This is a genomic window from Halomicrobium zhouii (assembly GCF_900114435.1).
Taxonomy (GTDB): Archaea; Halobacteriota; Halobacteria; order Halobacteriales; family Haloarculaceae; genus Halomicrobium; species Halomicrobium zhouii.
On the sequence record NZ_FOZK01000002.1, the window covers coordinates 743,094 to 799,736 of the forward strand.

52 protein-coding genes (2 of these 52 running past the window's edge) are annotated in these 56,643 nt (G+C 63.5%); 29 read left to right on the forward strand and 23 right to left on the reverse strand.

Features of this window, described 5'->3' with window-relative positions; translation table 11 throughout:
* The 5 genes from BM337_RS10870 to thsA all read left to right on the forward strand — a co-directional run.
* A protein-coding gene (locus BM337_RS10870; RefSeq protein WP_089816626.1) for an ABC transporter permease crosses the window boundary here: on the forward strand, positions 1-682 show its 3' portion. The gene continues 338 nt to the left of window position 1, outside the view; only the last 682 of its 1,020 coding nucleotides appear in the window; its start codon lies beyond the left edge, outside the window; it ends in the stop codon at positions 680-682.
* Between the two features lies 1 nt (position 683).
* Entirely contained in the window at positions 684-1,700 is a 1,017-nt protein-coding gene (locus tag BM337_RS10875) for an ABC transporter permease (protein ID WP_089816627.1), read from the forward strand.
* 1 nt (position 1,701) lies between these two features.
* The gene (locus BM337_RS10880; protein ID WP_089816628.1) at positions 1,702-2,829 is read left to right on the forward strand and encodes an ABC transporter ATP-binding protein; all 1,128 of its coding nucleotides are present in this window, start codon (positions 1,702-1,704) and stop codon (positions 2,827-2,829) included.
* Entirely contained in the window at positions 2,826-3,980 is a 1,155-nt protein-coding gene (locus tag BM337_RS10885) for an ABC transporter ATP-binding protein (protein ID WP_089816629.1), read from the forward strand. Before BM337_RS10880 ends, BM337_RS10885 begins: the two co-directional genes overlap by 4 nt.
* Before the next feature lie 105 nt (positions 3,981-4,085).
* The gene (gene thsA, locus BM337_RS10890; RefSeq protein ID WP_089816630.1) at positions 4,086-5,711 is read left to right on the forward strand and encodes a thermosome subunit alpha; all 1,626 of its coding nucleotides are present in this window, start codon (positions 4,086-4,088) and stop codon (positions 5,709-5,711) included.
* A gap of 45 nt (positions 5,712-5,756) precedes the next feature.
* Here thsA and BM337_RS10895 read toward each other — a convergent pair whose 3' ends face one another.
* Positions 5,757-6,518, reverse strand: a complete 762-nt coding sequence (locus BM337_RS10895) for an IclR family transcriptional regulator (RefSeq protein ID WP_089816631.1) — start codon at positions 6,516-6,518, stop codon at positions 5,757-5,759.
* 365 nt (positions 6,519-6,883) lie between these two features.
* Between BM337_RS10895 and rdfA the strand changes: the two genes are divergently transcribed.
* Positions 6,884-7,537 carry a rod-determining factor RdfA gene (gene rdfA, locus BM337_RS10900; protein WP_089816632.1) on the forward strand — a complete coding sequence of 218 codons (654 nt, stop codon included), beginning with the start codon at positions 6,884-6,886 and terminating at the stop codon, positions 7,535-7,537.
* A 42-nt stretch (positions 7,538-7,579) separates the two neighbouring features.
* Here the strand turns inward: rdfA and BM337_RS10905 are convergent, their stop codons facing one another.
* The gene (locus tag BM337_RS10905) at positions 7,580-8,038 is read right to left on the reverse strand and encodes a universal stress protein (protein ID WP_089816633.1); all 459 of its coding nucleotides are present in this window, start codon (positions 8,036-8,038) and stop codon (positions 7,580-7,582) included.
* 561 nt (positions 8,039-8,599) lie between these two features.
* Here BM337_RS10905 and BM337_RS10910 point away from each other — a divergent pair.
* Positions 8,600-9,517 (forward strand): hypothetical protein, encoded by a 918-nt coding sequence (locus BM337_RS10910; RefSeq protein ID WP_089816634.1) that lies wholly within the window; start codon positions 8,600-8,602, stop codon positions 9,515-9,517.
* Positions 9,518-9,597: 80 nt separating this feature from the next.
* On the opposite strand, the gene BM337_RS10915 is transcribed toward BM337_RS10910, so the two are convergent.
* Positions 9,598-10,869, reverse strand: a complete 1,272-nt coding sequence (locus BM337_RS10915) for a tRNA (N(6)-L-threonylcarbamoyladenosine(37)-C(2))-methylthiotransferase (protein ID WP_089816635.1) — start codon at positions 10,867-10,869, stop codon at positions 9,598-9,600.
* Between the two features lie 143 nt (positions 10,870-11,012).
* Here BM337_RS10915 and BM337_RS10920 point away from each other — a divergent pair, with 143 nt between their 5' ends.
* Entirely contained in the window at positions 11,013-11,786 is a 774-nt protein-coding gene (locus tag BM337_RS10920; RefSeq protein ID WP_245778651.1) for an archaellum protein ArlH, read from the forward strand.
* 55 nt (positions 11,787-11,841) lie between these two features.
* A complete protein-coding gene (locus BM337_RS10925; protein ID WP_089816636.1) occupies positions 11,842-12,759 on the forward strand; it encodes a DMT family transporter in 918 nt (305 codons plus the stop codon).
* Positions 12,760-12,771: 12 nt separating this feature from the next.
* Here BM337_RS10925 and BM337_RS10930 read toward each other — a convergent pair whose 3' ends face one another.
* The 3 genes from BM337_RS10930 to BM337_RS10940 form a co-directional block, all read right to left on the reverse strand.
* Positions 12,772-14,136: a serpin family protein gene (locus BM337_RS10930; RefSeq protein WP_089816637.1), complete on the reverse strand. Its 1,365-nt coding sequence runs from the start codon at positions 14,134-14,136 to the stop codon at positions 12,772-12,774.
* Positions 14,137-14,231: 95 nt separating this feature from the next.
* Complete coding sequence (locus tag BM337_RS10935) at positions 14,232-14,420, reverse strand: hypothetical protein (RefSeq protein ID WP_089816638.1); 189 nt, start codon at positions 14,418-14,420, stop codon at positions 14,232-14,234.
* Between the two features lie 314 nt (positions 14,421-14,734).
* Entirely contained in the window at positions 14,735-15,826 is a 1,092-nt protein-coding gene (locus BM337_RS10940; RefSeq protein WP_089816639.1) for a KaiC domain-containing protein, read from the reverse strand.
* 153 nt (positions 15,827-15,979) lie between these two features.
* On the opposite strand from BM337_RS10940, the gene BM337_RS10945 reads away from it, so the two are divergent.
* Positions 15,980-16,855, forward strand: a complete 876-nt coding sequence (locus tag BM337_RS10945; RefSeq protein WP_089816640.1) for an NAD(+)/NADH kinase — start codon at positions 15,980-15,982, stop codon at positions 16,853-16,855.
* On the opposite strand, the gene BM337_RS10950 is transcribed toward BM337_RS10945, so the two are convergent.
* The gene (locus BM337_RS10950) at positions 16,852-17,139 is read right to left on the reverse strand and encodes a DUF8006 family protein (protein ID WP_089816641.1); all 288 of its coding nucleotides are present in this window, start codon (positions 17,137-17,139) and stop codon (positions 16,852-16,854) included. The genes BM337_RS10945 and BM337_RS10950 overlap by 4 nt on opposite strands.
* Positions 17,140-17,267: 128 nt before the next feature.
* Here BM337_RS10950 and BM337_RS10955 point away from each other — a divergent pair, with 128 nt between their 5' ends.
* Positions 17,268-17,846: a response regulator gene (locus tag BM337_RS10955; RefSeq protein WP_089816642.1), complete on the forward strand. Its 579-nt coding sequence runs from the start codon at positions 17,268-17,270 to the stop codon at positions 17,844-17,846.
* 28 nt (positions 17,847-17,874) lie between these two features.
* Here the strand turns inward: BM337_RS10955 and BM337_RS10960 are convergent, their stop codons facing one another.
* Together BM337_RS10960 and BM337_RS10965 are read right to left on the reverse strand one after the other, a co-directional pair.
* Positions 17,875-18,630 carry a hypothetical protein gene (locus BM337_RS10960; RefSeq protein ID WP_089816643.1) on the reverse strand — a complete coding sequence of 252 codons (756 nt, stop codon included), beginning with the start codon at positions 18,628-18,630 and terminating at the stop codon, positions 17,875-17,877.
* Between the two features lie 92 nt (positions 18,631-18,722).
* Positions 18,723-19,346 (reverse strand): TetR/AcrR family transcriptional regulator, encoded by a 624-nt coding sequence (locus BM337_RS10965; RefSeq protein WP_089816644.1) that lies wholly within the window; start codon positions 19,344-19,346, stop codon positions 18,723-18,725.
* 240 nt (positions 19,347-19,586) lie between these two features.
* On the opposite strand from BM337_RS10965, the gene BM337_RS10970 reads away from it, so the two are divergent.
* The 4 genes from BM337_RS10970 to BM337_RS10985 all read left to right on the forward strand — a co-directional run bounded on the left by BM337_RS10970 (position 19,587) and on the right by BM337_RS10985 (position 27,460).
* Positions 19,587-21,167 (forward strand): COG1361 S-layer family protein, encoded by a 1,581-nt coding sequence (locus BM337_RS10970; RefSeq protein ID WP_089816645.1) that lies wholly within the window; start codon positions 19,587-19,589, stop codon positions 21,165-21,167.
* Positions 21,168-23,696, forward strand: a complete 2,529-nt coding sequence (locus BM337_RS10975; protein WP_089816646.1) for an efflux RND transporter permease subunit — start codon at positions 21,168-21,170, stop codon at positions 23,694-23,696.
* 57 nt (positions 23,697-23,753) lie between these two features.
* Entirely contained in the window at positions 23,754-25,163 is a 1,410-nt protein-coding gene (locus BM337_RS10980) for a dihydrolipoyl dehydrogenase family protein (RefSeq protein WP_089816647.1), read from the forward strand.
* A gap of 170 nt (positions 25,164-25,333) precedes the next feature.
* Positions 25,334-27,460: a cation:proton antiporter gene (locus tag BM337_RS10985; RefSeq protein ID WP_089816648.1), complete on the forward strand. Its 2,127-nt coding sequence runs from the start codon at positions 25,334-25,336 to the stop codon at positions 27,458-27,460.
* A gap of 46 nt (positions 27,461-27,506) precedes the next feature.
* Here the strand turns inward: BM337_RS10985 and BM337_RS10990 are convergent, their stop codons facing one another.
* Positions 27,507-28,256, reverse strand: a complete 750-nt coding sequence (locus BM337_RS10990) for a 5-formyltetrahydrofolate cyclo-ligase (RefSeq protein WP_089816649.1) — start codon at positions 28,254-28,256, stop codon at positions 27,507-27,509.
* A gap of 703 nt (positions 28,257-28,959) precedes the next feature.
* On the opposite strand from BM337_RS10990, the gene BM337_RS10995 reads away from it, so the two are divergent.
* The gene (locus BM337_RS10995; protein WP_089816650.1) at positions 28,960-31,437 is read left to right on the forward strand and encodes a DEAD/DEAH box helicase; all 2,478 of its coding nucleotides are present in this window, start codon (positions 28,960-28,962) and stop codon (positions 31,435-31,437) included.
* 65 nt (positions 31,438-31,502) lie between these two features.
* Here BM337_RS10995 and BM337_RS11000 read toward each other — a convergent pair whose 3' ends face one another.
* The gene (locus BM337_RS11000) at positions 31,503-32,453 is read right to left on the reverse strand and encodes a hypothetical protein (protein WP_089816651.1); all 951 of its coding nucleotides are present in this window, start codon (positions 32,451-32,453) and stop codon (positions 31,503-31,505) included.
* A gap of 211 nt (positions 32,454-32,664) precedes the next feature.
* Between BM337_RS11000 and BM337_RS11005 the strand changes: the two genes are divergently transcribed.
* Together BM337_RS11005 and BM337_RS11010 are read left to right on the forward strand one after the other, a co-directional pair.
* Positions 32,665-33,330, forward strand: coding sequence for a helix-turn-helix domain-containing protein (locus BM337_RS11005; protein WP_177227419.1), 666 nt, complete (start codon positions 32,665-32,667; stop codon positions 33,328-33,330).
* 78 nt (positions 33,331-33,408) lie between these two features.
* Positions 33,409-33,870 carry a HalOD1 output domain-containing protein gene (locus BM337_RS11010; protein ID WP_089816653.1) on the forward strand — a complete coding sequence of 154 codons (462 nt, stop codon included), beginning with the start codon at positions 33,409-33,411 and terminating at the stop codon, positions 33,868-33,870.
* A gap of 61 nt (positions 33,871-33,931) precedes the next feature.
* Here the strand turns inward: BM337_RS11010 and BM337_RS11015 are convergent, their stop codons facing one another.
* Positions 33,932-34,282, reverse strand: a complete 351-nt coding sequence (locus BM337_RS11015; protein ID WP_089816654.1) for a putative quinol monooxygenase — start codon at positions 34,280-34,282, stop codon at positions 33,932-33,934.
* Positions 34,283-34,382: 100 nt separating this feature from the next.
* On the opposite strand from BM337_RS11015, the gene BM337_RS21740 reads away from it, so the two are divergent.
* On the forward strand, positions 34,383-34,508 hold the full coding sequence (locus BM337_RS21740; protein ID WP_281244895.1) for a hypothetical protein: 126 nt from the start codon (positions 34,383-34,385) through the stop codon (positions 34,506-34,508).
* Positions 34,509-34,520: 12 nt separating this feature from the next.
* On the opposite strand, the gene BM337_RS11020 is transcribed toward BM337_RS21740, so the two are convergent.
* The gene (locus tag BM337_RS11020; RefSeq protein WP_089816655.1) at positions 34,521-35,444 is read right to left on the reverse strand and encodes an LLM class oxidoreductase; all 924 of its coding nucleotides are present in this window, start codon (positions 35,442-35,444) and stop codon (positions 34,521-34,523) included.
* A gap of 786 nt (positions 35,445-36,230) precedes the next feature.
* Between BM337_RS11020 and BM337_RS11025 the strand changes: the two genes are divergently transcribed.
* Complete coding sequence (locus BM337_RS11025; protein WP_089816656.1) at positions 36,231-36,911, forward strand: hypothetical protein; 681 nt, start codon at positions 36,231-36,233, stop codon at positions 36,909-36,911.
* Positions 36,912-37,000: 89 nt separating this feature from the next.
* Here BM337_RS11025 and BM337_RS11030 read toward each other — a convergent pair whose 3' ends face one another.
* Together BM337_RS11030 and BM337_RS20640 are read right to left on the reverse strand one after the other, a co-directional pair.
* Positions 37,001-37,237 carry a hypothetical protein gene (locus BM337_RS11030; RefSeq protein ID WP_089816657.1) on the reverse strand — a complete coding sequence of 79 codons (237 nt, stop codon included), beginning with the start codon at positions 37,235-37,237 and terminating at the stop codon, positions 37,001-37,003.
* Positions 37,238-37,445: 208 nt separating this feature from the next.
* Positions 37,446-39,569 (reverse strand): hypothetical protein, encoded by a 2,124-nt coding sequence (locus BM337_RS20640; protein WP_143117701.1) that lies wholly within the window; start codon positions 39,567-39,569, stop codon positions 37,446-37,448.
* A 435-nt stretch (positions 39,570-40,004) separates the two neighbouring features.
* On the opposite strand from BM337_RS20640, the gene BM337_RS11040 reads away from it, so the two are divergent.
* From BM337_RS11040 to BM337_RS11060, 5 genes are all read left to right on the forward strand, one after another.
* The gene (locus tag BM337_RS11040) at positions 40,005-40,964 is read left to right on the forward strand and encodes a hypothetical protein (RefSeq protein WP_143117702.1); all 960 of its coding nucleotides are present in this window, start codon (positions 40,005-40,007) and stop codon (positions 40,962-40,964) included.
* Positions 40,965-41,305: 341 nt separating this feature from the next.
* On the forward strand, positions 41,306-41,791 hold the full coding sequence (locus BM337_RS11045) for a type IV pilin domain-containing protein (protein ID WP_089816660.1): 486 nt from the start codon (positions 41,306-41,308) through the stop codon (positions 41,789-41,791).
* An 8-nt stretch (positions 41,792-41,799) separates the two neighbouring features.
* A complete protein-coding gene (locus tag BM337_RS11050) occupies positions 41,800-42,255 on the forward strand; it encodes a type IV pilin domain-containing protein (RefSeq protein ID WP_089816661.1) in 456 nt (151 codons plus the stop codon).
* 8 nt (positions 42,256-42,263) lie between these two features.
* Positions 42,264-42,725 carry a type IV pilin domain-containing protein gene (locus BM337_RS11055; RefSeq protein ID WP_089816662.1) on the forward strand — a complete coding sequence of 154 codons (462 nt, stop codon included), beginning with the start codon at positions 42,264-42,266 and terminating at the stop codon, positions 42,723-42,725.
* Between the two features lie 5 nt (positions 42,726-42,730).
* Positions 42,731-43,267, forward strand: coding sequence for a type IV pilin domain-containing protein (locus BM337_RS11060; RefSeq protein WP_089816663.1), 537 nt, complete (start codon positions 42,731-42,733; stop codon positions 43,265-43,267).
* A gap of 13 nt (positions 43,268-43,280) precedes the next feature.
* Here BM337_RS11060 and BM337_RS11065 read toward each other — a convergent pair whose 3' ends face one another.
* From BM337_RS11065 to BM337_RS20645, 4 genes are all read right to left on the reverse strand, one after another.
* Positions 43,281-43,535 carry a DUF7692 domain-containing protein gene (locus BM337_RS11065; RefSeq protein WP_089816664.1) on the reverse strand — a complete coding sequence of 85 codons (255 nt, stop codon included), beginning with the start codon at positions 43,533-43,535 and terminating at the stop codon, positions 43,281-43,283.
* 76 nt (positions 43,536-43,611) lie between these two features.
* Positions 43,612-44,940, reverse strand: a complete 1,329-nt coding sequence (locus BM337_RS11070; RefSeq protein WP_089816665.1) for an RNA-guided endonuclease InsQ/TnpB family protein — start codon at positions 44,938-44,940, stop codon at positions 43,612-43,614.
* Positions 44,937-45,368: an IS200/IS605 family transposase gene (gene tnpA / locus BM337_RS11075; RefSeq protein WP_089816666.1), complete on the reverse strand. Its 432-nt coding sequence runs from the start codon at positions 45,366-45,368 to the stop codon at positions 44,937-44,939. Before tnpA ends, BM337_RS11070 begins: the two co-directional genes overlap by 4 nt.
* A 387-nt stretch (positions 45,369-45,755) precedes the next feature.
* On the reverse strand, positions 45,756-46,568 hold the full coding sequence (locus tag BM337_RS20645; RefSeq protein ID WP_143117703.1) for a hypothetical protein: 813 nt from the start codon (positions 46,566-46,568) through the stop codon (positions 45,756-45,758).
* A 556-nt stretch (positions 46,569-47,124) separates the two neighbouring features.
* On the opposite strand from BM337_RS20645, the gene BM337_RS21745 reads away from it, so the two are divergent.
* From BM337_RS21745 to BM337_RS21910, 3 genes are all read left to right on the forward strand, one after another.
* Positions 47,125-47,253, forward strand: a complete 129-nt coding sequence (locus tag BM337_RS21745) for a hypothetical protein (RefSeq protein WP_281244896.1) — start codon at positions 47,125-47,127, stop codon at positions 47,251-47,253.
* Positions 47,254-47,259: 6 nt separating this feature from the next.
* Positions 47,260-47,547, forward strand: coding sequence for a hypothetical protein (locus BM337_RS11080; protein ID WP_089816667.1), 288 nt, complete (start codon positions 47,260-47,262; stop codon positions 47,545-47,547).
* 166 nt (positions 47,548-47,713) lie between these two features.
* On the forward strand, positions 47,714-48,094 hold the full coding sequence (locus BM337_RS21910; protein ID WP_089816668.1) for a PD-(D/E)XK family putative nuclease: 381 nt from the start codon (positions 47,714-47,716) through the stop codon (positions 48,092-48,094).
* A gap of 15 nt (positions 48,095-48,109) precedes the next feature.
* Here the strand turns inward: BM337_RS21910 and BM337_RS20650 are convergent, their stop codons facing one another.
* Together BM337_RS20650 and BM337_RS11090 are read right to left on the reverse strand one after the other, a co-directional pair.
* Positions 48,110-49,102 (reverse strand): hypothetical protein, encoded by a 993-nt coding sequence (locus tag BM337_RS20650; RefSeq protein ID WP_143117704.1) that lies wholly within the window; start codon positions 49,100-49,102, stop codon positions 48,110-48,112.
* 284 nt (positions 49,103-49,386) lie between these two features.
* Positions 49,387-49,767: a hypothetical protein gene (locus BM337_RS11090; RefSeq protein ID WP_089816669.1), complete on the reverse strand. Its 381-nt coding sequence runs from the start codon at positions 49,765-49,767 to the stop codon at positions 49,387-49,389.
* A gap of 859 nt (positions 49,768-50,626) precedes the next feature.
* Here BM337_RS11090 and BM337_RS11095 point away from each other — a divergent pair.
* Positions 50,627-54,325 (forward strand): ATP-binding protein, encoded by a 3,699-nt coding sequence (locus BM337_RS11095; RefSeq protein ID WP_143117705.1) that lies wholly within the window; start codon positions 50,627-50,629, stop codon positions 54,323-54,325.
* 394 nt (positions 54,326-54,719) lie between these two features.
* Here BM337_RS11095 and BM337_RS11100 read toward each other — a convergent pair whose 3' ends face one another.
* Positions 54,720-55,352, reverse strand: coding sequence for a hypothetical protein (locus tag BM337_RS11100; RefSeq protein WP_089816671.1), 633 nt, complete (start codon positions 55,350-55,352; stop codon positions 54,720-54,722).
* 417 nt (positions 55,353-55,769) lie between these two features.
* Positions 55,770-56,643, reverse strand: the 3' portion of a protein-coding gene (locus BM337_RS11105; RefSeq protein WP_089816672.1) for a transcription initiation factor IIB. The gene runs 59 nt beyond the window's last position; only the last 874 of its 933 coding nucleotides appear in the window; its start codon lies off the right edge, out of view — the gene reads right to left on this strand; it ends in the stop codon at positions 55,770-55,772.

The window sequence follows — 56,643 nt, forward strand, 5'->3', positions numbered from 1 at the left end:
CAGCGTCTACGGCATCATGCTGGGGTTCACGGCGAGCGTCCTCGTCGGCGTGTTGATGGCCTGGCACGAGGGCTCGAAGCTCGACTCCGGGCTGACGGTCCTCGTCCTCTCGGTGAACGCCATCCCGTACTACGTCGGCGCGATCGTCTTCCTCTCCGTCCTGGCGTTCCAGTGGGGACTGTTCCCGACCGGTGGCCGGGCGCCGCGGGCCGTCGAGCCGGGATTCAGCCTCCAGTTCATGCTGGGGATACTCCATCACGGGGCCTTACCCATCCTGTCGACCTTCCTCCTCGGGTTCGGCGCGGGTTCACTCGGGATGCGGGCCAACACCGTCCGCATCGTCGGCTCGGACTACCTCCGGTCGGCGCGCCTGCGGGGGGTGAGCACCAACCGCATCCTCACCCGGTACCTGACCCGGAACGCGATACTGCCGCTGTACACGGGTCTGGTGGTCGGTATCGGTGCGCTGTTCGCCTCGAACGTGATCACCGAACAGATATTCCAGTACCAGGGAGCCGGCTGGTTCCTGTTCGAGTCCGCGACGAAGCAGGACTACCCGCTGGTGATGGGGTCGTTCCTCTTCTTCGGAACGGTGACGGTGACCGGCATCCTGATCGCCGACCTCACCTACGGTCTCATCGACCCGCGCGCTGAATCCGGTTCGACGAGGGATACCTTCTAACATGTCACGAGACGACCTCGAGACGGACGGCGGCGTCACGCAGGAGAGCATCTTCGGGACCGGCGACGACGAGCGGCGTAGCCGGTCCTCGCCGAAGGAGCGCTTCGGCAGGGGGTTCGACTCCTACGTGCGAACGCCCTTCCGGATCGCCTGGAACGACTGGCGGACGCGCATCGGCGGCATCGGCATCCTGATCTACCTCCTGATGGGCACGGTCGGCGTCCTCCTCGTGCCGGAGCCGACGCTCAACGAGGGGCCACGCTACCTCCAGCCGTTCCAGGACTGGACGATCCCGTTCGGCACCGACAACCTCGGTCGCGGCATCTTCAAACAGCTCATCCACTCGACGCCCGCGATGCTGAAGATGGCCCTGGCCGGTCTCGTCTTCGCCGTCGGCGTCGCGATCCTCTTCGGGATGATCGCCGGCTACAAGGGCGGCGTCCTCGACACCGTGCTGATGACCATCACGGACATCTTCTTCGTGCTCCCGGGACTCCCGCTGATCATCGTCCTGTCGGCCATCTTCACGCCGCGGGACCCCTTCATCGTCGGCGCCATCCTCTCTATCTCCGTCTGGCCCAGGCTCGCCAGGGAGTTACGCTCGCAGGTCCTCTCGTTACGGACGGAGGACTACGTCGAGGCCTCGCGCTCGATGGGGCTGTCGACGCCGACCATCATCGGCCAGGAACTCATGCCGAAGCTGGCCCCCTACATCCTCATCCGCGGGTCGGGCTCCGCGGTGCGGATCATCAGGGACTCCGTGGCGCTGTACTTCCTGGGCATCCTGCCGTTCAGCACGACCAACTGGGGCGTGATGATGCAGTTCGCCTACAGCACGGGGAACGCCATCTCGACGCCGAGCCACCTCTACTGGCTGGTCGTCCCCCTCGTCGCGCTGGCGGGGATGGGCTTTTCGCTGATCCTGTTCTCGCAGGGCCTCGACCGGGTGTTCAACCCGCGACTCCGGGCCCGGAACACGGAACACGGTGCCGACGAAGACGGGACGGGGGTGATGTGAGATGGCGATAGACCAGTCGGGAACGACCGGCACGCCCGACGCAGACGAGGACGAACCGGAAGATATCGTCATGTCGGTCCGCGACGCGCGGGTGTCCTTTGACATGGCCCGCGGGCAGGCGTGGGTGCTCAACGACGTCGACCTCGACGTCCGGCGCAACGAGATTCTCGCCGTCGTCGGCGAGTCCGGGTCGGGCAAGTCGATGTTCGCCTCGGCGCTGCTGGACGCCGTCGAGGACCCGGGACGGCTAGCCGGCGACGTCACCTACTACCCGGACGAGGCGGCCGGGGAGAGCCAGACCATCGGCTCGTTCGACGAGGGACTCGACGACTCCGTGGACGTGCTGGACCTGGACCCGGACGAACTGCAGGCGTTCCGGTGGGAGAAGGTCTCGATGGTGTTCCAGGGGGCGATGAACTCGTTCAACCCCACGATGAAGATCAAGGCCCACTTCCACGAGACCATCCAGGCCCACAACGCGGTCCTCGAAGAGCGGATGGACCACGTCCGGAAGCTCTTCGACGCGCTGTACATCGACTTCGACCGCGTGATGACGTCCTATCCACACGAGCTCTCCGGCGGGATCAAACAGCGGACGCTCATCGCGCTGGCGCTGGTGCTGGAACCCGAGGTGCTCGTGATGGACGAGCCGACCGCCGCGCTGGATCTTTTGATGCAGCGCTCTATCATCTCGATGCTGCGGAACCTCCGCGACGAGTTCGACCTCACCATCGTGTTCATCACCCACGACCTGCCGCTGGTCGGCGGCCTCGCGGACCGCATCGCCGTGATGTACGCCTTCGAGTTCGTGGAGGTCGGTGCGACGCGGGATCTCATGAAGAACGCCGCCCATCCCTACACCCGCTCGCTGTTACGGTCGGTGCCGAGCATCACCTCGGACGTCGACGAGATGGAACCGATCGAGGGGGCGCGGCCGGACCCGGTCAACATCCCGACCGGCTGTTCGTTCCACCCGCGCTGTCCCGTCGCCGACGACCGCTGTGAGATCGAGGACCCGGACCTGGCCGCCGTCGAGGACGACCTCCAGGCGGCGTGTTTCTACACCGACCAGGCGCGCGAACAGATCGACTACACGCTGGAAGACGAATCCACGGGGGACGACAGATGAGCACCGACGACGCGACCGACGGGGAACAGCACGACGAGGAAGCCGGGCGCGCCGACGAACCCCTCCTGGCGCTGGAGGACGTCGAGGTCCACTACGATACGGGGACCGGCATCGAGCGCTACCTCAGCGACAAGCGCGTGAAGGCTGTCGACGGGGTGAACCTCGAACTCGAGGAGAACGACATCGTCGTGCTGGTCGGCGAGTCGGGGTGTGGGAAGACCACGCTCGGGAAGTCCGCGGTCGGGCTCGAACGGCCGACCGGCGGCGCCGTCAAGTACCGCGGCCAGGACATCTGGGAGGCCAAGGACCACCCCAGAGGGGCCGACATCGAGTTCCGCGAGATCCGTCGGGCGATGCAGATCATCCACCAGGACCCGGCGAACGCGCTCAACGCCTCGCGCAGGGTGCGGGCCATCCTGGCCGATCCCCTGAAGAAGTACCGGACGGAACTCGGCCCGCAGGAACGCGAGGAGACGATCTACCGCTACCTGGAGTACGTGGACATGACGCCGGCGGAGGACTACGCCGACCGGTACCCCCACCAGCTCTCGGGCGGCGAGAAACAGCGCATCACGCTCGGGCGCGCGCTGTTGATGAACCCGGACGTCATCCTGGCCGACGAGGCCATCAGCGCGCTGGACGTCTCCCTGCGCGTCGAGATGATGGACCTCATCCTCGATCTGCAGGAGACGTTCGACACCTCCTACGTCTTCATCTCCCACGACCTGGCGAACGCTCGCTACCTGGCCAAGCGGGCTGGCGGTCGGATCGCCATCATGTACCTGGGCAACATCGTCGAGATCGGTGGCCCTGACGAGGTGATCCAGAACCCGAGCCATCCCTACACGGAGGTGCTCCGGTGGTCGACGCCCTCGATGGACCCCGACGTCGCGATGGAACGGATCAAGGAGAAACCGCCCGTGCGACGGATCGACGTCCCCGACCCGCAGGACCCGCCGTCGGGCTGTGCGTTCCACCCGCGCTGTACGAAGGCCCGCGAGGCCTGCGCGGCCGAGGACCCGGAACTGTACGACGCCGAGGAAACCGAGGCGGCCTGCTTCCGGGCGCTCGACAACCACGAGTACTGGTCGAGTCAGGAACTCGAGGACGCAGAGGGCTCCGGGACGGCGGAACTCGGCGTCGGCGACTAAGTCCTGACCGCCTGCGACAGTCGCACCGAACCGAACGCCGCCGCCCGCTCGCGAGGACCGCGGGAGGGCAACGCTTATCTTCGCTACCGAGTCATCAGGGTACACATGACACGGCAGACGCAGTCAGGCCCGACGAGCGTCACGTCCGAGGAAACCCAGCGTAGTACCGGCGAGCAGGCGCTGGCGCTGAACGTGGCCGCCGCCGAGGGCATCACCGACGCGGTGCGGACCACGCTCGGCCCTCGCGGGATGGACAAACTGCTCGTCGACGGATCGGGCGACGTCGTCGTGACCAACGACGGCGCCACCTTGCTGTCGGAGATGGACGTCTCTCACCCCGTCGCCCGGTCGCTGATACAGGTCGCGACGACCCAGGAGGCCGAGGTGGGCGACGGAACGACGTCGGCCGTCGTGCTGGCCGGCGCGCTCCTGCAGGAGGCCCTGGACCTGGTCGACGACGGCGTCCACCCGACGACCGTCGCCACGGGGTACTGGATGGCGGCCGACGTCGCGAGCGAGGCGCTCGACGAGATGGCCAGGGGCGTCGGGCCGGACGACGTCCCCGCGCTCGAACGCGTCGCCGCGACGGCGATGACGGGCAAGGGCGCCGAGCAGGCCAGGGACCAGCTCGCCTCGGTCGTCGTGCAGGCCGTGCGCGCGGCGCTGGCGGAGAACGGCCGGGTGAACGACGACTCGCTCGTCCTGCGGGCGTTCCCGACGCGCTCGCTCTCGGACTCGCAGTTCGTCCCCGGACTGCTGTTCGACTACAACCCGTGTCACCGGGGGATGCCCCGCTCGCAGACGGACGCCGACGTGCTCGTCTACGACGGCGCCGTCGAGACCGCCGAACTGTCCAACGACGGCGGGGCCACGGTCACCGACTTCGGCGAGTACCAGTCGTTCGTCGACCGGGAACACGCCGAACTCGACGCCGCCGTCGACCGGATTCTCGACGCCGGCGCGGACGTGGTGCTCGCGACCGGGAATATCGAATCCCGTGCCCGGGAACGGCTGGCCAGGGCGGACGTGACGGCGTTCTACGAGGTCGACGACGACGACGGCCGGCAGGTCGCGCTGGCGACCGGCGCCACGCCGGTCGGCGACCTCGACGTGCTGACCGCGGACCACCTCGGCTTCGCTGGCAGCGTCGCACAGCAAAAGTTCCGGGAGCTGACCCACAAACAGGATGCACCGGCCGAGCGGACGATGGTGTTCGACGACCTGCCGGGCGAGACGGTCGGGACCATCCTGCTGCGCGGCGGGACCGAGCACGCCCTCGACGAGGTCGAGCGAGCGGTCGAGGACAGCGTCGGTGTGACGGTCGCGGCCGTCGAGGACGGCGTCATCGTACCCGGTGCGGGCGCCCCGGAGATAGCACTCGCACGCGCAGTACGCGAGCGCTCGACGGACGTGGCGGGGCGCGAGCAACTCGCGCTCGAGGCGTTCGCCGATTCGCTGGAGACCCTGCCCCGAACGCTCGCGGAGAACGCCGGTCACGACGTCGTCGACGCGCTGGTCGCGCTGCGGACGGCACACGACGACGGCGACTGGGCCGCCGGCCTCGACGCCGACACCGGGGACGTCGTCGACGCGTATCGGGCTGGCGTCATGGAGCCCTACCGGGTGAAATCCTGTGCGCTGTCGTCGGCCGTCGACGCCGCGACGCTGGTCCTGCGCATCGACGACCTCATCTCGGCGGGCGACCTGACGGCGAGTGACGACGAGAACTGAGTTCGGATTCGGACGGCGGTGAGATCGGGGGCAAGTGCGCGCCGGTCAGGAGTGGTTGTGTTCCAGTTCGACGACGTTGGCCGCACTGAGAACTTCGTTGGGCAGCTCCTCGAAGAACCGCTCGTCGTCGACCCGCTGGCTCGGACAGGCGACGCTGATGGCGGCCAGCGCCCGGTCGTGGCCGTCGGTGATGGGCACCGCGATACAGCGCAGGCCGGGGAGTCCCTCCTCGCGGTCGACGGCGTAGCGCTGCTCGCGTATCTCGTCGAGTTCTTCGAAGAACGTCTCGCGGTCGGTGATCGTCTTGTCCGTCGCCGCGGGCATCCCGTGCTCGTCGAGGACCGCCTCGACCTCCTCGCGCGGGCGGAACGCGAGGATGGCCTTGCCGAGCCCGGTCGAGTGGAGGTGGACTCGCTGGCCGGCGTAGGTGCCCAGCTGGACGGCCTGGTCGCCCTCGGCCTTGTAGAGGAAGATGCCCCGTCCCTGTTTCTCGACGAGCAGGTTCACGAGCTCGCCGGTTTCCTCGGCGAGTTTGTCGACCGCCGGCCGGGCGGTGTCGTAGATCTCGTTCCGGTTGCGGGCGTAGGCGCCGAGGCCGAGAAAGGCCAGGCCGATGTGGTACTCGTCGCCCTCCTTGACGACGTACTCGCGCTGGGCGAGCGTGTTGAGGTGATTGTGAACCGCGCTCTTGCCCACCTGCACCCTGTCGGCGATCTCGGAGACCCCCGCCCCGTCCAGTTCGCGGATGATCTCGAGGATCTCCAGCGTCCGGTCCACGGTCCGGACCGGATGGTTCGTCTGTGCCATACCTTCGCAACTTACCGAACGAATATAATGGTTCTGCCTGGCCGAACGACGTTCTGTCTGTGCCAGCGGTCTCCGAGTCACGGACGAGGAGCGTCCCGACGAGCGATTCGGTCCGTGACTGTCGTAATTTTATATAGGATGGGAACCAATTTAGGTCTGTCCCGGGGTAACACACGGGACTGGTGGAATCGAACAGCCACGAACCACTGCTACTCACTGCTATGAGTACGCGCGGCGGCGTCACGGACGCGTCGCGGGACGGATCGCCACTATCCACCCGCGTCCGTCTGAACCGATCCGGAGACACGAACGCCGCCGCGCTCATCATAACAGATTTGACTCCTATTCCCCAAGACTGGACAGGTATGACTGACGAGGGCCACGTAGACGAGAATGGCGCGGGCGGGGACGGGCCGAGGACGCCCGAAAGCCGGCGGAGCAAGGTCGGGCGCGTCCTCGCAGAGCGGGACCTGGACGGGCTGGGCACGGAACTGGAAGCGTACTGGACCGGCGAGGGGAGCGAGCGCTACAGCCTCCGGGATCTCGCGGACCACTTCAACCGGCGCGTCCTCCGGGCAGCGCTCCGAGCGGCCGACCAGGACCCCCTCGACGGCGAGGCCGAGAACCTCTACGAACTGCTCACGGGCGACGAGGTGACCAGCGGGACCCGTATCCAGGCCGAACACCGGCTCGAACGGGCCGGCGTCGACGTCGACCGGCTCGAGCGGGACTTCGTCTCCCACCAGGCTGTCCACACCTACCTCACGAAGTACCGCGACGTCGAGGCACCGTCCTCTGGCGACGGCACGACCGTCGAGAGCGCCCGGACGACGGTCCAGCAACTCAGGAACCGCCTCCAGGCGGTGACGGAGACGACGATCGGCGCCCTGCTGAACGCGAACCTGCTGTCGCTCGGCGACCACCACGTCTACGTCGACGTCCGCGTCACCTGCAACGACTGCCAGAACCAGTATCCGGTGACCGACCTGTTCGACGCGGGCGGTTGCGAGTGCGAGTGACGCGTCAGCTGCCTGTACACGCCGTGCGTTCTCCCGTGCGCCTCACCCCATGACGACCGTGACCGGGCCGTCGAAGTTGAGGATGATCCGCTGGGCCACGTCACCGAAGATGACCTTCCCCGTCGGCGAGCGGCGGCGGCCGACGACGAACACGTGGTCGCAGTCCTCGCGACTCGCCGCGTCGAGTATCTCGTCGGCCAGTTCGCCGTCGTCGGCGACCGAGGCGGTGACGTCGAAGGCGGGCGCGTCGTCGCCGAAGACGTCTCCGGCCAGCGTCCGTGCGAAGTTCCGCGCGACGTCCAGCGCGTCGGTCCCGCTGTAGGAGGCGTGCTCGGCCGTCTCGAGAGCCTCCATCGTCTCCGCGTCCTCGTCGTACTCTCCGGGAGTGACCCAGGAGAACAGGACCAGTTCGGCATCGACACCCCGGGCGAGTTGCCCCGCCTCTGCGAGCAGTTCGCGATTCGCGTCGCTGTCGTCCACGACGACAAGTGCCCGTTCCATATCCACGTACCTGCACGCTCTCCCCCATAAGTGTTCCTGGGAGGGCCGTTCAGCGTTCCGGATACGTCCTCGCTGGCTGCCGGAAACCGATCGAACGGGGAACGAATTATATAAAAATCTAATAATACCTGTCTTTCTGATATAGTGTAATAACGTCAGCGACGGGATGCCGCGCTGGTTCGGGTCGTTTCTTCGGGTCAGGTCTGGACTGTAGCTCGAAGATTGCTCCTAGACGGGCGGTGCGTGCCCAATCGGTCGGCGAGTTATCTGGATCCAGTCGATTTCCCGTTCGCTGGAATCACGCCGATCTACCGGGTCGCCTCCGGGGTAAATCTGTGTCTCTGGTTCCTCTCACGGTGATCTCAGCCGGTAACGCCCTTCGGCAGGACCTGCACGGCCGTCCGTTCGACTCGGATTGCTAGATATGATTGAGATCTTAGTATATGGGGTATTTATACGCATTTTGCCATTAGAATTACCGATCTCGTCACCGCTGGGCTATCCGGGCCCGGCGTCGCTGGCAACCGATACTATAAACAGAGTGCCACGAGCACTGCCGCCATGCCCATCGACCGTCGAACCGCCCTCCAGACGGTGGGAACGGCCGGCCTGGCCGCACTCGCCGGGTGTCTGTCCACGAACCACTACGAGTACACCCTCACAGTGGACTCCGTCGACCAGTCGCTGGCCGACTACGCGCTGTACGACCCGGACGACGAGTCGCTGTTCGACACCGCGGCGCGGGACGCCCTCGACGCGATACTCCCGGACGGCCGGCACACGACGTACGGATACGAACCGCTCCCGACCGGCGCCTACGTCGAGGACGGTGGCCGGTACTACCAGACCGAAGCCGTGGTCACCGGCCGCGAGGAGCGGGAGCGAACGCTCGTCCGCGCCGACCACCTCGAAATGGACTCCGTCTCGGCCGAGATGGTTCCCCTCGACTCCCTCTCGACGGTGAGCCGCCGTATCGTCGAAATCCTCCACGAGTACCACGCGACGGACGGCGCTGGTCACTCGACCGATTCGCTCTGGGACGGCGCGTACGTGCTCCGCCGGCCGGCCGAACTGGACAGCGCGGTCACCGGCGAGCTCGACGACGCGACGGTGGCGGTGGATCCAGGGGAAAACTCGGCCTACCGCCTCTCGCTCGCCACCGAACGGATCACCGAGCGCGTGGTCGAATCGTTCGCCGTCGACGTCGCCGAGGACTCGCAAACTTTCAATGACGTCGTCCTCGCCACCCGGATCGACGCCGAGGTCGAGGGCCCGGGCCTGGACCCGGGGGTCAGGCAGGCGCTCGAGGACGTCGTCGAAACCGGCGAGACGAGCGAGACGACGCCGCTGACCCCCTCGTTCGAGGGATTGCTCGAACGTCTGGGGCTTGGCGACGTCGACGTCGGCAGGAACGGACAGGTACTCTGGTACGACGAGCGACTCTATCGCTACGGCCTGTACGTGAGCCCGGCCAACTGAGTGGGGTCTGGGCCGGCTGAATCCGGCCGACGGGCAGTCCTGCTCGGCCGAGATCGCTCCCGCGGGCCCGGGTTGGTCCCTCAGTTGACGGGCTCGCCGAAGGCGTACACCGTGTTGTGGCTGGTAATCTCGCACTCGACGAACTCGCCCAGTTCCAGCCCGCGCTCTTCGGCGTCGGCGATAACGACCTGTCGGTAGGCCCCGTCGTAGCCCACCAGCGACTCGTCGGTGCCGTCCTCGACCAGGAGGACCTCGCGGGTCTCGTCGCTCTCGACCATCGCCTCGTAGGCCTCGGCGACGACGTCCATCTTCAGTTCGGACATCGCCTTCGAGCGCTCCTTCTTGACCGTCCCGCCGAGCCCCTTCATGTCGGCGGCGTCCGTGCCGGGGCGCTTCGAGAACCGGGTGACGTTGATCTTCTCCGGGCGCGTCTCGCGCAGGAGCGCCATCGTCTGCTGGAAGTCGCGGTCGTCCTCCGTCGGGAAGCCGACGATGAAGTCCGTCGACAGCGTCCAGTAGTCGAGGTACTCGTCGAAGGTCTCCACGACCTCGACGTACTCCTCGACGCAGTGCTGGCGGCGCATGTCGGCGAGCACGTCGTCGGAGCCCGACTGGACCGGCGCGTGCAGGAAGCTGTACAGTTCGTCGTGGGTCGCGAACAGGTCGGCCAGTTCCTCGCGGACGCCGTGGATGCCCTTGGGATTGGCCATCCCGATGCGGACCCGGAACTCGCCGTCGATTTCGGTACAGATCCGCTCCAGTAGCTCGGGGAGGAGGCTCTCGCCCTGGTTGCGGTCCCAGCCGTAGACGCCGGTGTCCTGGCCCGTGATCCTGATCTCCTTCGCGCCGGCGTGGACCAGCGCGCGGGCCTTCTCCAGGTTCTCCTCGACCGGTGGAGACTCGATCCGGCCGGTCGCCTGCTTGGTGATGCAATAGGAACAGTCGCTCATGCACCCGCGGGCGATGGGGAGGATGCCGACGACGCCGTCGAGGACGGGTTCGGTGTCCGGCGTGACCGTCGGGCACTCGCCGTTGAGGACGTGCTGGGGGACGTCGTCCCAGTGGAGCACGTCGGCGTCGAGGTCGGCGCTCCGGAACTCCTCGCCCTGGGCCAGCGCCATACAGCCCGTGATGACCAGATCCGCCGGCGTCTCCTCGTCGAGTTCCGCGGCCCGGCGGAGCATGTTGCGCTCCGTCTTCTCGACGACCGTGCAGGTGTTGAGGATGGCGACGTCCGCCGACTCCGGGCCGTCGGCCGGGTGGTGACCGCCGTCGCGGAGCGCCTGCTCGATCTGTCGGGACTCACCCCTGTTCGAGGTGCAGCCGTACGTTTCGATGTGGTAACGGGCCATGGTGGATCGGAGACTGCGACTGCTGCTTGTCCTATCCTTGGTACTCGCGGCCAAAAGCGCGACGGATCTGACCGGGGCGATTGGACAGGGCGGGGGCGGGTTTTATCGTCCCGTCTCCTCTGCATGGGACAAGGTTCCACTCCATGCGTTCGTCCTCGTTCCCGACCGGCCCGATGGAGAGCGTGACCGGCCGGCTCTACTCGCTCGGGATGGCCCACCACGACCGCCTCAACCACGCCTTCGGCGGCGGCCTTCCCCGGGGGAGCATCGTCCTGGTCGAGGGCGAGTACGGCGCCGGCAAGTCCGTCCTCGCCCAGCGCTTCGGCTACGGCCTGTGCTCTGAGTCCCACGACGTCACCTACCTCTCGACGGAACTGACGACGGGCAAGTTCGTCACCCAGATGGCCTCGCTGGGCTACGACGTCACCTCGCTGCTCCTCCAGGACCGCCTCCTCTTCCTCCACGGCGCCGTCGGCGGAACGACGAGCGACGGCAAGCGACTGAACCTCCTCGAACGGCTCATGGGTGCGACGGCGATGTGGGACTCGGACGTCGTCCTCGTCGACACTTTCGACGCCATCCTGCGCAACGACCCCACGTTCGAAGGGCTCGTCGCCGACGGCGAGCACCGCCAGGCCGCCCTGGAGATCATCTCGTTCTTCCGTCGCCTCACCGCGACGGGCCGGACCGTCGTCCTCACGGTAGACTCCTCGAACCTCTCCCGGGATTCGCTCGACCCGTTCCGCTCCATCGCCGACGTCTACCTCGAACTGTCCGTGTCACAGGTCGGCCGCCACCAGCGACGGGACATCGAGGTGAAGCGCTTCGCCGGGATGGGCACGCAGGTGGGCAACAGGATCGGCTTCTCCGTCCGGCCGGGAATCGGCATCGTGGTGGAGAACCGGATGGTCGTCTGAGGGTTTCTGTGGCCTCATCGTAACGTATATCGGCGGGAGTAGACTGGTCAGACCAATGAGTCGAGCGACGACGACTGCGCTCTTTCTCCTCCTCGGCCTCCTCTGGGGCGGGTCGTTCGTCGCCATCGAGGTCGGGCTCGCCGACTTTCCGCCGGTGCTCTTCGCGTCCTTCCGCTTCTACGTCGCTGGCGCGGTCATCCTGGGCTACGCGGCCGTCTCTACCGACCACTGGCGGCCCCGTCGGAACGACGAGTGGCTCGTCGCCGGTATCGCCGGCGTACTGTTGATCGGGGGGACGCACGCGTTCCTGTATCTCGGGGTTCCGTACATCTCCGGTGCCGTGGCCGCCATCGTCATCAGCTTCAGCCCGGTGTTGACCGCCGTCTTCGCCAGTGTTCTCCTCGACGACCGGTTCACCGGGGTCGGTGTCGTCGGGTTCGCGTGCGCTCTCGTCGGAATCGGACTCATCAGCCAGCCCGACCCGTCGAATCTCCTCTCGGCGGACGTCGTCGGCGTCGGGCTGGTCTTCGCCTCCGCGGTCTTCTGGGCGCTCGGTGCCGTCCTGACCCGTCCGTTCCGCACCGAGATGCCGGTCCAGAGCCTCCAGGCCTGGGCGATGGTGATCGGCGCACCGCTGTTACACGCCACGTCAATCGCACGCGGCGAGTCGATGGCTGCCATCGCGTGGACGCCGGTGGCGGTCGGGACGCTCGCGTACCTGGGGCTCGTGGCCGGGGCGGTGGCGTTCCTCATCTACTTCGAGTTACTGGACCGCCTCGGCGCCGCCGAGATCAATCTCATCGGCTATCTCGAACCGGTGGCTGCGACGGGGCTCAGCTACCTCCTCCTGGGGAGTCTGATCGACCTCCCCATCGTCGCGGGGTTCATCGCTATCTTCGTCGGGTTCGCGCTCATCAAGCGCGACGCGATTAGAGAGGTCGTACTCTCGGTCGCTGGCGCCGACGACGCCTGAGGGGACTCGGGGCTAGTCGTCGCCCTGCGCGGCACCGGCGTCGACCACCCGTCCAAGGAACAGGACCGCGTCGGTCGGCCGGTCACGGATGCAGAACAGGAACGGCCGGTCGAAGCGGAGTTCGCCCCACTGGGGCGGCATGGATTCCGTCATCACGACGGCGGTGGAGGCGGCGGCCTCGGTGCCCTCCTCGTCGACGCTGACGAAGGAGTCGTGGTACACCTCGTCTATCCACGGCCCGCCGTCGCCCCGGACCATCCCGGAGAAGTCTGCGCCGCTCTCGAACGGGACTGGCATGCCCATCTCCGCGAGGGCGTCGGAGAGCTGGACCTCGGTCTCGAACTCGAACGTCGGGAGCGCCAGGTCCCCCGCCGCGTCGCCGAGTTCCTCGAAGATGCCGAACAGCCGGTCGGCGTCGAGGTTCTGCTCGAACGCTTCGAACCGGCCCTCGTCGGGGAGGAGCAACACCATCGAGACGTCGCCACCGACGTAGGGGAGTTCGACCGCCTCGGCGCCTGGCACCGACGCGTACGCCGTCCGGAGGTTCTGGTGCATCATCGGCACTGTGGACTCGGTGCCGTCGAGTGCGGTGAAGGTGCCGTCAGCGGTGTCCTCGGGGTCGAACTCCTGGTACCAGCTCGCCATGAAGTAGATGGCGTTGGTCAGGACGAGCACCGTCTGGGGTGTGATAGCGTTCGGCGGCAGCAGGTCGTCGATGCGGTCCTCGGTGGCGTCGGCGACCCACTGGTTGATTCGCTGGCGTTCTCCCTCTGGGTCACCGGCGAAATCAGCGGCCTCCAGCCCGGCGCCGTAGTGGTCCTCCAGCAGCGCGAGGTAGTCCTCGGAGAACGGGTAGTCCTCCCGGCCCCAGAGCGCGTTCACGACTGCGAGTTGGAACGCGTCGACGTCGTCGCCGTCGGTCGGATCGGTCGTCGTCGCACGCGAGTCCAGCTCGGCCTGCAAATCGGCCAGCGCCGGGTGGACGTCCTCGCCCAGCGTGTAGCGCAACGTCTCCCGCATCTGTTCGCGAGTCTCGCCGCGGGCGCCCGCGAAGGGCATCGCCAGCGCGACGGAAATGCTGTACGGCGACAGGAACTGGTTGCCGCCGTCGCCGGCGGCGAGGTGCCGGTGTAACTCCAGGGCGAACCCGGCGTTCCCGACCGCGAGTTCCGCCAGTCGCTCGTCGTCGACGGATGGCTCGCCCGATGGCGGCTCGTCAGTCGCAGTACTCGTCGGCGTCTCGGTCGGCGAATCGACCGGCGTCTCCGTGGGGCTACTCGTCCCGGGCGTCGATCGCCCGTCTCCGTCACCCGTACAGCCGGCCAGCACCGCGGCCGCGAGGGCGCCCGACAGCGAAAGTACGTCACGTCGGTCCATAGCCGGGTGGTTCACCCGCGCGAGAAAAGCCCTTCTGGTGGGACAAACGCGGTTTTGAGCGACGATCGCCCGTCGAGTTCGAAACCGGTGTGCTCTCAGGCGGTACTCTGCGCCGCCGCCATCTTCATGATCTGCGGGACGACCAGGATCTCGAGGACGGCGATGCCGAGCACGAGCCAACGCATCGTTCCGTCGAGGACGGTGAACGCGATTATCGTGAGTATCACTGCGCTGCCGATGCCCATGCCGTAGCGCATCGCGGGGCTCTCCAGGGGTGCAGGCATACGATCGGGTGGCCGCGAGCTACCTACATAATATTTGTCACCTGCGATCTGTATCGAATCCATCCCCGCCCGACCGAGTCCTGTCGTGACCGTCGTGGAAATCGGCAGACGGGAAAGCGTACCAGCATACCACTCGCCTCCGGCGAGCGGTTTCCACCGTCAGAGCGGAGCTCTGACGGGCCAAACGTCGTTGCACTCTGTTGGACACCGGTCGCGAACGCAGTGAGCGACCGGCTTTTTTCATCGACGTTTTTTGTGGGGGGTTGAGCGCTCGCCGGAGGCGAGCGCGATTCCCCCCACGAAAAAAGGTCGTCTTAGAAAATACTCGCCTGCTGGTAGACGCTGATGCCGTCTGTCGTTATCTCGTAGGGTTTGGTCTCCCGGGAGTGGTTCGCGTTGCGGATCTTCTGGATCTCGACGGCGAGCCTGGTCTCCTGGTTCTCCGAGCGGACGTACTTGAGGACGAAGACGGCGTCGGTGAGGTACTCGATGGTGCCGTGGCGGGAGGCGTAGGGGTTCGACTCGCTGGCTTCGGAGGTGAGCATGGTCGTGACGCCGGCGCGCTTGAGCGCGCGCGTGAAGTCGAAGACTTCGGTGCGGCGGCGGGCCTGGTCGTCGTACATCATCTCCAGCAACGAGACGGAGTCGAGCACGAGGCGGTCGGCGTCGAACTCCTCGACGAGGTCCGGGAGTTCGCCACGGATGTTGTCGAGGCTGTTGGCCATCTCCACCGGGTCGAGGTCGACGACGGCGAGATGGCCGTCCTCCTCGTAGGCTTCGAACTCCCAGTCCCACTCGTCGGCGGTGGCCATGATGTCGCCGTGGCTCTGTTCGAGCGTGACGAAGATGGCGTTCTCGCCCTGTTCGAGGCCGTGATGCAGGAACTGGAGGCCGAAGGTCGTCTTCCCGGTCCCGGCGGAGCCGATGGCGACGATCAGGTGGCGCGCCGGGACGCCACCCTGTATCATCGCGTCGAGGCCGGCGATGCCGAGGTCGATGCGCGGGATCTCGGACTCGAAGTCCTCGTCCTCGAACTCGTCTTCGCCCGGTCCGCCGGCCGACCGAAACGCGGACTCGAAGTCGTCCTCGAACAGCGATCCGCCGCCGTCCCGGGCTCCGAGGTCGACGCCGCCGGCACCGTTGGTCGCGTCGAACCCGCCAGACCCGCCGTCGTCGAACGGGTCGTCGTCGGTCGCGCCCGACGGCTGGTCTCCCTCGCTCTCGATGTGGGCCTGTGCCGCCGCGAAGGCGTCCTCCGCCGCGTCCTCGAGATCGCGGTCCGACGGCCCGGCCGCCGTCGTCCCCTCGCTCGCACTGTCACCGCTGGCCTCGCTCTCGTCGACGTCTCCGTCGTCGCCGCTGACGGCGCGTTCGAACCAGTCGTCGTCGGAGGACTCCTCGCTCATCTGTGATTCGGGCCCCGCCAGCGAGCCGTTGGCATCTAACTCGCGTCCGGACAGATTAACCTTACCCGCCGCGTTCGCGTTCCTGATAATCCCGTCGCGGCTCGCGGCCGCCCGTGGACGGGTTTATGTGGACCCCGCCGAAAGCCCGAGGCAATGAAGGTCGGCATCGTCGCCCAGCGGGACAACCGCCGGGCAACGTCTCTCGCCGGGCGCCTCGGCGTGCGACTCCGTTCGGCAGACGCGACCGTCGTGTTCGACGAGACGACCGCGGACTCGCTCGACGGCGCCGACGGCGACGGCGACGACGGCGAGTGGTCTGCGGTGGAGGGACCGGCGACCGGCGTCGACGTCGACGAGATGGCGTCGTGCGACCTGGTGGTGAGTATCGGCGGCGACGGCACGTTCCTGTACGCCGCCCGCGGCGCGGGGTCGACGCCCATCGTCGGTGTCAACCTCGGCGAAGTCGGGTTCCTGAACGCTGTCTCGCCCAGTGACGCCATCGACGCCGTCCTCGAGGAAGTCCGCCACTGCCGGGAGAACGGCGGACCGCGGACGACCGACATGGCGCGAATCGCCGCCAGCGGTGCGGACTGGTCGCTCTCCCCGGCGATCAACGAAGTCGTCGTCCACGGCCCTCGCCGGGGCCACGGCGGCGGCGCGGAGTTCGAAGTACGCGTCGACGGGTCACTGTACACCAGCGGCCACGCCGACGGCGTGCTCGTGGCGACGCCGACCGGGTCGACGGCGTACAACCTCAGCGAGGACGGGCCGCTCGTCCACCCCGGCGTCGACGGACTGGTCGTCTCCGAGATGGCCGGCGAGGAGTCGATGCCGCCGCTCGTCGTCGGTGCCGACAGCGAGGTGACGGTACGAATCGAGGGCGCAGAATCCGGGGTCGTCGTCAGCGACGGGCGCGCGCGACAGCGGGTCGGCCCGCCGGAACTGGTGACGCTCACGCGGGCGGACGTCCCGGTGCGGATCGCCGGGCCGCCACGGGACTTCTTCGGTGCGCTCGGGAAACTGGCCTAACGCCGGCTCACGGCGAAGATGACGGGCGCCATGACGAGGAGCGCCAGGCCGACGAACTTGTACATCGCGACGCTCGCGAGCAGGCTGCCGGCCTTCGGTTCGAGCATGTTACCCGGCAGGACGACGAACAGGAGCCCGAACGTGAGCAGGTGGAGCCCGAACAGCTTGTTCGAACGCTGGACGAGGATCCCGACGGCACCGAGTACGGCGACGAGCAGGAGAACGTCACCGATGTTGTAGTTAAACAGGAAGCTGTCGACGACTTGCAGCGGTAACGCGAGCATCCTTGTCCGAATCTCACGATGGCGGAATCAATAAACTTCCGTTCCGCGCCCGCGCGCTCGGTCGTCGGTGGTCAGGCCGGCGCGGGAGCAAACACACTTATTAGCTGTCGGCCGTGAAACAACTCATTGTGCCGGAGTCATCCGCCGACGCGAGCGTGCTGGTCGTCGACGACGAGCGGGACGTCGCCGACGTCTACGCGCTGCGACTGTCAGACGAGTTCGAGACGCGGACGGCCTACAGCGGCGGGGCAGCCATGGAGTCGCTCGACGACGACGTCGACGTGGTGTTGCTCGACCGTCACATGCCGGAGATCTCGGGCGACGACGTCCTCGAGGAGATCCGCGCGTGCGACGTCGAGTGCCGGGTGATCATGCTGACCGCGGTCGACCCGGACTTCGACATCATCGATATGCCGTTCGACGACTACCTCTGCAAGCCCGTCCAGAAGACCGACCTCGTCGCCGCCATCGACCAGCAGCTGACGGCCCGTCGCTACGACGAGCGCCTCTCCGACTACCTGAAGGCCACCTCGAAGCTCGCGCTGTTACAGGGCGAGAAGCGGGTCGAGAGCCTCGAAGCCAACGAGAAGGTGGCGGCCCTCGAACAGCGGGCCAGCCGCATCAGGGCCGAGATGGACGAGGCGCTCGCGTCGTTCGACGACATCGACGCCGCGTTCAAGGAGATCGGTCGCCACCCCGGTAACTGACGACCGTCACCGCCGCGGCCGACTGCCGCTATTCTTCCCGGTCGATCCGTGTGTAGATGACGTAGCCGTCTGCGCCGCCGCTGGCGGTCCGTACCCGGAACCGTTCTGGCCCCGACGGCGTCCGGCAGGCCAGCGTCTCCTCGACCGGGTCGCCGCTGGCGACGGCGTCGACGACGGCTTCGACCGCCGAATCGCTCTCTTCCTCGGCCATCAGTGACTCGTCGAGCGGCGTCTCGCTGAGCGCGTCGGCCGGCACGTCGAACGTCTCGGCGAAGGCGTCGTTGGCCGCGAGGACGACCGGTCCGTGGCCCCGGTCGGCGACGTACAGCACCGGATCCGGGTGGTCGTCGAACAGGTCGGCGGGCCGGGGCGAGGGCGCGTCGTCCGTCTCCATGTCGACGGTCATCGACTCCGACTGGTCGACGTCCTCGCCCCGGGCCTCGGCGGCCAGGAGGTTCGAGACGACGCCGATGCCGCCGCCGAGCGCGATGCCCAGCCCGATCGCGCCCTGGGCCGCGAGCGGGAACCCGGCGATCAGGGTGGTCGCAGCGTAGCCGATCCCGGCGCCCAGTAGTGACCCGCCAAGCAGCCAGCCGACGAGCCAGGTGAGCCCCCGTTGTTCGCGCACGTCACCGAGAAAGAGGAGCGACGCCGCCACGGCGAGGCCGTCCCCCGTCGTGGTGACGATCAGCGCGCTGGCGACGGCGCCGACCCCCCAGGCGACCGCGAGCCGACGCCCCCACGGCATCCGTTCGCGTTCGCTGTCGTGACCCCTTTGTTTCATCGTATCTGGCCTCTGGATGGCCCGCGGTATAACTGTACCTCACCCGGCCGACGCGTCTCGGGGCCGGCTCCCGGTGCCGTCGCGCACGCCGGTCAGTCGGCCAGCAGGCGCGATTCGATATAGGCGTTGACCTCGTCGGCGACCGCTTCGTGGTCGTGGGCGTCCCCCGTCGTTCGTCGAAAGATGTTGCCGGCCAGAACGGTGGCGATGAACGTGGCGGCGGCCTCCGGATCGACGGGTTCGAACTCGCCCTGTTCGATCCCGGCGCGAACGATCTCCGAGAGCTGGTCGGCGAAGATCTCGTCCGCCTCGGTGAACTTCTCGCGGATGGTGTCGTCGCGGACCGCCTGGGCCCGTAGTTCGACGTACGTCCCCACGATCTGGAGGACCTCCTCGGGTGGGTGGTCGCCGACGTTGGGGTCCAGACCGACGAGCAGTTCGACGAAGGTCCGGAGGTTCTCGACCGGGTCGTCGCCTGATTCGAGCGAGAAGATCCGTATAAACTCCTCCAGCGTGAAGTCCACGAAGGCGGTGAGCAGGTCCTCTTTGCCGTCGTAGTGGTGATAAAACGTGGATTTACTCAGATCGGCCTCGTCGGCTATCCGCTGGATCGAGAGGCCGGCGTACCCGTATTCGCGCAAGGCGAGGTACGTCGCGCGCATGATCGCCTCCCGTGAGTCTGCCGGTTCGCCCACGAAAGGGAGGTCCTCGTCCATACCGAACGAATATTCGGTCGGGACAAAAGGGTCTTTCGGCCCGAACGACACCGGCCAGAGTCGATAGTTTGATAAGCGACCGAACGTTCGTTCGAGTATGGAAAGACGGACGGGTCTCCAGACAGCCGGTGACTCGCGAGCTATCTCTTCCGCCCACCGAACCCGGCCGTTCCGCGGCGTGTCGAAACCGACGCCGGTCCGGTCCAGCGACCGGCGACCCACCCACCGAGTGACTATCCAATGAAACGACGCCTCCAGATCGTGATCGCGATCGTCGTATTGCTCTCCGTCCCCGGCTTCGCCCTGGCCGACGTCAGGGGGAGCCCGGACCTGACCGCCCACATCGGCGACAACCACGTCGTCCCCGGTGAACGAACCACGCTGCAGGTCACGCTCCTCAACGACGGGGAACTCGAGTCCAGCGCCAGCACCGACCCCTCGCTGAACGGCGAGGTGACGACGGCACGCGGCGTCACGGTCAACGTCAACTCAGGCGACGCGCCGTTCGACGTGAAGACCGGCCGCCAGGCCGTCGGTACCATCCCCGAGGGCGTCTCTAGCCCCATCCAGTTCTCCGTCGTCGTCCCGGAGGACGCCGAGGCAGACACCTACCGCATCCCGGTGCGGGTGTCCTACAGCTACTACGACTACATCTCCGAGGGCGGCACCCGAACCGAGAGCGACGAACAGCACACCTTCCGCATCCCGGTGACCGTCGAGGACCGTGCGCGCTTCGACGTCGTCAACGTCTCCTCCGACGTCGGCGTCGGCTCGTCGGGCACCGTCTCGGTCACCGTCGAGAACGACGGCTCGATGACCGCACGCGAGACCCAGCTCTCGCTGGCGTCGTCGAGTGCGGATCTTACCTTCAGTGGCGCACAGGAGGGGACCCGCTCGGCAGGGCAGATGGAGCCCGGCGAGCAACGCACGCTCAACTACAGCGTCGCGGCGAGCGGCGACGCAGACACGTCGTCGTACCCGCTGACGCTCACGGCCGACTACAAGGACGGCGACGGCCAGCAGTACACGACGAGCGGGACGCGACTGACCGTCACGCCCGAGCCCGAACAGACCTTCGCCGTCGGCCAGGTCGAATCGACGCTCGCGGTCGGTGACGACGGGGAACTGTCCGGCGTCCTGACCAACACTGGGCCCAGCGACGCAGACGACGTCGTCCTGACGTGGGCGAGCGAGCAACGGAACGTCAACCCGACCGAGACGGAGTACGCCGTCGGTGCCCTCGAGGCCGGCGAGTCCGCCGAGTTCGAGTTCGACGTCGAGGTCAGCGACGCCGCGCGGAGCGGCCCGCGCCAGTTCTCGCTCGTCGCCGAGTTCGAGAACGACCAGGGCGACGACCGGACCACCGACCCGCTCACCGTGCGACAGGAGGTCGCTGGTGCGAGCGACGAGTTCGAGGTGGACATCGTCAACGCGAACGTCTCGGCGGGGGGTAGCTCCACGATCGAACTGGAGCTGACGAACACCGCCGGCGAGGAGTTGACCGACATCTCCGCCGCGCTGTTCGCCGACTCGCCCATCTCGGCCGACGACGACGAGGAGTACGTCCAGTCCCTGGAGCCGGGCGAGTCCGAGACGCTCGTCTTCGGCATCAGCGCGGGCGGCGGCGCGCTCGAGAAGGAGTACCCGCTGTCGATGGACTTCCAGTACGACGAACCCGACGGCGACACGGTGACCTCCGACACGTACCGGGTGCCGGTGCAGGTGACCACGCCCGACGGCGGCGGGTCCCCGCTGGCGCTCGTCGGCGGCGCCGTCCTGCTCGTCATCGTCGCCGTCGGAGCCTTCATGCGGTTCCGATAGATGGACTACCAGCGCTACATCGACTGGGCGGACGACCGCATCGTCGAGGACTCGCGGAAAGTCGTCATCGTCTTCCTCCTCCTGACCGGGGTGTTCGCCATCGGGCTGGGGAACATCTCCATGGCGGCCGGGACCTCCCAGTTCACGACCGGCCTGCCCGCCGAGGAGGCGCTGACGGACATCAACCGGGAGTTCTCGTCCAGTTTCTCGGCCGACACCGGCAACACGCAGCTGATCCAGGAGGGGACGAACGTCCTCTCGAAGGAGTCGATGTTGCGGATGTTGCGCGCCCAGGAGCGCGTCGAGGACCACGACGAGTTGCGCGTCACCTCGACGAGTAGCGCCGCGACCATCGTCGCGACCCAGCTGGACCCGGAAGCGACGACCACGTCGGCCCAGATAGACGCCGTCGAGGAAGCGACGCCGACCGAGATAGACCAGGCCGTGCGCAGCGCCGACGAGCGGAGCCCCCAGTTCTCGGGGCTCGTGAGCAGCGACTTCAACCGGAAGTCGGCCTCGGCGTCGGCGACCATCGGCCTCGTCGTCCACGAGATCCCGGCCGGTATCTCCGAGGGGTCGGGTCAGGGCGGGTCGAGCCCGCTGACGTCCATCCAGAAACAGGCCGACTTCACGGTGAGTTCGGCCGGTCAGGGGACGATCACGGTGTTCGGGTCCGGGATGATCGCCGAGGAGTTCTCGAACGTCATCGTCGACTCCCTGCTGATCGTGGTCCCTGCGGCCGTCCTCTTTATCTTCCTGTTTCTCACTATCGCGTACCGTGACCTGGCGGACCTGGCGCTCGGGCTACTGGCCCTGTTGATCACCATCATCTGGACGTTCGGCTTCATGGGCCTGGCCGGCATCGCGTTCAGCCAGATGCTCATCGCGGTGCCGCCGCTGTTGCTCGCGGTCGGTATCGACTTCGGTATCCACGCCGTCAACCGCTACCGCGAGGAGCAGGTCCAGGGGATCCCGCCGGGGCCGGCGATGCGGACCACGACCGACCAGCTGCTGGTCGCGTTCTTCATCGTCACCGGGACGACGGTGATCGGTTTCCTCTCGAACTTCGCCAGCGACCTCCCGCCGATACAGGACTTCGGGCTCGTGGCCTCCATCGGGATCGTCTTCACCTTCTTCACGTTCGGCGTCTTCCTGCCGGCCGCGAAGGTCGAACTCGACCGGCTCCGGGTCAGGTATCCGATCCCGACGTTCAGCAGGACGCCGCTCGGGTCCGAGGAGTCACGGCTCGGCTCCGTGCTCCGGAGCGGCGTCGTCATCGCCACCAACGCGCCGGCGGTGTTCCTCGTGCTCGTGCTGGTCTCCAGTGCGGGCGTGGGCGTCTACGCCAGCGAGGTCGACACCAGTTTCACCCAGGAGGATTTCCTCCCGCCCGAGGAGACGCCCGCCTACCTCCAGCAGCTTCCAGAGCCGTTCAAGCCCAGCGACTACAGCGTCACCGAGCAGCTGAACTTCCTCGAGGACAAGTTCGAGTCGACCCAGAGCAGCCAGTCGACGGTGTACGTGGAGGGGCACCTGCAACGGGACGACGCCCTCGAAGAGATCTATCGCGCGGGCGAGGACCCACCCGAGAGCTTCGTCCGTCAGAACGGGCGCGCAGAGAGCACGTCCATCGTCACGGTGATCCAGGACCACGCCGAGCGCGACCCCGAGTTCCGCCGCCTGGTCGAGCGAAACGACCGCAACGACAACGGCGTGCCCGACGACAACCTGCGGGAGGTCTACGACTACCTGTTCGCGTCCTCGGCCGGCGACCAGGCGCGCGACTACCTCACCGAGGACCGCCGGAGCACGCGCGTCGTCTACACAGTCAAATCCGACGCCGAACAGGACGAGGTGACGGCGGACACCCGGCAGGTCGCCGACGACTTCCGGATGACGGCGACGGCGACGGGACAGACGGTCGTGTTCAAGGCCGTCTCGGACGTGATCCTCGAGTCCGCGCTGGTGAGTCTCGCCCTCGCGCTGGTGGGCGCGACGGTGTTCCTCGTGTTCATCTACTGGCTGGTCGAGGGGTCGCCGCTGCTCGGCGTCGCCAACATGGTCCCGGTGCTGGTTACGGTCGCCCTGGTCGCGGGGTCGATGCGCTACTTCGGCATCGCGCTCAACGCGATCACCGCGACGATCCTGGCGATCACCATCGGCCTCGGCGTCGACTACTCCGTCCACGTCACCCACCGGTTCGCCGACGAACGCGAGCGCCACGACCTGATCACGGCGCTGGACCTGACGGTCCGCGGGACGGGCGGGGCACTGCTGGGCAGCATGCTCACGACCGTCTTCGGCATCGGCGTCCTGGCCCTGGCGGTGTTCCCCGCTATCGGCCAGTTCGGCGTCATCACCGGGATGTCCATCGCGTACGCCTTCCTCGCGTCGATGCTGGTCCTCCCGGCGACGCTGGTGGTGTGGGATGCGCTCGTCAACGACGACGTCAGCGTCCGCTCGCTGTTCCTCCCGGGCATCGCGAGCGGACTCGACCGCGACGAACCGGCGGAACGGACGCGGTCGTGATCGTGGAACGCACGGCCACTCGACCCTTTATGGGTGACCCAGACGGTACATAACGGTATGACCCACGTCGTCATCGTCGGTGCCTACGGGAGCGCCGGATCCGCCGTCGCCGAGGAACTGGTCGACGAACCCGGGATCGAACTCACCCTCGTCGACGACGGCGACCCCGGCGGTGGTCTCTGTATCCTCGACGGCTGCATGCCCTCGAAGGAGGTACTCTCCGCGGCCGAGCATCGGTTCCAGGCCCGCCACGACGACCGGCTGGTCGGTGACCTCCCCGAGGTGGACCTGGAGGCGGTCGTCGAGCGCAAAGACGACCACACGCTGGACTGGGCCGGCCACCGCCGACGAGGGATCGAGGAGCTTGCCGAGCGCGACGACGTCGAGTTCGTCCACGACACCGCGCAGTTCGTCGACGACCGGACCGTCGCGGTCGGGGACCGCGAGATCGAGGCCGACTACGTCGTCGTCGCCACCGGCTCGGTCGTGAACGTCCCCGACCTGCCGGGGATCGAGGACGTCGACTACCAGACCAGCGCCGACGTCCTCGACGCCACCGAATTCCCCGACAGCGGCATCGTCCTGGGCTTTGGCTACGTCGGTATGGAGCTGGTGCCCTACCTCGCCGAGGCCGGCGGGATGGAGCTGACGGTGGTCGAACACGACGACCGCCCGCTCGACGAGGCTGACCCCGCGTTCGGTGACGCCGTGCTGGACGTCTACGAGGCGAACTTCCCCGTCGACGTCGAGACCAACGTCTACGAGCGGGAACTCGAACCGACCGCCGACGGCGGCGTCCGGCTCACCGTCGAGTGCGCCGACGGGACCGAGGAGACCTACGAGGCCGACCAGCTGTTCTGTTTCACCGGCCGCCGCCCCAGCGTCGACCGGCTGGGCTTCGAGCGAACGGCCATCGACCCCGGCGTCGGCTGGGTCGAGGCGACGATGCAGGCCCGGGACGACGAGCGCGTGTTCGTCGTCGGCGACGTCAACGGGAAGGAACCCATCCTCCACGTCGCCAAAGAGCAGGGGTTCACCGCGGCCGAGAACATCTTGCGGCACCGGGAGGGCGGCTCGCTCCGGGAGTACCACAACGTCCACCACCACGTCGTCTTCACCGGGCTGGGCGTCTATCCCTACGCCCGCGTCGGCCACTCCGAGGAGACCGCCCGTGACGCGGGCCACGACGTCGTCGTCGCGACCCGCCAGGCCAGCGACGACGGCGTCTACAAGGCAAAGGCCGTCCCCGAGGGACTGGCGAAACTCGTCGTCGACGCCGAGGACGGGACGGTGCTGGGCTGGCAGGGCCTCCACTATCACGCCGACGTGATGGCCAAGACGATGCAGGTGATCGTCGAGATGGGGCTGGACGCCCGCGAGGTTCCGGACCGGGCGTACCACCCGACGACGCCCGAGACCATCGACGGCCTGCTCCGGGACTGCGTGGCGCAACTCGACACCGAGTGAGCCGACTGTCGGTGTCCGACTACGGCCGCTGGTCCTCCGCCGCCGGCTCGATGGACCGGCCCGTGCTGCTCGCCTGATCGGTCCGAGCGGACTGGGGGGGCCGCAGACCGGAGGGTTTCTCCGGCAAATTTAGAAGGAATTCGCCCGCGACGTGGACAGTAGACCAGTCGATGACGGGACGTATTCACGTAGTGGCCCTACTGGCCGATCCATCGGCACCGTCGTCGCTGCGGCCGCTGCTGGCGACCGCCCAGCCGCTCTCGCCGCCGTTCCACGACCCGGTCGTGATCTTCGGGCTGGCGATGTTCGTCTTCCTCGCGGCGCCGCTCGTCCTCCAGCGGTACCGGCTCCCCGGCATCCTCGGGATCATCCTGGTCGGCGCCGCCATCGGGCCGAACGGGCTCCACCTGCTCGAACGCGACCAGACCTTCGTGTTGCTTGGCGAGGTGGGTCTGATCTACCTGATGTTCGTCGCCGGCCTGGAGATCGACTACGCCCAGTTCGTCGCCTACAGGGACAGGAGCGTCGTCTTCGGGCTGTTGACCTTCCTGATCCCCCAGGCCGCGGGGACGGCGGTCGGGATGTGGCTGCTCGACCTCTCGCTGCCCGCCGCGTCGCTCTACGCGGCCATCTTCGCCTCCCACACCCTGCTCGCGTACCCCATCGTGAACCGGCTCGGTGTCGTGAAGAACGAGGCGATCACCGCGGCCATCGGCGGGACGATCCTGACCGACACGCTCGCGCTGCTCGTCCTGGCGGTCGTCGTCGCGGCACACGAGGGCGTCCTCGACGCGGCGTTCTGGATCGCACTCGGTGTCGGACTGACCCTGTTCTTCGGGGGCGTGTGGGTCGTCGTCCCGCGGGTCAGCCGGTGGTTCTTCCGGACGCTCCACGAGGAGAGCTACTACGAGTTCCTCTTCGTGATGGTGGTCCTGTTCGTCGCCGCGTTCCTCGCCGAACTCGTCGGCGTCGAGCACGTCGTCGGGGCGTTCCTCGCCGGCCTCGTCCTCAACCGGCTGATCCCCTCGTCCGGGCCGCTGATGAACCGCATCGAGTTCGTCGGCAACGCGCTCTTCATCCCCTTCTTCCTGCTGTCCGTGGGGATGCTCGTCGACGTCGGCGTGCTCCTCGCGGGCCCGGAGACGCTCGTCGTCGCCACGTCGCTCGTCGTCCTCGTGGTGACGACGAAACTCGCGGCGGCGTGGCTCACCGGCCGGATCTACGGCTACGGCCGGGACGAGTGGCTCGGGATGTTCGGGCTCTCGCTGGGGCAGGCCGCCGCGGCACTCGCCATCGTCCTGATCGGCTTCGACGCCGGCGTTCCCGGCTTCGACCAGCACATGGTCAACGGCGTCGTGGTGATGATCCTGGTCGTGAGCCTGGTCAGCCCCGCGGTCGTCGAACGCGCCGGGACGGCCATCGCCCGGACTGAACGCCGGCAGCCCTACGGCCCGAGCGACGCACCCCGGCGGGTCCTCGTGCCGGTGTCGAACCAGTCGGAGCACTGGGAGTCGCTGCTCGACCTCGCCATGGCGGTTCGCGAGGAGCCCGCGGCGGACCCCCTGCACACGCTCTCGGTCGTCCAGCCGGGCGACGAGGCGGCGACCGAAGCGGCCGTCGCCGGGGCCGAGGCGCTGCAGGAGTCGATGGCCGAGTACGCCGCCGGTGCCGACGTGCCGCTCGTCGGCCACACGCGCGTCGACCACAACGTCGCCTCCGGCATCGTCACGGCCGCCGTCGAAAACCGCATCTCGACCGTCGTGATCGGCTGGGACGGCGCCGCCTCGCGAGAACAGCGCGTGTTCGGTCACGTCATCGACCAGGTGTTACGCCGCGCTCCGCAGTTGACGCTCGTGAGCCGGATCCGCGAGCCGCTCGGGACGACGCGCCGGATCCGCCTCGTGCTCCCGCCGGGGATCGACCACAACGCCGGGTTCCCCGAGGCGCTCCACGCCTGCACGCACCTCGCAGCACAGGTCGGCGCACCGGTCCACTCGCTCCTCGTCGACGGCGACTCCGACGGGGACGGACGGGCGGACGCGCTCGACCGGGCCGGGGCGGCGGGCGAGTACGAGTCGGTCGCGGGCTGGACCGAACTCCGGACGCGACTCCGCGAGACTACCCAGGAGGACGACCTCGTCGTCTGCCTGAGTGCTCGCCGGACCGATCCGAGCTGGCACGCCGCGTTACAGACGCTCCCGATGGACGTCTCGACGCTCACCGACGGTAACTTCGTCGTGGTCTACCCCGCCAGCGCGGAACGGGTCGACGACCGGCAGTTCCTCCGGTTCGAGTGACCGGCGCGTCGTCATAGCTGGCGCGTCCTCAGGGCCGGCGCGCTGTTCACGGCTCGCTTCGCTCTCCGTTCACGGTTTCTCGCCGCTCGCTGCGCTCGCGGCGACTCGCGAGCACCGGCATCTCCTCGATCCGTTCCTCGTCGAGTTCGTCCCAGTCGACGCCGGTCGGCCGGTCGAACGGCGTCTCGGTCTCGATCGTCCGCTCGGGCGTGACCAGGTAGTCCAACGGCACGTCGTGGTCGTCGACGGCCCAGTCAGCGTCGCTCAGTTGCATCTCGTGAACCGTCGTCACAACGGGCGTCTCGTCGTCGACGAGGTCCAGTTCCCGCAGAACGGCGTACTCCAGGTCGCTGTACCCCTCGCCCTTGCCGATGCGGGCGCCGTCCTCACGGACCGCCACGCTCCCCGAGACGACGACGTCGACGGACTCGACGGCTTCGGGCCCGACCTGCCGCCCGTACTCGTCCATCGACGACACCGTCGGCGCGGCGTCCAGGTCGTCGATGCGCTCGGGGTCTAACTCGACGAAGCACTCCTCGTCCCTGAGTCGTGGGACCGCCATGTAGACCGTCTTCCCCTCGTGGAGTGCCCGGCGACGGACCGGTAGCTGCGGCGCGTCGGGGTTGGCCTTGATAGAGTCGGCGGATCGCCAGGCATCGAGTTCCGCGAGTCGGTTCGCGGCCGCTTTCGCGCCGGCGAAATTGGGGATGCGGCCGTGGGGCGGGAACGGAAACCGTGCCTGGCCGCTCTCCTCCAGTTCGTCCCAGACCCGCTCTCGGATGTCCTGTTTGTTCATTATCTGGGGGTGTCGGCCCGTTCCCGGAAGTCGGTTCGGATCGCTGGAGATGGGTACTTTGTGTACCGGTCTCGTTTAGTTGGTTTCGAGCTGTCGGTGCATCCGCTGACAACAACACGTCGAAAGCCCTCGGCGCGCTCTCTGGAGTCGGAACCGAGCCCGCCAACACCCAGAAAGCCCTCGGCCCGCTGGACTCGCGCGGACCCGCTGCGCTCCTCACTTCGTTCCGGTGCTTGCGGGTCCGTGCTTCGCCCAGCGTGCCTCGCCCTTTCAGTCCTCCAGGGACAGCATTGCTCGCGCGATAAATCGCGCTCGCGATTGACTCCCCACCCCTCCCCGGTCGCGCCGCGTCCGCGTCGCGACACGCTTCCTGACCGCACCGCCCGGCCGGGAGCGCGTTTCATCGCGCGACCAGGGGGAGGGCAGGGGCGATGCTGTCCTGGTGGACTGAAAGGGCGAGGCGGGGTCGACGAAGTCCGAACCCGTAAGCACGCGAGGAACGAGCGCGCGCAGTGGGTTCGCACGAGTCGAGCGCGCCGAGGGCTTTCTGGTTGTTGGCGGTCTCGATTCAGACTCGTGAGAGGGCTTTCTGGTTGTTGTTGTTCCTGGTCCTCACGTCGCAGACCCACCAAACCTCTCGCTCAACTCACACGCGTACCGATCGATCAGCAAGACGAATAGGGCTCGATGCGTTACCGCGTGCGTGGACGAGACGATCGCGTGGCTCCGGGACAGACCGTACTACGAGGGCCAGATCCGGGACGAGCGGACGGTCCCCGGCCGCGGCGCCGACTTCGCCGACGTCGACCTCGACTCGCGACTAGCGAGCACCCTGGAGTCGGCGGGCATCGACCGCCTCTACGACCACCAGGCCGAGGCAGTCGACGCCGTCAGGGGCGGGGACAACGTCGTCCTGGCGACGGAGACGGCGAGCGGGAAGAGCCTGGCCTACACCGTCCCGGCGTTCGAGCGCGGGATGGACAGACGGGCCACCACGCTCTACATCGCGCCGCAGGTCGCGCTCATCAACGACCAGACGGACACCCTATCCGAGTTAGCACAGGGCCTGGGCTTCGCCTCTGGCGTGCAGGTCGACCAGTACACCGGCCGGCAGTCGAAATCGGAGAAGGAGGCCATCAGGGAGCGCCAGCCCACGGTGTTGCTGACGACGCCGGACATGCTCCACTACGGGATTCTCCCCCACGCCCACCGGCTGTGGAAGTGGTTCTTCGAGCGCCTGGAGACGGTGGTCATCGACGAGGTGCACGAGTATCGCGGCGTGTTCGGCAGCCACGTCTCGCTCGTGATGCGGCGGCTGAGCAGGATGGTCGAGCGGTTCGCCGACGACGGGCCCGACGAGGCCGACGGGAACCCGGAGTGGGTCTGCTGTTCGGCGACCATCGGGAACCCCGTCGAGCACGCCGCCACGGTGACTGGCCAGTCGGCGGACTCCTTCGCGCTGGTCGACCACGATTCGAGCGCCAGCGGGCCGCGACACTGGCTGCTGTGGAACCCGCCGGAGTACGGCGGAGGCGGACTGGCATCCGGGGGCGCGGACGGGGACGGGAGCGCAAGCGGAGGAGGGTGGGGTGACGGCGGCCGCCGCCGGTCGAGCCACGTCGAGGCCAAGCACCTCTTCGCCGATCTCGTGGAGCGCGGGCTCCAGACGGTCGTCTTCACACGCTCGCGCCAGACCGCCGAGCGGTACGCCAGCCAGTGCGCCGACGAGTTACAGGACCGGGGGGAACACGACCTCTCCCGGTCGGTGGGGGCCTACCAGGCCGCGCTCACGGACGAGCGCCGGCGGGACCTGGAGGCCGAACTCCAGTCTGGCGAGCTACGCGGCGTCTGGAGCACGAACGCGCTGGAGCTGGGCGTCGACGTGGGCGGGCTGGACGCCGTGATCCTCGACGGGTACCCGGGGACCAGAATGCAGACGTTCCAGCAGGCCGGCCGCGCGGGTCGCGGCACCGACCCGGCGCTGGTCGTCCTGCTCGGCGGCGAGGACCAGCTCGACCAGTACGTGATGCGCAATCCCGACGTGCTGTTCGACCACCCGCCGGAGCAGGCCGTCACGAATCCCGAGAACGACCAGCTGCTGCCCGACCACGTGCTATGTGCCTCGCGGGAGAACTGGCTCAGTCCCGACGACGACCGTCACTTCGGGGGGACGTTCCCCGACGTCGTGAGCGACCTCGAAGCGACGGGGGACCTCGACCGCAGGACCACCGACGCTGGCGTCCGCTGGCTCTCCGCGGTCGACGGCAGCCCCCACCACGAGATGAGCCTGCGGACCATCGACTCACAGGAGATCCGCCTGCTGCACAAGGGGGATATCGTCGCCAAACTGCCCTTCGGCGACGCCCTGCGCGACGCCCACCCGGGCGCCATCTACCACCACCAGGGTCGGACATACGAGGTGACCGACCTCGACCTGGACCGCGGCGTGGCCGAACTCGACCGGACGTGGGCCGACTACTACACCAAGGTGCTCCACGACAAGGAGATCACCGTCGAGGCGGACCTGGGCGAGCAGTCACTCGACGCCCGCCCGGACGTCCCCGTCCGCTTCGCCGAGGTGACCATGCGCAAGCAGATAACGGGCTACGAGCGCCGGGACGGCCAGAGCGGCGAGAAGATCGGCGAACGCTCACTGGACCTCCCCGAGACCAGCCTGGAGACCAGGGCCCTCTATTTCACCGTCCCCGGCGACGTCGAGCGGGCGATGCTGGGCGCGGGTGCCGGTGGCGAGGCGGTCGCGGACGGCGGGGGTGAAGAGAGGTCTTCCCAACCGGACGGCCCCGCCCCGGTCGCCGAACTCCCCGACGAACCCGGCGACTTCCCGGGCGGCATCCACGCCGCCGAGCACGCGATGATCTCGATGTTCCCCTTCGAGTACCTCTGTGACCGCCGGGATATCGGTGGGCTTTCGACGCCGCTGCACCCCCACACAGAGGAGCCGACCATCTTCATCTACGACGGCTATCCCGGCGGCGTCGGACTCGCGAAGAGCGGCTACCGCGGCGTCGACGAGTTGATGGCGACGACGCTCGACATGCTCCGTTCCTGTGATTGCGAGGGTGGCTGTCCCGCCTGCGTCCAGTCGCCCCACTGCGGCAACGCGAACGACCCGCTCGACAAGGGACTGGCCATCTACCTGCTCGACGCGCTCACCGAGTGAGGAACCGGTGACCCGGGCGGCTCGCACACCATCTCGCCCTCGGCCGGACGACGATCGCGCTCGCCCTAGACGGTGTTTACGTACAGTTCGTGCTGGTAGTCGCGACCGTCGTAGCGGAGGTACTTCCGGGCGACGCCGTCGTCCACGTCGTCGACGTCGAGTGCGTCGAGCAGGTCGGCGAACGGCTCGTCGAGCGGCGCCGTCTCCGCGTAGCCATCGCCGGTCGCCCGGAGGAACATCCGGCGCTGTTCTTCGGACAGGTCGCTCTCCGAGAGGCGAACGTCGAGTTGAGCGCCGTCGACGGCGTCGGCGTACTCGGCCATCGAGTCGCCCAGCTCCGTGGCGACGACGGAGTAGGCCGGCTCGCGGATGCGCTCGACGCTCGCGTCGACGCGGAGGACCGTCCCGTGGGTCGAGACCGTCTCGTACTCGGGGTCGGGAACGAGCACGCTCTCCGATGCGGTGTTCTGCCGATAGACGTACCCGCCGTGTTCGGTGAGTTCGTCCGGGGCACCGACGCCGTGCTCGCGCCCCCTCGCGGCGAAGTACGCGATCATCGCGGCGTTGCTGTCGACGTCGGGGAGGTCCTCGACGGCGACGTCTGCCTCGGGGACGTCCTCGTCGTCTTCGTCGCCGACCCAGCGCAGTCGGAGGACGTCCCGGTCGATGGACTTCTCCCCGGTGACGACGACGGAGAGGCGGTAGTAGCTCCCCTCGTACGCCGTGTACTCGCCCTCGTCGTTGATGGCGGAGTAGCCGTACGTCGTGTAGCGGCCGTCCTCGATGGCGCCCCGGCGGGCCTCGGCCTCGAGTTCGTCCCACGAGGATTCTATCTCGTCGGGCGACCAGAGCAGGTGTTCCGCGAGCGGTTCGTCGAGGTCGCGGACGTGGAGGCTGTACTCGCGCTGTTCGTCGTCTTCGTCGTAGCTCTGGAGGGCGGTACAGCCAGCGAGCGACGTGGCAGGGAGGGCGGCCAGCGCCGTCAGGGTGCGCCGGCGGGACCAGCGGGCGGGCATGGGCGCGACTGGTCAGCCAGAGGCCATAAATCGTTCGAGCGACGCCGGCCGACACTCCCGGGGGCCGACGGTCCCAGTGAGGGCCGACGGTCCTGGTGAGGGCCGGCGTCCCGGTGACGGCCGACGGTCCCGGTGACGGCCGGCGTCCCCGGGGCGAGTTCGGTCTGCGACGCGAACCGTCTTGTACGTGGCAATGGAACGAACAGTACGCATGGCCGTCATCGCAGAGTTCTCGGTCGACCACGTTGACTTCGCGCTGTCCGAGATTTTCGAAACCTGTCCGGACGCGACAGTCGAGCTCGACCGCGTCGTCCCGACGGACGAGGCGTTGCTCCCGTACTTCTGGGTCTGGGACGCCGACGCCGACGCCGTCGCGGAACTCGTGGGGCGGGAAGGCACCGTCTCGCGGCTCGAACTCGTCGACGAGGTCGAAGGCGGCGGCCTGTTCCGCGCGTGGTGGACCCGCGAGATGGGCGGCATTCTACAGGCGATGGCGACCTCCGACCTGACGCTCCGGAAGGCGGTCGGGTCGGCCGACGACTGGCTGTTCGAACTCCGCGCCGAGCACCCCTCGGCCCTCTCCGCGTTCCAGCGCTACCTCACCGAAATCGACGTCGAGGCGTCCCTCGTCCGGTTACACGAACTCGACGAGGACGCCACCACCGGCCGGTACAACCTCACGCCGGAGCAACACGAGGCCCTGCAGACTGCCTACGACCGGGGGTACTACCAGCAACCCGCCGAGGTCGACCTCGAATCGCTGGCCGCCGAACTGGGCATCTCTCGCTCGGCGTTCAGCGCCCGCCTCAAGCGCGGCTACCGGAACCTGATCGAGGCGACGATCGCTCACGAGCAAGACCCAGACGCCGAACGGTAACTTGCCGGCCCTTCAATACCCACCATACTGAAGGCCAACCTTCTCTCCCCCGAAGCGATTACCCAGACGTGATGTCCAATGGTTGATCTGGCCAAGCACGATTCCTCTCAATCCGGCGTCGACGCTCGCATCGGGGCCCGCGAGTCGGTGGTCCAGTCGGTCCTCGAAGCTGTCCACCCCTCTACGGGCGAGGATCTGATCGGCAGCGACTCGACCCAGGCGGGCACCAGCACCGTGACGACGCCCCCGCTCTACGACTTCGTCAACCCGGACGCGCTGGAGGCGCTGTATTCTCACGCCCAGGACCACCGGGGAACCGCGGAGTGGACGACCACGTTCCGCTACGCCGACGCCGACGTCTCCGTCACCAGCGCCGGCACCGTGACGGTCGAACCTCGCGACGGCGGGGAGTCGGACCAGCGTGGCCACGCCTGCCCCGGCTGCGAGGACGCCACCGTCGGCGTGAGCGACGACCGGTTCGTCGTCGGCGCCACCCTGCAGTGCCCCGAGTGCGGCCACGAGTGGGCCGTTTCGTTCTAGGGAGGCCCGCGCTGAACCCGATGTTCTCCGGACGGTGTGCAGTCTTTTTCTGACGACGGTGCTACTGCCGGTCCACGTCGGCTTCGACGTCCGCGTTCGGATCGACGGCCTCGTCGACGGCGAACTGTGTGACGTCGATGGCGTCGAGAAGGTCACGGTCGCTGTCGAGTAGCTGCGGTAGCTGCGCTTCGAACTCCCGGTAGTGCGCCGACTCGTTGTGTGCCTCCAGCGCCGCTTCGTCCTCGTACTGTTCGACGAATCGGACCACGTTGGGGTTGGCCACCTCTGTCGTGCCCACGTAATCGATCACTCCCGCTTCCTCCCGCGTCCGTTCGACGAGTTTTTCGACGGCGTCGAGGGCTTGTTCGCGCCGGTCCGGGTCGATTCGGAGAGCCGCGTGGACGACGATCATGGTCTGACGAGTCATGCAGACGACAGATAAAGGTTGTACACCTTCGTGCGGACGGCGTCCGAGCGAAAACCACTATCTGTGCCCCGACGAATCTGCCGGTATGAACGAGCACGTCGCCGTCTGCCGGGACTGTGAGTGGGAACAGGTGTTCCCGAAACGGGACATGGCCGAACACGGAAAGCGCGTCCACGAGGACGAGACCGGTCACACGGTCGCACTGGAGTGACGAGCGCGCCTCTCACGACACCTCGTCGACGACCTCCTCGGCGAATCGCGTGAGGTTCGCCGCGGGGTCGTCGCCGCCCGGCGAGACGAGCACGTGGTCGACGCCCACGTCCTCCAGGTCGCGGAAGTACTCGGCGAACCACTCGGTGCCGGCGCGGTAGCCCAGGTGGATCGGTTCGGGGCCGGCCGTCGGGTCGTCTGCCAGTTCTGTCTGCACTGCCATCGCGTAGGGCTTGTCACCGGCCGCCTCCCGCCAGTCGGCGAGGTAGCTCTCGAGGGTCTCCATCGGCAGATGATAGAAGAACCAGCCGTCGCCGTGCTCGCCGATCCACTCGACCTCCTGGCGGGCGTGGCCCGTCGGCAGGAGCGGAATGGTGTCGGTGGTGGGCTTCGGCACCACGTCCATCTCGCCGTCGAGCGTGCCCCACGAGGACTCGATTTCGGGGAACTCCTCGCGCCACACCGTTCGCATGACGTCGACGCTCTCGCGGAACAGCTTGCCGCGCTCTCCGGGGTCCACGTCGAAGGCCGGGAACTCCGGGTCGCGGTCCCCCGTCGCGACGCCCATCACCAGCCGGCCGTCGGAGAGCCGGTCGACCGTGGCGGCGGACTTGGCGACGTGGAGGGGATGGCGCAGCGGGAGGACGACGCTGGCGGTGCCCAGCGCGATCTCGTCGGTGTGTGCCGCGGCGTGGCTCAGCCACGGCCAGGTGTCGAAGGTCTGGCCCGCGTCGCCGAATCGCGGCCAGTAGAGCGGGACGTCGCGGGCCCACAGCGCGTCGAAGCCGACCGACTCGGCGTGGGCCGCCAGTTCAATCTCCTCGTCGATCGGTGGCCGGGACTCGTTGCTTCCGGTGAGTGGGAAGCCGGTCCCGAAGGTGAGCCCATCGGTGTCGAAGATCCGTCTCCAGCCGGCGTTGGCGTGGCCCCGTGTCACGAGAGAGGGTTCGGTCTGTCGTGTGAAGGGAACTGTGATCTCGGGTCTGTTCGTCGGGTATCACGTGGGTGAGTATGGCGAACGTTTCGTGAGTCTACGCGGTCACCACTGACAGCACAAACACGTCGAAAGCCCTCTGCGCGCTCTCACGAGTCGGAAACGAGGCCGCCAACAACATTTAGAAAGCCCTCGGCGCGCTCGACTCGCGCGCCACAGTCTGCGCTCCTCGCTTCGCTCCGGTGCTTGACGTGTCGTGCTTCGCCGAGCGCACCTCGCCCTTTCATTCCTCCAGGGACAGCTGTCGCTCGCGCCACGGAGGCGCTCGCGATTGACTCCACCAAACCTCCCCGGTCGCGCCTGGCGGCGCGACACGCTTCCTGACCGCTCCGCACACGCCCGGCCGGGAGCGAGTAGCCGAGCGAAAGCGAGGCTCTCGCGACCAGGGGAAGGGCAGGGCTGCGGTACTGTCCCTGGAGGACTGAAAGGGCGAGCGGCTCTCGTCCCTCCCGGGCGACGCAAGCACCTACTGGAGCGCAGCGAGCCCCGGAGAGGTCGAGAGCCGCGAGGGCTTTCTGGGTGTTGGCGGTTGCGGGATCAACTCCTAGCGAGCGTACCGAGGGAGTTCGACGGAGTCACGGAATCTGTACCGTCTCGACGTGCTCGACTCGAAAGCACCGCTCGTGCGAACCGGATCGGTGTCACTCGTAAAATCCTATCCAACCGACGAAATTATTCGAACCGACCGCACGGAGAAAGCCTCTTCTCGGAGGCGACGAACGCCGGAGTATGCGACGACGATCCGCCCTCGCCGCGTTCGCCTCCCTCGGGACGGCGGCCCTCGCCGGCTGTTCCCTCGATCGCGAGGAGCTCCACGACGACCCGCCCACCGTCCAGCCGTCGACCGAGACGACCGAACGGACGCCCACCGCCACGGCCACGCCAGAGGCATCCACGCCGCGGCCCGGCGACGTCCCCGCCGAGCGCGTCGTCGACGGCGAGGCGGTCGCCGAGAACGGCGTCGGCGTGACCGCCGACCGCTGGTTCGCGCTGGAAGCGCTTCGGTACGAGAACGGCGACGGCGAGCACGAGACCGTGACGTCCGACCGCGGCTGGTTCGTCGCGTGGGAGTTCACCGTCGCGAACCGGGGCGACTCGCGGGTGGACGCGCTGCCGGACTCGGTGTTCGAACTCCGCGTCGACGGGGAGACGTCCGCCCACCTCCACGAGTTCCCCGGCGGCGTCTCCTTCGGCGCGCTCGACCAGCCCGACTCGGAGCCCCAGGTCCGCGAGCTGGCGTGGTACGGCGGCCTCGACCCCGGCGAGGCGGTGTCCCTCCAGCTGGTGTACGAGGCGCCGGTCCGGCGCGACTACCGGCACTACCTGGCCTGGGACCCCGAGTCACCCGTCGAGGGCGCGTCGGAGCCGGTGTACCTCACCGGCCAGCGCGTCCTCCCCGGCGCGGAGTGAGCGGGGGGAGTCGGCCGGTCGCGGTCGGGCTGGGGGCGGTTGGGCTGGTCGTGGTCGGGCTGGTCACGGTCGGGCTGGTCGTGGTCGGCTTAGCCGCGTGCGAGTCGCGAGGCCACGTCGCCCAGCCACTCCGGCTCCTCGAGGTCGGCGAGGACGCCGTCGCGCCAGCTGGTGACGATCTCCGTCGCGCCGTCGCGCGTGACGTCGACGTGCCACTTCCGGCCGTCCTCCGTGGTGAGTTCGAACCGTGCGCCGCCGCCCGGGAGCGCCTCCAGGTGTTCGATGGTCACCGACTCGCCCGTGTAGACCTCGATGGTTTCCTTCATGGGTGGGTTCTGGTGTCGGGATGACTTAAACAGCGGCGGGGCTTGTGGTCCGACCAATGCTTATAGTCCGATGTAGACGATTTTGATATAATCTTCAAGACTTGTGTGCGCGCTCTAACCGTTTGGTCGACCATTTCATCTAACTCTAACATTCGCATATTCCATTTGGTTGTTATAAAATAACCCATTCCCAAAGCTCGTCCTGAATTCAACCCATATCTCCTAACACCTCTTCAACTCTTTCTCTCGATAAAACAATCTCATCATTTGGGATCGCCTTTTCTTGTTCATCCCGCTGCCCAGCTAACCGATTGTATTTTGCAAACAGTTTCCGGTTCTCTCCGTCTAAAACGACTTTTGCAAATAGCTCATGACCGATTGCGTACCAGATAAGTGCATAAATATTATTGTTCATATTTTCTAGATGTTCGCCGCATTTGATGTATTCGTCAGCAATTTCATTCGGTCTATCTCGAATAAGGTCTAAGCGTTGCTGAAGTCTCTGTTGAGCTTCAGTGTGTGTCTCTTCCAGCATTTCCCTCAACTCAATACGGTCTCTGATGTTTTTATCTAGTGAATCGAACCTTTCTTTGAAAGGATCTTTCTCTTGATCTGGTTCGCCTTCCAATTCTGGTGTTAGTTCTTCCACAAGATGTTCGATTTCATCTAACCAGTGGCAAAATGGGTCTTCCTCCAAGCCATACTTTTCGGCAGTTTTTCCAAATCTATTGTAATATTCTCTAGCGGTTCTACTATCAGTTACTCCGAGAGCAATAAGAGTCGCTAAAGCTCTGTTTACATCATTAGGTAAATCCTCAAACAAATCTGAGTTCATCATCCTTTGAATCCGTTCTACGACATCATCTGGGTTTGACACATTTCCGAGGTCAAGATTTTCGGTGTTCACATCACCTGACCAACCACTAGCTAATTCATTAGCATATGCTTGAATATCAAAGCCAAAGAGGACCCCTAATGTACCGGAGAATAGTTCGTTTTCTACATCCCCTTCAATGCCAAGAATTGACTCTGATAAGTCTTGGAGAATCTCTGTCGGGTCTTCGAAAAAGAATCTCTGCGCTGTCAGACCAAAAGCGAATACCCCTGACGGATCTCCATTTATTTCCTCAAGCTCTCTAATAAATTCTCCTTTGTCCATATCTTCATTTAATTTTGACAAATGATGTATGGCTAGGAACAAGTTTGGATCTGTATGTCCTGGATCCATATCTCGAGGAGATATCGTCTCATCTTCTTCTGTTCCCCCAACCTGATTTTGCATCTCCTGCATCCGAGACTCATGGGCATCTACCCACTTTTCAGCATAATCGTGGAACGACATTTGGTGCTGCTTCGAAAGTTCATCGCCGGTGAGTTTTGTCGAAGTATAGAGTTTAACATATTTATCGGTAGTAAATAAGCCAGACTTTTTCTGTGAGACAACTCCTTTACTGCGTAATCTCGTCAATATCTCCTTTGCTTCACCACGTGTTTTGTCCGTAACTGATGCCACGTCCCGTTGGTCAAGGTCGATAAGGTGTGCACTGTCTGTCAGGAGGTCTAGCTCGTCTCCAGAGATCTTATCTTCATATACACTTGCCCAGAGTTCTTGTAACGCCTCTCCCGATAGTTTCTTTCGTAGTGAGCCGCGTTCTGCAGCGATTTCTATCGCAACCGGATTTCCGTCATGTATTCGGTGAATTTCAGCGGCCTTCTCCTCATTTACTTCCCCGTCTATATGGGTGAGATAACTGACGGCCTGTTTTTTACTTAAACGTCCTATCTCAAACTGAATGCTATCCTCAAATTTACAATCCGTGTATCCATCCGTTATTATCGTAGAGTCGCCAGGGATATCCAGTTTCGGTATCCAACCAAAATTATCGACTGGTCTTTTTCCATGGTAATTAACGAAAACTATAAGATTATCTTCTGTCCTATTGCTTACATCATGGAGATAATCATTCGTGCGTGAATAGTCCGGTCTAGCTTCTACTCCTGCACTGAAACCTGCTCCAAAGGAAGCTCCAACATTCTTTATTCGGCTGTAAATATATTTAATTGTTGATAGCTCTCGCTGAAGCTCGTATCTTAATGTCTCCATCAGCTCGGCATGGTCCCACTCCGAGATGTCAATTGAAATTACATTAAATTCTTCTAATTCAGATTGGAGGTCATCAGTAAATCCCTCAACAATGACTTTCCGACGTATATGTAGGTGATCGGGCGTCTCATCGGTCAGAATGTTCCTACACTCCTGAATCTCAGTTCCCCGCTTCATTATTATTCTACATTTAAATCCAACCCCAATTACTTTCGGATCCAATATCATATTGACATAAATCACTCCACTCATGTCAATACAAATGATATATTGTTCTGGCTCTTAGCACAATCCGCGAGTGTCTCATTGATTAATGCCATAACGCCATTGGGCTGTCTTCATTGGCTTGGCCTTCCGATCTGAGCCCGATAAGAAGCGGCGGATATCTAGCTCAAATGCACCTATTTCATTTTAATTACAAAGTCTCGTCCAGAGAAAGACGTTCCGGGCGTCCGGCCCCGTTCCGCTCGTCCGTTCCGGGGCTGTGACTTGTGTCAGAGCGAAGCCCTGACAACGTCTTGCTTGCGGTGCTCGCTAGACTTCCAGGGTTCAAATCCGCTCGGTTCATACTTCACGCTCGGGGGTCTCACTTCATTCGACGCCTCGCAAAAAGTATGGTCCAACGCGGGTACGGAATTTCCGCTTGCTGATCCATCCGTAGCTGTGCTTGCTGCTATGTGTCGGTTTTCATATTGTGTCTGGAATGAACTCGCGTCGACGAGAATTGGGATTACTACCGAATCACGGACAAAGGACGCGACTACCTCGCGGGCGACCCCGACGCCGACGATCTCCGACTCGACGACGAGGAATAATCTCCGGCCCACTAACCATGCCACCATATCCAACCACAGAGGCGTTTTCAGAGACGCACACCGAAGACACGTACGCGAGCCCATAGAGCGGCTGGAAACCAACGAGCGGGTGATGCAGGCCGCTGCCGAACATCCCAACAAGAAGTCCTCGGCGCTGTCGAGCGTGGTCAAACTCCCCCGGTACCAGATAGAGACCTGGGTCGACGACGACGGGAAGCCCGACGTGGGCCGCGGCGTTGAGACGGCCCGGGAACGCGGGTGGCTCGACGTCGACGTCGAGACTAAACAATTCGACGCGCTCAACACGCTCGTCGCGGCGGTCTTCTCGGGCGGGACGATTAACGAGAACGACGTCCCGGCGTTCACGCCGGACGCCGGATGCGTCACCGTCACCCGGGTCAAAGACGCGCTGGTCCAGCTCGGCGCCGGCACGAAAACCCGCGGCGACGACGACGCCGACCGCCCGGTCGAAGTGCTCCCCGAGACCGACGCGTCGGTCCTCGGCCGTGTTCTCGTGGCGCTCGGTGCCCCACACGGTGCGAAGAACAGCGAGGCGGACGTCTCGCTTCCCGAGTACTTGGACGACTGTCCGATGTACCTCCGGCGGGACTTCGTCGAGATTTACGTCTGGAATCGTGGGCAGCAGATGGGCGACGGGGCGACTGTGCAAATCATCGAGGAACGCCCCCGGAAGTTCTACGAGGAACTCGCCGGGCTGATCAGGGCGGTGGTAAATGGGCCGGTCTACATTCGCGACGACGGGGTCAGTATCTCGTCAGCGGCCATCGAGGACCTACGATGTGGTTGAAAAATCACGGGCCAAAACTCCGTCCGATCGCTCCCTCTATTCGCTGTCGTCGAGACAAAGATTAGCTGTCTCTCAACGCGCACCATCGTTCCTCTGGACCAACACGTACGCCCCTTCAAGCGGGCCTTGAGCGGCCGAAATAGGCAGTAACGCAGTCTGATAAAGCCGGTCTCACGGGGTTCTAGCTGCTGAATGCGGAGGATACTATGGGTTCGGGCCGAGGGGATCCCATTGCGACCCCACGCACACCTTCGATACCCGTCAAGTGACCCTTGATTAATCGTAGATTAGCGAACAGTACGGAGGGTTTAATGTGCAATCTATCAGGGTTCAATTCGCACATGCAGATCAAACACCTCATGCAAGACGACGATGCCGTTTCTCCGGTCATCGGCGTCATCCTCATGGTCGCGATCACCGTGATCCTCGCGGCCGTCATCGCATCGTTCGTGCTCGGTCTCGGTGACCAGGCACAGCAGACGACTCCACAGGCGAGCTTCTCGTTCGACTATGAACAGGAGACTAGTACGGCCGACATCTTTAGTCACGGTTCCGGAGTGGAAGACGGGCTGTTAACCATTACTCACGATGGTGGTGACACTATCGATGCTCCAAGAATTAGCATTGTCGGAGCATCTAGTACCTCCGATTTGAACCTTGTTACTGATTCAAGTGGGACGGGCGAGTACGTTTCTAACGACGAAGTCTCAGCTGGATCGACAATTCCCCTTCGCGTAGCCAACGGTGACACAATTCGCGTCGTGTACTCCGGCGAGTCTGGAGACAGTTCTTCGACGCTCGCAACTTGGGAAGGACCCGATGCCTAAGTAAAACAATGAATCTTAAACAACTCATCCACGAAGACGACGCTGTTTCACCGGTCATTGGCGTCATTTTGATGGTTGCGATCACCGTAATCCTCGCGGCTGTGATCGCATCGTTCGTGCTCGGTCTCGGTGACCAGGCACAGCAGACTACTCCGCAGGCGAGTTTCAGCTTCGATTACGACGGTACAACTAGTCCAAGTCCTGGAGTCGGTCTCTACGACGACAGCACGGGTGAGGGCGGTGACCTAACGGTTACTCACGATGGTGGGGACACTATCGCAGATGCTCGTGTAGATATTGTTGATGACGACGACTCATATGCTCACCAGTTTGGATCTGAGATCTCTGCAGGCGTCTCGACGACCGTGGAGGTTGACAACGACGATACGGTCAGAGTGATTTTCACCGGCGAATCTGGAGATAGTTCCAGTACTCTTGCTACCTGGGAAGCACCCAACGCCTGATTGAAACAATGGACCTGAAACAACTCATCAACGACGACGACGCTGTATCACCAGTGATCGGTGTCATTCTAATGGTCGCGATCACTGTGATCCTCGCGGCCGTTATCGCATCGTTCGTGCTCGGTCTCGGTGACCAGACATCAAATACGACTCCGCAGGCCAGCTTCTCATTTGACTACGAACAAGGCACGTCCCCGAGTGGTTCGTTCATCAGTATTGGTTCCGGTAACACGCTAGAAATCGTTCATGACGGTGGAGATACGATTGATTCAGAACGGCTGAGTGTTAGCGATGGAACCAATTCTGCAGACTTTGACGATCCCGATGCATTGGGTGCCAGCGCGGCAATGTCGGCTGGCAATTCAGTGACTGTGGAGATAGAGAACGACGACGTAGTTCGAGTCATCTACAGTGGCGAAAGCGGGGACAGTTCCTCTACTCTCGCAACGTACGAAGCACCCGGAGCATAAGAACAATGGATATAAAGAAACTCATCAACGACGACGACGCCGTTTCACCGGTCATCGGTGTCATTCTCATGGTCGCGATCACCGTGATCCTCGCGGCCGTTATCGCATCGTTCGTGCTCGGTCTCGGCGACCAGGCACAACAGACGACCCCACAAGCCAGCTTTAGCTTCGACTACACGCAAGACGACGCTGGTGACGATACACTCAAAGTCACTCACGACGGCGGTGACACAATTGAAGCAGCACGAATCAATGCGACCGCATCAGGAGCGATAGCACATGATTATTCTGGCGGTTCAGAAACAGACCTGAAATTTGGAACTCATCCAGGCGGCGCTGATGGTGAGCTCTTCACGTCAGAGGTCAGTGCTGGTACAACTGACACCTTGAATGGAGACGACTTCCACGATGGGGCAGATTACGCGTCCTCGATGACAGGCGATCATCTCGACCTGTCGGAAACGACCATTCGTGTCGTCTATTCAGACGCATCCGGTGACAGCAGTTCGACCCTCGCGACCTGGGAAGGCCCAGACGCGTAACCGCTAATTCAGTTCATTTTTCGACATCCACGGCCTGAGAGACATCTATCTCGTAGTAACTCGGCACAGTCAGCGTCTCCGCGATCTCCCGCCTCTGAACAGTAGTTAAATCGTCCCGCGCCAGCACTTTCTGGATTCGCTGGTCGATTCTGACGGTGAATTCGGCGGACTTCACGAGCGCTGTGGTCTTGTTGCAGCTCCAGAACTCTGCTGCCTCGTCGATCGTGTCTTCGCGTCGAGCGTGCTTCCCGTCAGTTCGGATTCGCACGAACGCCGCTCGTACACACGGGGCCTTGACATCCTCCCCGCGCTAAAGCGCGAGGATTCCTCCGTTGGGGTTTCGGCTACCGGTCCACGGAGGCAACTTGCGGGTTCGTGCGCACTTCTTTGGGACTGTCATGAGGGCGTGGTTTCCCCGACCAGTCATGGTCGTCCCACTTGAATCGCACGGGCCGTGCCATCGGCCTGACTTCGCAATCGCTGTTCTCTCGAAGGAACGTCTCTGACGCCGTGAGGTCGGCGTTCCCCTCGAATCCGCATAGACACGTCAGCGTCTCTCCGTGGCGAACCGTCTCCTCGTGGTCGCCACACTCGGGGCACGTCTGACTCGTCCACGCTTCCGATTCGGCTTCGAGGCTGATGCCGTATTCCTCACAGACACACGCGAGACGGTGGATGAATTTCTTGAACGCCCAGAAGTTGTGCGTCTTCTCGTTCACCCTGACCGACCAGTGCGTTTCCAGCACGTCGGTCAAATCGCCCACGTACACCGTCGCAACACCCTCGTCATACAGCCGTTCGACGAGGTCGCGCACCAGCGCGTTCTGTGCGTGGTCACGACGCTTCGTCCGCTGTCGGTACAGCCGTCGAATCCGTTTGGAACTGTACCGTCCGTCGCGGAGTTTCGACTGGAGGCGGGCGATTTCGTCAGTCGTCTCGCGGAACCGTCTGAACAACTCGCGTCCGTCGTAGAGGTACTGGTTCCCAGTAGTCGTGGAACAGGCGACGAGGTTGTTCGCGCCAACGTCGAGGGCGGCTTCTTCCGAAGCCAGTGGTGAATTCCGAAAACGCTTCGCGTTTTCGACTTCAGGAAAATCGGAGATTTTCCGTGAATCCAGTCGAGAATCAGGGACGGTGACTGGTTGAAAAGCCCTGAACGTATCGCTAACCTCGTCGTATTCGAGTTCCAGACGACCCTGTTTGCCGTCCCACTTCGGGTTGCCCCGGACGTCGAGACGGAGTCGTTCGTAGTAGCCGAGTCCGTATTCGTCTTTCAATTCTTGCCCAACTGGAATTTCGAGACGCGACCGCTTGCCCCACTGAATCGTGTACTGGTCATTGCGGATGTAGGTGCGGAGTTCGCGCCCATCCTCCTCGTTGCCCCAGTACGACGGTGGGTTCGCGGACTCTCCTTTCTCCGTGAGGGCGAAGAACGACCGCCACGCTTCGCTGTTCTTCCGCGTGACCTGTTGAACGGTCGCGCTTCCGACGACGTCGTTGTATCGTCCTCGGTATTCGGAAGTGTCCCATACGTCGCCGTCACCGAAATAGTTCTGACGGCGTTCGTAGGTCAGTTCGTTCCAGAGGGAGGCGGAAGCGTCGAGTAACCGCAGGAGGCACTCTTTGTCTGTCTCGGTCTGTGGAACCACCTCGAAGGTGTTGACGCGCTTCATTCGTCGTCACCCTCCTGTTCAGCGATATACTGTTCGACAGCGCCCTTCGAGGCACTGCCCGCTGTACCGACGTAGTACGAACGAGTCCACTTCACCCGGTCATCGTACCGCTGGTTGTACTTGCGGGCGGAGATGCCCTTGACCCAGTTGACGATGAGGGATGGGGCGTTCCTCGGTGGACTCCCGATGAACAGGCGGACGTGGTCGGGCATAATCTCACACTCGGCCAGTTCGAGGTCTTTGTCTCTACAGATTTCCGCGAAGATGGTTTCGAGACGTTCCTTCGTCTTCCCCGTCAGGTGCGAACGCCGATACTGAGCGGAACCCTGTTCCGCGAGGTCAGCGGGACCTTCGGTCCCGCCTGACTTCGGCACGAACACTATGTGGTAGTAGAGTTCGTATTTCGCGTGACGGGTACTCTTCACCATCTATGTATACTATCACAGTCGGACGGCTTAAAGATCACGTTGAACCCCGTCTATGCCATCGTCGGCGGTTGAATACTATCGGTCGGCTTCATCCCCGTCCTCGAAAAGCGAAGCTTTTCGGTTGCAGCGAGAGCTTTGCTCTCGCCCTGCCCCTGAAGGGCGAGGCTTTCGCCTCGAATTTTTCGTAACTAAACGGGCTTCTCTTTAAGTACTACTCCATGGCCCATGCCCATCGCTCGTCTATCTCCGGACTGCGCCCATCGTCACCTACTCAATATGCACACGGACTGAGCGAGTTCGTGTGTATATCGAAGCGAGTGGGTTTCTCTACACGCAAGTGGTGGGGATCATCTGGTTAGAAGATACTCTGGAGTGTTCAACTAAGATTTATTCGAAAAGGGCTCCGAGAATCCCACCGATCTCTTCGTCATTCTCACCAAAGAGTAAGATTACTAAAGATGCAAAAAACGATATCCCGGTCACTGTGATAATTACTCCCGCAAGGTCAAGCGAGAGTTGCATAGCCTGGAATTGAGCGAATGCAGAAAATGTGGATAGTGATACAACTAACGCAGTTATTGCGACGGTTAATCTTCGTGCTATTTCGAAGGATTCGGTAGTTTCTGTAACTGAATCATATTTGACCAAATTCCGTTCTATCTCCTGAATGTCTTCATTGTGTCCGGGATATTCCGCTTTTTCACTAATTCTATCAAGGACCTTCGCACTTTCAGCAGGTAATACGACCGGGCTGGGTGCATCTTCACGAATGGTATTGATGATTTCTGTGATCGCCGCGGAATATCGTACTTTTTGCTCTGGGTCAAGATATCGGCTATTTTTAATTCGAAGATCAACATCCTGTAAGAGAGATACTGGGGTCGTAAACTCAGATAAGGACACTTGATGCTCTCGTTCTGCAGCGTCAATTAAATCATCAATTCTCTCCGATGACAGCCCTAACCTGCCCATATCTACTTCGCTATCTCCGATCTTCTCCCTATTATTTATGACAATATTCTCAATTGCTGTACGAAGTTCTTCTAAAGCCCGTTGTCGGTCTTTATCTTTCGCAGATTTGAACTTCCTTTTAACTCCATAATTGGATAACCCTGCAGCTAATAGAGTGACAAAACTAGTAACTAAAATCGTCACCCAGTTTGCAAGAATTGGGTTGATAAACCAATCAAAACTCACCATTGCTCACTTATCCATTTCCCTTTCATTTATACTTAATGTCAGAGACATGGTCGTCAGCAACATATTATAATTCCATAGATCCAACTAATGCAAAATTCTGTTTAACAAATTCTGGTTGTAGTATACTTCAGCCTCTTCTCCCAGTTACTACTGACTACCTGTCTTAAACCGACCCACTCGGAACGCGGTGAGTAGCTGCTGAAGGACTGGCAACAGCCCGACAGGCAGTCACACAACCACAAATGTTCCGACAAATCGACTTCGAGGACGCCCTCGCGGGCGGCCTGTTCACAGTATCGAGCCTCGCAAGCAACGGCATCCTCGCGGTGACGCTCATCCGCGCCGGCTATAACGTCGACCTGATGGGCGAGGTGTGGGCCAACGGCGGCACGGTGATCCGCTTTGCCTTTCTCATCTCGCTGGCGTGCCTGGGCGTCGCATACGCGATGAACCGCTACGACGGCCGACGTGGGAAGGACATCCAGGTCAGCACCGACCTGAACGACATCGTCTGGTTCAAGGCCAGCTACGAGACGTACATCGCCGGTGGCCGGTGGTGCTGGTCACCGTCAACGGCCTCAACGTCATGGGCGCGCACGAGTTCATCATGGCGAACTGGTGGGCCGGCCTGGTCTCCGTCGGCGTCCAGCTCGGCGGCTACTACGTCTTTAGCTACCTGGGGTGAGCGAGGATGGACGACATCCTCAGCTACGCACTGATCATCACGATCGGCCTCGTCGCGACCACAATCTTGTCGGCCCTCGTGGGCGCCCCTCTCCCGGTCGTCCTTCCCTCTATCGTCTCGGTTCTGGCGGTCGACGGCCACTACCACATGCACAGTAACATTGACCAGGACGTCGCCGACTTGGCCACCGTCCGGATCACCGTCGAGAACGTCACGGTGTGGCCCATCGTGGGCGAACGCGAGCACGGCAAGTACGTCGACGCGGTGCAACGAGTAGAGAATCTAATCGCATGATGAGAGTACGACGCCCTGCGTTGCGTGTTGCACCACCCCCGGCGTACTGGATAGTGCAGGCCCATGGCTCGCTCGCCGGGGGCGAGCGTACGCCAGCCATGGGCAATCGCTGGACGATGGCTGGAGGAGTAGATATATATGACGCGCGACGAGCGCGTGATCGGCGATGAACCGGTCGCACAAGGCAAACCACTATGGGACGCTCTGCGAGCGGAAAGCGGTCCATCGATACGGGTTGGAGTTAGATCGCTCGAGTTGGCACGATGCTCGCCGAGACGATGGGACGCCGGTTGAAATCAAGAGTACGATGAGGCGGCACGCAGATGGACAGCCGGGAAACTTCAAACTTTATTCAAAGTATCACCGGCGCCTCTGGCGAACGAACGGGTGGTATATCTTTATTATATACCGGGTGCGTGGAAATGGATTACAAGTGCTAAAGAGTGAGATGAGGCATAGTAGCCGCCTTCCACAGTTGAGTTGGCATGGCGGTGGCCAGCATCGCGACGCCAAACAGGCTAAAATATTGATCAACAGCCTGTTTTAACCGAGCAATCTTAAACTATGTATGAGGGGAATCAGGCTTCCCAATCTTTGAAAACATGCTTCTCTCAATCATTGATTGCTTATCTCCTTGTAATTGGAACCTCTCAAACTCTATTCCTGAAGAAAATAAAATCTCGTCTGAAACACCATACCGGCTTGGGAAAACCATGTCTAAGAGTTGCTTTTCTTGAACTTCTCCCTCCCCATCTTTGTATTCGAGAATATACTTTATTCGAACGAAGAGAGTACCCACAGCATTATCGACAATTTTCTTCTTCGCATCCTTGCTAACCTTTTCACGAATTTTTTCTTCTGAATCAACTGGCAGATCTGAAACATCCGGTTTGTCATATAGGATCGAAGAAACCCTATCTTCCCCGTCTAGTGATAGATGGTACTCTGTTTCTTCTTCCGTCTCTAAGTCAGGATAGTTATTTTTTGTGATTCTACTCTGTAGTTTTACTTCTGATACTGGTTCCGGTAATTCTGATAACGAAAGGTGCCCTCCTCTCGTGATGAACTCGTTCTGAATAAAGAACCCTCCAGTATGTGCAGGGATGGCGAACTTCACATCCCTCTCCCCACCTTCTAAATAATTCCCACTGCGCTTTATTTCGGTTCCTGCTTCTTCTAATGCTGCTATCTGTATTCGCTCCAATTCTTCCTGGACTGACTCAAGATCTACTTCTACTTCCGAAAGCAGTTCTGGGATGACCCGGATAGCCATCTCATTTGTTCTCCCTTGGCCGATATTTGAGAATCTGAAATATATCTGATTATCATATGACGTTTTATGTCTGAGTTCAGATTCGCTTATTCCAATACCTTCTGATATGATATCTGTTTCAGTTTCTTTCTCCATCTGCTTCTTCAGAACGCCATGTTGCTTATAGTACAGGAATGCAAGGGTGCCGCTTAGCAAAACTGATGCAAACCCACTTCCAATTTGGCCCCATTCTTGTAACCAACTGCTAACTATCGAAATGAGGGTCGATAACTCATTTATCATGTAATTGGGTCGCTTGTTAGGAGATATTGGGTCCTATTAAGCTCTGTTGCGTTTGGTGGTGGTGTATTTTGATGATGTGGCCTTAGCCACACCCCTAATGCAGAATTCAACCCCCAGGGTTGGATTCGAGACGGCGACACTCGCCGCTCGTCGAGCTGACCAAGACGGTCGCGAAGACGATCGACGCTCGCGCGACGAGAAGGCGGCGAAAATAGCGGTGGTTTCGGGGTGCTGCATAGTGATGCCTCTATCCAAGCCCGGCGCTACCCGGTGTTCGGGAACCGCTAGGCCTGGCCCATGCTACCGTTCGAAAAGCGAACTCTCGCCAGCCGGAATCGCTCTTCCGGCATCCCGGCCTCTCTCCAGATCTGGAGTCCCTCGGCCATCGTTTTCTCAGTGCTCTCTAGGCCGGTGTCGTCGAACCAGAGCGTCATTTTCGCGTCGCGGGCGTCGGAGACGTCGACGCAGTGGCGAGCGGCCCACGCGATGAACGTCCTCAGCGTCTCTTCGAGCCCATGTTCCATGGCTTCTACGGCCTTCGCCGTCGTCTCTGTGGCCCGCTGGATGCTCTCACGTGCCTCGCTGACGGCAGTATGGACCATCTCGGCGACGTAGTCCGACTGGAGGGAGACGTCGGCGGACTCGCGCTCTACGAGGTCGTCCATATCCCGCAACACCGCCGAACGCTCTTGGCGTACCGATAGTTCTGAACGCGATGTCCGTCAGCACGACCTGGCCGCTTTTCGTGATTAGCGCTTCCCACTGCTCCGGAGACAGTCCGCCCGCCACGTGGCAAACAACGACGCTCGCCTGGGACAGCTCGACGCGGGTCAGCTCCAGCTCTATCGGGTCCAGTCAGGTTTCGTCGACATCCTGCGCCATATACGCAGCTTCGACGAACAACCCCATCGTGTTCAAGGACGACGTCCAGGCCGGCGTCGTCACGGCTGCCCCGCTGTGTGAACTCCTGCTTCGTGGCCGTGTCGAGCGGCTCTCACACCCGGTGTCGCAGTGCCTTCCTCCCGCCAGATTTCGAAGGGGGTTCCACTCGCCAAATGCCCCCACTCCTTGCCGAGAGCCTCTTCGCGCCCACTTGAACCCACCTTCACAACTGATTAATTAACTATCACCAGGTTGCAGCAGAACGTGATATGAGTGCGTCAGAGCAGGCGAGGAGCTCTCGACAGCGGCGACGTTGGCATGAATCGTGGCTCCCCGATCAGCAGAACTACGGGCTTCTGGGGTACTGGTTTTGTTCTCTCGGTCGCAGTACACACTCTAGTCGACAGGCCAGGACGTCAGTGGGGACACGCCCAGCGGGGGACGACGCCGATGGCCAGTGACGTCCCAGGCAACGGAGACCCAGCGTCAACAACGGATTCCTCGTCGACGCTCCCGATCCCAGTACCGGGCTCGATACGGTCGGACGAGTCCACGCCGGCAACGGACCCGATCGAGCCTCGACCGTACCTCGAGATCAGGCCTTCGGAAACGATGGTCGATCCGACGGCAGTGACGCGGGCAATGGATCAACTGGAGGCACTGCTCGCCGACCAGACACAGACCGGGGTGCTCGACACGATTCGTGGGTCAGCACAGGTTCCGCTGGTCGAGTGGCTACTCGTCTCCGACGGGCGTCCCGACCCGCAACTGCGGTATCTCGTCGGGACGTCCAACCCGGCGTTGATCGAGGACCTGCGGGGCCTCCTCCGACGGTGTTTCCCGGACACCTACGAACTGCGAGACGTTACGTGGCACCCCCGATACGTCGAGGAGTTCCTGCCCATCGGCGATCCAGTGACAGCGAATCACTCGGTCTCGTTGCCGACTGGTGAAACGATCGATACGACAGTCCATCCGTACGTCGCGGGGGTCGAATATCACGGCGAAACGAACCGAACTCGCGACTGGCAGACGCCCCTGGCGTCGTTTGCTGACCGGAACCAGTCAGCCCGACGAGTGAGCTCGTCGTCGGACCACCACGATGGGTCTCACCGGCCGTCGGTAGCCTCACTGGTCGAGACGATGTGCAACGCGGCGGTCCCGGTCGTCTACCAGCTGGTCTGTCAGACTCACGGCGACTGGAGTGGTCAGGCGAATGCGTATCTCTCGGATATAGAGAACGGGGCAGCGACGGGGCTTGACACCATCCGGGAGATCATCTATCCGCGGACCAGGGAGGAGCGGGAGCGATACACGCCACCGGCGTCGGACCGCAAGCGCATCGAGGCCATCGAGGAGCGTGACCCCCAGCACACGCTTCGGATCTCTGCTCGCGCCGTCGTGCTGACGCGAGACGACAGACAGCGGGCAGAGACAGTCGCCCGCCAGTTGCGGACCGCGCTCAGTGGCCTCGACGGTCCATACCACAAAGTGCGGGGACACGTCGTCACCGACGGGGACCTCAGGCCACTCGGTGAGACGCCACCCGGGACGGCGCTGTTCGAGGAGATGATCGACCGAACGGTCCATCCCGTGACCTACGAATCGAGATCGAACAAGCTCCCGTGGAATACGTGCCAGAGCCAGGGGATCGTCGTCGCTCCCGAGGAGTTGCCGGGGCTGTGTCTCGTCGACGGCACGGAACTCACACCAGACGGGCACCGCGCGCTCGCGACGCGGCCGGTCGAACAGACCGCGCTCGTGCTCCCGCCGCCACAGCAGCTCATGCGGTACACCCCGCCCGGGATGGCCCTGTGCATGCCGTTGACGCACGACCGGCGACCGTACGGCCAGCCGTTCTACCTCACGCCGAGCCAGCAGGACCGCCACCTCGTCGTCGTCGGCGACACCGGCTCTGGAAAGTCCGTCCTCGTGGAGGGCGGGATGGTCACGAACGTCGCGGCGACCGATGGCCCCGATGTCCTCTTCGACTACAAGGGCGGTGGCACCGCCGAGGAGTACCTCCGGATGCACTACGCCGAGTACGGTAACCTCGACGACGTGCTGTACTTCGACCTCGCGCGCGTGCTGCCTGCATTCTCGTTTTTCGACATCGAACCGCTCCTCGAGGCAGGCATCCCCAGGGAAGAAGCCCGCTCGCGGAAGGCGGGTCACTACGCGGAGATCCTCCAGGGCGTGATGGGCGCCGAGAACTACGGCGACGCCACCGAGTCGGTCAAGGCGATTCGCAACCACCTGCGAGCGCTCTACGACCCAGTCCACGGGAGTGACTCGATATCGCACGCCGACCTGTACGATGCCCTCCAGCGGACCCAGCGTGGCGAGGCGATGCCCTCGACGACAGACGAGAACCTGACCCACTACTTCTCCGGCCTCGCCGAGCGCGACAGGGACGTCTTCAACAAGATCCTCGGCGGCGCAGTCGGTCGCGTCGAGCGGATCGCGACGGATGGTCGTCTCGCGCCGGTCTTCGAACACACACCAGACGAGAACGGTGGAGGAGAATCGGACCCGACACAGCCGTCCTTCGACTTCACGGACCTCGTCGACGAGGACACGGCCGTCGTCTTCGACTTCGCGGGGATGGAAGGGTCGGTCAAGCGGACGCTGACACTGGTCATCCTCTCGAACCTCTGGACAGCGCTCAAAGCCCGCGAGCAACGACGTCGCCACTCCGGGTCTGACGCCCTGCCGCAGGTCAATCTCTACCTCGAAGAGGCGCGTGACGTCGGGGCGACCAAACTGCTCGATACGCTCCTCGCCGAGGGCCGCAGTTTCGGCCTGTCCGTCGCACTCGGGTTACAGTTTCTCGAACAGCTCGAATCCCCCGATCCCGACCGGAACACCTACCAGGAAGTGCTCAACGAGACGGCGACGTTCGTCGTCGGGAACGTCTCGGTCGATACCGACCTGCCGCGCGTCCTGGCGACGGAGTCGATGTCTCGGGAGGCCGTCGACAAACGCCTGACCGCGATGAGTCGCGGGGAGTGGCTCGTCCGTCCCGGGACTGACTTCGGTGACGAGGCGGTCCGGCCATTCCTCGCCCGCTCGCTCCCGGCCGCGGCCGGGCACCCGGCCAGCGATGACCCGCTCTCGGCAGTCGAGGAACGAGATTTCCAGACTGCCTTCGAACAGGTACGCGAGGAGACTGCCGCGAACGCGGGGCTTCGACAACACGAGAGCTTCGAGTCGGCTCAAGTCGACGAGACTGATGGAACGGGGAGCGAATCGGAGACGGACGAATCAGAACCAGAGCGACTGGATTCGACGTATCCCGCCCTCCGCGTCGATACGCTACTGCCACACACACGTCGCATGCCCGACTGCGTGGACTACGACGCCGAGGCGGATGCGATACGTTGCGAGGGGTGCGGGAACCGGTACGACCCGTCCGTCGACGGGATGCACCGCGCCATCGAGTGCTGTCACTCGCTGGACGAGGTCGATTCCGACGATATCCCGGTCTGCGAGTTCAACCTGAAACTCACACCGGAGGAGGTCATGGCCTCGGAGTGGTCGTTGACGCAGTTGCTGTTCGTCCAGGCCGTCTACAATGCCGAGCAGCGCCGCTACGACCCCCGGGCCTACGACCTCCTGACCGATTCGATGCTTCGCCTGGAGGAGTACGTCGGGATCGACAGGGAGGACCTCCAGCCCCTCCTGGACGCGGACCTGGTGCGCCACGACACTGACCACCCACATCGCATCTACTCGGTGTCGCCGGACGGCCGGAAGGCGATCGGGGAATCGTACAGGCGCGGCGTCGACTACGGCCACGGGAAAGGCGACCTCGAAGAGTCGAGCGAACACGTCTTCGGCGTCGAACTCGGGATCCGATTGCTCGAACAACAGTACGCGGCCGACCCCGACTCGGCCGTCGAGACAGTCGTCCCCTACTACGAGTTACAGGAGGGCTCGCTCCCCGCAGCGGCGTTCATGGGTGACGCCGCCGACGTCGAGGAGGAAACCAGCGACTTCGAACAGCGCCGACTGGACGTCGCTGGCCTCGACAGCGAGGGCGACGTCGTCGTCACGCTCGAGGTCGAACGGGTGAACAACGACATCCACCGGGCAGTCCCCGACGACTTCGACAAGATGGCCGCGTGCGAACCCGAGGAGGCCATCTGGATCGTCATGTCACGCACGGACGGCCACGAGGTACTCGCAGCGTTGAACGACCCGCCTGAGGGCGACACGCGTGTCGAGAAGACCTATAGTCAGAACACGCCGCCCCAGCAGTTCAAAATCGAAACGCCAGGACTGACGGGGATCTATCCCGCCGAGTACGTCCGGAATTCGCTACTCGAAGACCGAGGGTAGTCACGCAGTTTGATGAGAGATCACTGGGGCTCGTCCCTCCGACACCCCCGACCGCTATGCTCATTCTCCGGGACAATGCTTTGCCCGAACCTCGACGCCAGTTATAAAAAGAATAGACGGACAGTTATTCGTCACCGTCGAAGTCCGCCCGTTCTTCCGGATCATCGCTGTTTGTGATGATGTTGCCATCCAACGATGGGCGGTCAGGTTTCTCAGATTCCTCACTGTCAGCGTCTGAGTCACCACCCATCGCTAATTATCCTCCTCTTCGTCGAAGTCGCCCTTGAAGATCATCTGGCCTGAGAGCGAAGGGCGCTCGTGATCCTCGTCGCATTCGTCCGGATTGCGGTCAGGCATACTATAGGGTTTGTCGGCACCAGTGATGAAAGTTTGCTTAGTTGTTGCGTGTCTGATGCCAGCGACGGACTTGCCCCACGAACCCCGTAAAGTGCATGACGGTTAGTGAGAGCAAGACCGTGACCGTAACCAGCCAAGGCTCGACGTCGCCTGTTGCGGCTTTCTTGACGCCCAGGGCTAGCCAGGCCATTGAGTAAACCAACAGCAGGATCGTAAGTGTCCCCAACGGTGCATTCTTCGCATTCGTCCTGTAGTTGTACTCGATCCACTCAGAATACCCCTCAACGATTCCCTCTAAGTTTTGACGGTCAGTATAGTCGTTATTCAGTAAGTTCCTGAGATCAGTTGCTGCGAGACCGCTTTGGAGGCTTGACGCCGTATACGTAATCGCCGCGACGCCCGTCGATAGCAGGAGAAGCGATACACCAGCAATCGTGTAATTGTTGATGAGGTCCGTATAGTGAAGGATCTGGTTTGGTTGGGACTCGGGTGCGGTCGCGACGGATAGACCAGTCAATAGTATCCCCAGGATTACGAGGTTAATCCGAAGAATGCGGGCGACTTTCGAATCGATATCGTTCAGCGTGTTAATCTGGTTATCAACAGTGCGGTGTGCCTCTTCGCGTAATATCATCTCCATATCGATGTCGTCATCGCCGCGGTCTGCCATTTTGTATAGTTCCGCTTCCTACTGGATGATATTAAAGATAGTAGCTGCCATCCTTGGTGCTTTAAGTTGAACAGGTTAAATTGTACGGAATCCAACCAGTATCGGCTTGTTTAGTAGAACCGCCGGTCCTGATCGAGTACCTTCTGCGACGTTTATTGTTCCACCAACTGCTTCCGAGACAATTGATGTTTTTGAGGGATGATTGAAAAATCCGATAAACTCACAAATATTTAGAATAACGACTTCAGGGATTCCTGGCCAAATTACTCGATTTCGTACGTCACGATTCCGTCTCGACCACACGTCGAACACCGTTCAGCAATGGGTTCGACTGCTGTTCCGCAGTGTCTACACTCGACGATCGTTTCGCTATCGCTCTCTCGAAGATACCGAACGACCAGTAAGAGTCCGAACATCCTACCTCCCCAGGAACGACCACAGCGTATCCCGGTGCTCACGCACTGTCGTCGGTGAGACGGCCGCTTCATCGGCCAAATCCCGCTGGATAACTTCGATCCCCTGCTTGGCCGCGGCGACGGCCACGCACCCCGCCGCAAAGCCCGCGGGGTTGACGCCCGTCGTGAGGTCAGCCTCCACCGCTTCAGTCGCGATATCTCTGGCACGTCGCTCAGTCCTGCACGGAAGATCGAACGCCGAGACGAGCCGCGGAATGTACTCCTGGGGCTGCTGCGGAGGGACCGGGAGGTCGAGTTCCCTGTTGAGGACCATGTACCCGTTTCGGACTTTCTCCTCTCCGACGGTAGCGACACTGGCGATCTCGTCGAGTGTGCGTGGAACGTCGTTGATCCGACAGACAGCGTAAACGCAACCCGCGGCGATCGACTCGATCGACCGTCCGATGAGGAGGTTCTCGTTCTGTGCCGTCCGGAACAGGGAACTCGCCTGTTCCTGGACGGACCTCGGCAGGTCCAGTTGCGCCGTGAGTCGGTCGATCCCACCGAGTCCGTGTGCGAGGTTTCGCTCGCGCTTCGACCGGAACCGCGCCCGGTCGTGTTCACGGCGTAATCGTGCGAGTTGCCGTCGTTTCTTGCTCGGGATCGCGTTCCCCCTCGCATCGCGCTTCCGGCCGATAGTCGTTGAGAGACCCCGGTCGTGTCGCGTTACCGTCCGGGGACCGCCCGTCCGTCGCTTCTCCGTCTCGTCGCCACAGAAGGTTCTCGGTCCGCGCCTGTCGAGCCGACACGCCTCAATAATTAGCCCGCAGTCCTCGCAGCACTGCTCGCCATCGACGGTGCGAATCGTGCCGTCACAGTCGGGACACGTCGTCGAA

Excerpts from the sequence above, each read along its gene's own strand:
- BM337_RS10875 (WP_089816627.1), top strand. The coding sequence starts at position 684 with ATGTCACGAGACGACCTCGAGACGGACGGCGGCGTCACGCAGGAGAGC.
- BM337_RS10880 (WP_089816628.1), top strand. The coding sequence starts at position 1,702 with ATGGCGATAGACCAGTCGGGAACGACCGGCACGCCCGACGCAGACGAG.
- BM337_RS10885 (WP_089816629.1), top strand. The coding sequence starts at position 2,826 with ATGAGCACCGACGACGCGACCGACGGGGAACAGCACGACGAGGAAGCC.
- thsA (WP_089816630.1), top strand. The coding sequence starts at position 4,086 with ATGACACGGCAGACGCAGTCAGGCCCGACGAGCGTCACGTCCGAGGAA.
- BM337_RS10895 (WP_089816631.1), bottom strand. The coding sequence starts at position 6,518 with ATGGCACAGACGAACCATCCGGTCCGGACCGTGGACCGGACGCTGGAG.
- rdfA (WP_089816632.1), top strand. The coding sequence starts at position 6,884 with ATGACTGACGAGGGCCACGTAGACGAGAATGGCGCGGGCGGGGACGGG.
- BM337_RS10905 (WP_089816633.1), bottom strand. The coding sequence starts at position 8,038 with ATGGAACGGGCACTTGTCGTCGTGGACGACAGCGACGCGAATCGCGAA.
- BM337_RS10910 (WP_089816634.1), top strand. The coding sequence starts at position 8,600 with ATGCCCATCGACCGTCGAACCGCCCTCCAGACGGTGGGAACGGCCGGC.
- BM337_RS10915 (WP_089816635.1), bottom strand. The coding sequence starts at position 10,869 with ATGGCCCGTTACCACATCGAAACGTACGGCTGCACCTCGAACAGGGGT.
- BM337_RS10920 (WP_245778651.1), top strand. The coding sequence starts at position 11,013 with ATGCGTTCGTCCTCGTTCCCGACCGGCCCGATGGAGAGCGTGACCGGC.
- BM337_RS10925 (WP_089816636.1), top strand. The coding sequence starts at position 11,842 with ATGAGTCGAGCGACGACGACTGCGCTCTTTCTCCTCCTCGGCCTCCTC.
- BM337_RS10930 (WP_089816637.1), bottom strand. The coding sequence starts at position 14,136 with ATGGACCGACGTGACGTACTTTCGCTGTCGGGCGCCCTCGCGGCCGCG.
- BM337_RS10935 (WP_089816638.1), bottom strand. The coding sequence starts at position 14,420 with ATGCCTGCACCCCTGGAGAGCCCCGCGATGCGCTACGGCATGGGCATC.
- BM337_RS10940 (WP_089816639.1), bottom strand. The coding sequence starts at position 15,826 with ATGAGCGAGGAGTCCTCCGACGACGACTGGTTCGAACGCGCCGTCAGC.
- BM337_RS10945 (WP_089816640.1), top strand. The coding sequence starts at position 15,980 with ATGAAGGTCGGCATCGTCGCCCAGCGGGACAACCGCCGGGCAACGTCT.
- BM337_RS10950 (WP_089816641.1), bottom strand. The coding sequence starts at position 17,139 with ATGCTCGCGTTACCGCTGCAAGTCGTCGACAGCTTCCTGTTTAACTAC.
- BM337_RS10960 (WP_089816643.1), bottom strand. The coding sequence starts at position 18,630 with ATGAAACAAAGGGGTCACGACAGCGAACGCGAACGGATGCCGTGGGGG.
- BM337_RS10965 (WP_089816644.1), bottom strand. The coding sequence starts at position 19,346 with ATGGACGAGGACCTCCCTTTCGTGGGCGAACCGGCAGACTCACGGGAG.
- BM337_RS10970 (WP_089816645.1), top strand. The coding sequence starts at position 19,587 with ATGAAACGACGCCTCCAGATCGTGATCGCGATCGTCGTATTGCTCTCC.
- BM337_RS10975 (WP_089816646.1), top strand. The coding sequence starts at position 21,168 with ATGGACTACCAGCGCTACATCGACTGGGCGGACGACCGCATCGTCGAG.
- BM337_RS10980 (WP_089816647.1), top strand. The coding sequence starts at position 23,754 with ATGACCCACGTCGTCATCGTCGGTGCCTACGGGAGCGCCGGATCCGCC.
- BM337_RS10985 (WP_089816648.1), top strand. The coding sequence starts at position 25,334 with ATGACGGGACGTATTCACGTAGTGGCCCTACTGGCCGATCCATCGGCA.
- BM337_RS10990 (WP_089816649.1), bottom strand. The coding sequence starts at position 28,256 with ATGAACAAACAGGACATCCGAGAGCGGGTCTGGGACGAACTGGAGGAG.
- BM337_RS11000 (WP_089816651.1), bottom strand. The coding sequence starts at position 32,453 with ATGCCCGCCCGCTGGTCCCGCCGGCGCACCCTGACGGCGCTGGCCGCC.
- BM337_RS11005 (WP_177227419.1), top strand. The coding sequence starts at position 32,665 with ATGGCCGTCATCGCAGAGTTCTCGGTCGACCACGTTGACTTCGCGCTG.
- BM337_RS11010 (WP_089816653.1), top strand. The coding sequence starts at position 33,409 with ATGGTTGATCTGGCCAAGCACGATTCCTCTCAATCCGGCGTCGACGCT.
- BM337_RS11015 (WP_089816654.1), bottom strand. The coding sequence starts at position 34,282 with ATGATCGTCGTCCACGCGGCTCTCCGAATCGACCCGGACCGGCGCGAA.
- BM337_RS21740 (WP_281244895.1), top strand. The coding sequence starts at position 34,383 with ATGAACGAGCACGTCGCCGTCTGCCGGGACTGTGAGTGGGAACAGGTG.
- BM337_RS11025 (WP_089816656.1), top strand. The coding sequence starts at position 36,231 with ATGCGACGACGATCCGCCCTCGCCGCGTTCGCCTCCCTCGGGACGGCG.
- BM337_RS11030 (WP_089816657.1), bottom strand. The coding sequence starts at position 37,237 with ATGAAGGAAACCATCGAGGTCTACACGGGCGAGTCGGTGACCATCGAA.
- BM337_RS20640 (WP_143117701.1), bottom strand. The coding sequence starts at position 39,569 with ATGATATTGGATCCGAAAGTAATTGGGGTTGGATTTAAATGTAGAATA.
- BM337_RS11045 (WP_089816660.1), top strand. The coding sequence starts at position 41,306 with ATGCAGATCAAACACCTCATGCAAGACGACGATGCCGTTTCTCCGGTC.
- BM337_RS11050 (WP_089816661.1), top strand. The coding sequence starts at position 41,800 with ATGAATCTTAAACAACTCATCCACGAAGACGACGCTGTTTCACCGGTC.
- BM337_RS11055 (WP_089816662.1), top strand. The coding sequence starts at position 42,264 with ATGGACCTGAAACAACTCATCAACGACGACGACGCTGTATCACCAGTG.
- BM337_RS11060 (WP_089816663.1), top strand. The coding sequence starts at position 42,731 with ATGGATATAAAGAAACTCATCAACGACGACGACGCCGTTTCACCGGTC.
- BM337_RS11070 (WP_089816665.1), bottom strand. The coding sequence starts at position 44,940 with ATGAAGCGCGTCAACACCTTCGAGGTGGTTCCACAGACCGAGACAGAC.
- tnpA (WP_089816666.1), bottom strand. The coding sequence starts at position 45,368 with ATGGTGAAGAGTACCCGTCACGCGAAATACGAACTCTACTACCACATA.
- BM337_RS20645 (WP_143117703.1), bottom strand. The coding sequence starts at position 46,568 with ATGGTGAGTTTTGATTGGTTTATCAACCCAATTCTTGCAAACTGGGTG.
- BM337_RS11080 (WP_089816667.1), top strand. The coding sequence starts at position 47,260 with ATGGACGACATCCTCAGCTACGCACTGATCATCACGATCGGCCTCGTC.
- BM337_RS21910 (WP_089816668.1), top strand. The coding sequence starts at position 47,714 with ATGAACCGGTCGCACAAGGCAAACCACTATGGGACGCTCTGCGAGCGG.
- BM337_RS20650 (WP_143117704.1), bottom strand. The coding sequence starts at position 49,102 with ATGATAAATGAGTTATCGACCCTCATTTCGATAGTTAGCAGTTGGTTA.
- BM337_RS11090 (WP_089816669.1), bottom strand. The coding sequence starts at position 49,767 with ATGGACGACCTCGTAGAGCGCGAGTCCGCCGACGTCTCCCTCCAGTCG.
- BM337_RS11095 (WP_143117705.1), top strand. The coding sequence starts at position 50,627 with ATGGATCAACTGGAGGCACTGCTCGCCGACCAGACACAGACCGGGGTG.
- BM337_RS11100 (WP_089816671.1), bottom strand. The coding sequence starts at position 55,352 with ATGGCAGACCGCGGCGATGACGACATCGATATGGAGATGATATTACGC.